The sequence below is a fragment of the Desulfoconvexum algidum genome, from assembly GCF_055382125.1.
This window is the reverse complement of record NZ_AP042394.1, coordinates 1843836-1901506: the sequence shown is the minus strand read 5'-3', so window position 1 is coordinate 1901506 and position 57671 is coordinate 1843836. Positions and strand designations below refer to the sequence as shown.

General features: G+C 44.8%; 56 protein-coding genes and 1 tRNA gene (2 of these 57 cut by a window edge). 27 read left to right on the top strand and 30 right to left on the bottom strand.

All coding sequences use genetic code 11. The annotated features are described in order from the left end of the window. Positions 1-618 carry the 3' portion of a hypothetical protein gene (locus ACZ45G_RS08690; protein WP_464177060.1) on the top strand. Its footprint begins 1029 nt before the window's first position, so the window shows 618 of its 1647 coding nt (coding positions 1030-1647); its start codon lies beyond the left edge, outside the window; it ends in the stop codon at positions 616-618. Positions 619-1218: 600 nt separating this feature from the next. Here ACZ45G_RS08690 and ACZ45G_RS08685 read toward each other — a convergent pair. Further along, on the bottom strand, positions 1219-1773 hold the full coding sequence (locus ACZ45G_RS08685; RefSeq protein WP_464177058.1) for a hypothetical protein: 555 nt from the start codon (positions 1771-1773) through the stop codon (positions 1219-1221). Positions 1774-2166: 393 nt separating this feature from the next. Here ACZ45G_RS08685 and ACZ45G_RS08680 point away from each other — a divergent pair, with 393 nt between their 5' ends. The 7 genes from ACZ45G_RS08680 to ACZ45G_RS08650 all read left to right on the top strand — a co-directional run bounded on the left by ACZ45G_RS08680 (position 2167) and on the right by ACZ45G_RS08650 (position 9424). Beyond that, on the top strand, positions 2167-2304 hold the full coding sequence (locus tag ACZ45G_RS08680; protein WP_464177055.1) for a hypothetical protein: 138 nt from the start codon (positions 2167-2169) through the stop codon (positions 2302-2304). A gap of 753 nt (positions 2305-3057) precedes the next feature. Next, a complete protein-coding gene (locus ACZ45G_RS08675; protein ID WP_464177053.1) occupies positions 3058-4020 on the top strand; it encodes a sigma-70 family RNA polymerase sigma factor in 963 nt (320 codons plus the stop codon). A gap of 40 nt (positions 4021-4060) precedes the next feature. Beyond that, the gene (locus tag ACZ45G_RS08670) at positions 4061-5800 is read left to right on the top strand and encodes a tetratricopeptide repeat protein (RefSeq protein WP_464177051.1); all 1740 of its coding nucleotides are present in this window, start codon (positions 4061-4063) and stop codon (positions 5798-5800) included. Further along, entirely contained in the window at positions 5790-6575 is a 786-nt protein-coding gene (locus ACZ45G_RS08665; RefSeq protein WP_464177049.1) for a hypothetical protein, read from the top strand. Before ACZ45G_RS08670 ends, ACZ45G_RS08665 begins: the two co-directional genes overlap by 11 nt. 56 nt (positions 6576-6631) lie before the next feature. After that, complete coding sequence (locus ACZ45G_RS08660) at positions 6632-7519, top strand: P-loop NTPase (RefSeq protein ID WP_464177047.1); 888 nt, start codon at positions 6632-6634, stop codon at positions 7517-7519. A 14-nt stretch (positions 7520-7533) separates the two neighbouring features. Further along, positions 7534-8703 (top strand): deoxyguanosinetriphosphate triphosphohydrolase family protein, encoded by a 1170-nt coding sequence (locus ACZ45G_RS08655; RefSeq protein ID WP_464177045.1) that lies wholly within the window; start codon positions 7534-7536, stop codon positions 8701-8703. Further along, positions 8696-9424 (top strand): UPF0280 family protein, encoded by a 729-nt coding sequence (locus ACZ45G_RS08650; RefSeq protein ID WP_464177042.1) that lies wholly within the window; start codon positions 8696-8698, stop codon positions 9422-9424. The genes ACZ45G_RS08655 and ACZ45G_RS08650 overlap by 8 nt, the downstream gene beginning before the upstream one ends. Before the next feature lie 103 nt (positions 9425-9527). Here the strand turns inward: ACZ45G_RS08650 and hutH are convergent, their stop codons facing one another. Both hutH and hutC read right to left on the bottom strand, forming a co-directional pair. Then, the gene (gene hutH / locus ACZ45G_RS08645) at positions 9528-11084 is read right to left on the bottom strand and encodes a histidine ammonia-lyase (protein ID WP_464177040.1); all 1557 of its coding nucleotides are present in this window, start codon (positions 11082-11084) and stop codon (positions 9528-9530) included. 61 nt (positions 11085-11145) lie between these two features. Beyond that, entirely contained in the window at positions 11146-11865 is a 720-nt protein-coding gene (gene hutC / locus ACZ45G_RS08640; RefSeq protein ID WP_464177038.1) for a histidine utilization repressor, read from the bottom strand. A 214-nt stretch (positions 11866-12079) separates the two neighbouring features. On the opposite strand from hutC, the gene ACZ45G_RS08635 reads away from it, so the two are divergent. From ACZ45G_RS08635 to ACZ45G_RS08595, 9 genes are all read left to right on the top strand, one after another. Next, complete coding sequence (locus ACZ45G_RS08635; protein ID WP_464177035.1) at positions 12080-12775, top strand: metallophosphoesterase family protein; 696 nt, start codon at positions 12080-12082, stop codon at positions 12773-12775. Positions 12776-12859: 84 nt separating this feature from the next. Further along, positions 12860-13051: a CooT family nickel-binding protein gene (locus ACZ45G_RS08630; RefSeq protein WP_464177033.1), complete on the top strand. Its 192-nt coding sequence runs from the start codon at positions 12860-12862 to the stop codon at positions 13049-13051. After that, on the top strand, positions 13051-13602 hold the full coding sequence (locus tag ACZ45G_RS08625; RefSeq protein ID WP_464177031.1) for a peptidoglycan DD-metalloendopeptidase family protein: 552 nt from the start codon (positions 13051-13053) through the stop codon (positions 13600-13602). The genes ACZ45G_RS08630 and ACZ45G_RS08625 overlap by 1 nt, the downstream gene beginning before the upstream one ends. A gap of 172 nt (positions 13603-13774) precedes the next feature. Then, positions 13775-14194: a LapA family protein gene (locus ACZ45G_RS08620; RefSeq protein WP_464177029.1), complete on the top strand. Its 420-nt coding sequence runs from the start codon at positions 13775-13777 to the stop codon at positions 14192-14194. A gap of 52 nt (positions 14195-14246) precedes the next feature. Next, complete coding sequence (mutS, locus tag ACZ45G_RS08615; protein ID WP_464177025.1) at positions 14247-16919, top strand: DNA mismatch repair protein MutS; 2673 nt, start codon at positions 14247-14249, stop codon at positions 16917-16919. Between the two features lie 3 nt (positions 16920-16922). After that, on the top strand, positions 16923-18713 hold the full coding sequence (locus tag ACZ45G_RS08610; protein ID WP_464177023.1) for an N-acetylmuramoyl-L-alanine amidase: 1791 nt from the start codon (positions 16923-16925) through the stop codon (positions 18711-18713). 36 nt (positions 18714-18749) lie between these two features. Further along, on the top strand, positions 18750-19538 hold the full coding sequence (locus tag ACZ45G_RS08605) for an enoyl-CoA hydratase-related protein (protein WP_464177021.1): 789 nt from the start codon (positions 18750-18752) through the stop codon (positions 19536-19538). A 34-nt stretch (positions 19539-19572) separates the two neighbouring features. Continuing rightward, positions 19573-20877 (top strand): phenylacetate--CoA ligase family protein, encoded by a 1305-nt coding sequence (locus ACZ45G_RS08600; RefSeq protein WP_464177019.1) that lies wholly within the window; start codon positions 19573-19575, stop codon positions 20875-20877. Between the two features lie 36 nt (positions 20878-20913). Then, positions 20914-21345, top strand: coding sequence for an ACT domain-containing protein (locus ACZ45G_RS08595; RefSeq protein ID WP_464177017.1), 432 nt, complete (start codon positions 20914-20916; stop codon positions 21343-21345). An 18-nt stretch (positions 21346-21363) separates the two neighbouring features. On the opposite strand, the gene ACZ45G_RS08590 is transcribed toward ACZ45G_RS08595, so the two are convergent. The 11 genes from ACZ45G_RS08590 to ACZ45G_RS08540 form a co-directional block, all read right to left on the bottom strand. Next, positions 21364-23412 carry an ATP-binding protein gene (locus tag ACZ45G_RS08590; protein WP_464177015.1) on the bottom strand — a complete coding sequence of 683 codons (2049 nt, stop codon included), beginning with the start codon at positions 23410-23412 and terminating at the stop codon, positions 21364-21366. 64 nt (positions 23413-23476) lie between these two features. Then, positions 23477-24415 (bottom strand): AAA family ATPase, encoded by a 939-nt coding sequence (locus ACZ45G_RS08585; protein ID WP_464177013.1) that lies wholly within the window; start codon positions 24413-24415, stop codon positions 23477-23479. A gap of 2 nt (positions 24416-24417) precedes the next feature. Then, complete coding sequence (locus ACZ45G_RS08580) at positions 24418-24723, bottom strand: hypothetical protein (RefSeq protein ID WP_464177011.1); 306 nt, start codon at positions 24721-24723, stop codon at positions 24418-24420. Between the two features lie 11 nt (positions 24724-24734). Further along, positions 24735-25154 (bottom strand): PilZ domain-containing protein, encoded by a 420-nt coding sequence (locus ACZ45G_RS08575; RefSeq protein ID WP_464177009.1) that lies wholly within the window; start codon positions 25152-25154, stop codon positions 24735-24737. A gap of 195 nt (positions 25155-25349) precedes the next feature. Continuing rightward, positions 25350-25619: an ATP synthase F0 subunit C gene (atpE, locus tag ACZ45G_RS08570; RefSeq protein ID WP_464177006.1), complete on the bottom strand. Its 270-nt coding sequence runs from the start codon at positions 25617-25619 to the stop codon at positions 25350-25352. Positions 25620-25694: 75 nt separating this feature from the next. Beyond that, positions 25695-26384 (bottom strand): F0F1 ATP synthase subunit A, encoded by a 690-nt coding sequence (atpB, locus tag ACZ45G_RS08565; protein ID WP_464177002.1) that lies wholly within the window; start codon positions 26382-26384, stop codon positions 25695-25697. Position 26385: 1 nt separating this feature from the next. Next, positions 26386-26787, bottom strand: coding sequence for an ATP synthase subunit I (locus ACZ45G_RS08560; RefSeq protein WP_464177000.1), 402 nt, complete (start codon positions 26785-26787; stop codon positions 26386-26388). Beyond that, positions 26787-27005, bottom strand: coding sequence for an AtpZ/AtpI family protein (locus ACZ45G_RS08555; RefSeq protein WP_464176998.1), 219 nt, complete (start codon positions 27003-27005; stop codon positions 26787-26789). Before ACZ45G_RS08555 ends, ACZ45G_RS08560 begins: the two co-directional genes overlap by 1 nt. Positions 27006-27121: 116 nt before the next feature. Further along, complete coding sequence (selD, locus tag ACZ45G_RS08550) at positions 27122-28171, bottom strand: selenide, water dikinase SelD (RefSeq protein ID WP_464176996.1); 1050 nt, start codon at positions 28169-28171, stop codon at positions 27122-27124. Between the two features lie 75 nt (positions 28172-28246). Next, positions 28247-28984: a peptidoglycan editing factor PgeF gene (pgeF, locus tag ACZ45G_RS08545; RefSeq protein WP_464176994.1), complete on the bottom strand. Its 738-nt coding sequence runs from the start codon at positions 28982-28984 to the stop codon at positions 28247-28249. A gap of 53 nt (positions 28985-29037) precedes the next feature. Beyond that, entirely contained in the window at positions 29038-29832 is a 795-nt protein-coding gene (locus ACZ45G_RS08540; RefSeq protein WP_464176992.1) for a carbon-nitrogen family hydrolase, read from the bottom strand. A gap of 943 nt (positions 29833-30775) precedes the next feature. Between ACZ45G_RS08540 and ACZ45G_RS08535 the strand changes: the two genes are divergently transcribed. Beyond that, positions 30776-31117, top strand: a complete 342-nt coding sequence (locus ACZ45G_RS08535; protein ID WP_464176990.1) for a hypothetical protein — start codon at positions 30776-30778, stop codon at positions 31115-31117. A gap of 322 nt (positions 31118-31439) precedes the next feature. Then, on the top strand, positions 31440-33422 hold the full coding sequence (locus ACZ45G_RS08530; protein WP_464176988.1) for a PAS domain-containing hybrid sensor histidine kinase/response regulator: 1983 nt from the start codon (positions 31440-31442) through the stop codon (positions 33420-33422). Here ACZ45G_RS08530 and ACZ45G_RS08525 read toward each other — a convergent pair. Together ACZ45G_RS08525 and ACZ45G_RS08520 are read right to left on the bottom strand one after the other, a co-directional pair. After that, positions 33417-33683: a hypothetical protein gene (locus tag ACZ45G_RS08525; RefSeq protein ID WP_464176986.1), complete on the bottom strand. Its 267-nt coding sequence runs from the start codon at positions 33681-33683 to the stop codon at positions 33417-33419. The two genes, ACZ45G_RS08530 and ACZ45G_RS08525, sit on opposite strands and share 6 nt — an antisense overlap. 438 nt (positions 33684-34121) lie before the next feature. After that, the gene (locus tag ACZ45G_RS08520; protein ID WP_464176984.1) at positions 34122-34244 is read right to left on the bottom strand and encodes a hypothetical protein; all 123 of its coding nucleotides are present in this window, start codon (positions 34242-34244) and stop codon (positions 34122-34124) included. A 387-nt stretch (positions 34245-34631) separates the two neighbouring features. Between ACZ45G_RS08520 and ACZ45G_RS08515 the strand changes: the two genes are divergently transcribed. After that, positions 34632-35189 carry a response regulator gene (locus ACZ45G_RS08515; protein ID WP_464176982.1) on the top strand — a complete coding sequence of 186 codons (558 nt, stop codon included), beginning with the start codon at positions 34632-34634 and terminating at the stop codon, positions 35187-35189. 96 nt (positions 35190-35285) lie between these two features. Here ACZ45G_RS08515 and ACZ45G_RS08510 read toward each other — a convergent pair whose 3' ends face one another. The 8 genes from ACZ45G_RS08510 to ACZ45G_RS08475 form a co-directional block, all read right to left on the bottom strand. Beyond that, positions 35286-36578, bottom strand: a complete 1293-nt coding sequence (locus ACZ45G_RS08510; RefSeq protein WP_464176980.1) for a TRAP transporter large permease — start codon at positions 36576-36578, stop codon at positions 35286-35288. 15 nt (positions 36579-36593) lie between these two features. Next, positions 36594-37079: a TRAP transporter small permease gene (locus ACZ45G_RS08505; RefSeq protein WP_464176978.1), complete on the bottom strand. Its 486-nt coding sequence runs from the start codon at positions 37077-37079 to the stop codon at positions 36594-36596. 52 nt (positions 37080-37131) lie between these two features. After that, on the bottom strand, positions 37132-38208 hold the full coding sequence (locus tag ACZ45G_RS08500; RefSeq protein ID WP_464176976.1) for a TRAP transporter substrate-binding protein: 1077 nt from the start codon (positions 38206-38208) through the stop codon (positions 37132-37134). Between the two features lie 181 nt (positions 38209-38389). Then, entirely contained in the window at positions 38390-39970 is a 1581-nt protein-coding gene (locus ACZ45G_RS08495) for an AMP-binding protein (protein WP_464176974.1), read from the bottom strand. Between the two features lie 109 nt (positions 39971-40079). Beyond that, a complete protein-coding gene (locus tag ACZ45G_RS08490) occupies positions 40080-41015 on the bottom strand; it encodes a beta-keto acid cleavage family enzyme (protein ID WP_464176972.1) in 936 nt (311 codons plus the stop codon). A gap of 67 nt (positions 41016-41082) precedes the next feature. Then, a complete protein-coding gene (locus ACZ45G_RS08485) occupies positions 41083-41565 on the bottom strand; it encodes an Lrp/AsnC family transcriptional regulator (protein ID WP_464176970.1) in 483 nt (160 codons plus the stop codon). 42 nt (positions 41566-41607) lie between these two features. Further along, entirely contained in the window at positions 41608-42942 is a 1335-nt protein-coding gene (locus tag ACZ45G_RS08480) for an aspartate aminotransferase family protein (protein WP_464176968.1), read from the bottom strand. A 127-nt stretch (positions 42943-43069) separates the two neighbouring features. Next, complete coding sequence (locus tag ACZ45G_RS08475; protein ID WP_464176966.1) at positions 43070-44692, bottom strand: aromatic amino acid lyase; 1623 nt, start codon at positions 44690-44692, stop codon at positions 43070-43072. 407 nt (positions 44693-45099) lie between these two features. Here ACZ45G_RS08475 and ACZ45G_RS08470 point away from each other — a divergent pair, with 407 nt between their 5' ends. Then, positions 45100-45684 carry a lysophospholipid acyltransferase family protein gene (locus ACZ45G_RS08470; RefSeq protein ID WP_464176964.1) on the top strand — a complete coding sequence of 195 codons (585 nt, stop codon included), beginning with the start codon at positions 45100-45102 and terminating at the stop codon, positions 45682-45684. Here ACZ45G_RS08470 and ACZ45G_RS08465 read toward each other — a convergent pair. From ACZ45G_RS08465 to eno, 6 genes are all read right to left on the bottom strand, one after another. Continuing rightward, positions 45681-47675: an HDOD domain-containing protein gene (locus ACZ45G_RS08465; RefSeq protein WP_464176962.1), complete on the bottom strand. Its 1995-nt coding sequence runs from the start codon at positions 47673-47675 to the stop codon at positions 45681-45683. The genes ACZ45G_RS08470 and ACZ45G_RS08465 overlap by 4 nt on opposite strands. 41 nt (positions 47676-47716) lie before the next feature. Continuing rightward, complete coding sequence (locus tag ACZ45G_RS08460; protein ID WP_464176960.1) at positions 47717-48322, bottom strand: alpha/beta hydrolase; 606 nt, start codon at positions 48320-48322, stop codon at positions 47717-47719. A gap of 249 nt (positions 48323-48571) precedes the next feature. Further along, the gene (locus tag ACZ45G_RS08455; protein ID WP_464176958.1) at positions 48572-49000 is read right to left on the bottom strand and encodes a GNAT family N-acetyltransferase; all 429 of its coding nucleotides are present in this window, start codon (positions 48998-49000) and stop codon (positions 48572-48574) included. A 106-nt stretch (positions 49001-49106) separates the two neighbouring features. Beyond that, positions 49107-50765 (bottom strand): CTP synthase, encoded by a 1659-nt coding sequence (locus ACZ45G_RS08450; protein ID WP_464176956.1) that lies wholly within the window; start codon positions 50763-50765, stop codon positions 49107-49109. A gap of 20 nt (positions 50766-50785) precedes the next feature. Beyond that, entirely contained in the window at positions 50786-51721 is a 936-nt protein-coding gene (locus ACZ45G_RS08445; RefSeq protein ID WP_464176954.1) for a hypothetical protein, read from the bottom strand. A gap of 24 nt (positions 51722-51745) precedes the next feature. Continuing rightward, complete coding sequence (gene eno, locus ACZ45G_RS08440; protein ID WP_464176952.1) at positions 51746-53017, bottom strand: phosphopyruvate hydratase; 1272 nt, start codon at positions 53015-53017, stop codon at positions 51746-51748. Positions 53018-53288: 271 nt separating this feature from the next. On the opposite strand from eno, the gene ACZ45G_RS08435 reads away from it, so the two are divergent. The 6 genes from ACZ45G_RS08435 to ACZ45G_RS08410 all read left to right on the top strand — a co-directional run. After that, complete coding sequence (locus tag ACZ45G_RS08435) at positions 53289-53963, top strand: adenylate kinase (protein ID WP_464176950.1); 675 nt, start codon at positions 53289-53291, stop codon at positions 53961-53963. A gap of 206 nt (positions 53964-54169) precedes the next feature. After that, entirely contained in the window at positions 54170-54367 is a 198-nt protein-coding gene (rpsU, locus tag ACZ45G_RS08430; protein WP_464179903.1) for a 30S ribosomal protein S21, read from the top strand. A gap of 70 nt (positions 54368-54437) precedes the next feature. Continuing rightward, a complete protein-coding gene (locus ACZ45G_RS08425) occupies positions 54438-55742 on the top strand; it encodes a bifunctional folylpolyglutamate synthase/dihydrofolate synthase (protein WP_464176948.1) in 1305 nt (434 codons plus the stop codon). A 30-nt stretch (positions 55743-55772) separates the two neighbouring features. Beyond that, positions 55773-55848 (top strand) — tRNA-Arg (locus ACZ45G_RS08420). A gap of 28 nt (positions 55849-55876) precedes the next feature. After that, positions 55877-57112: a glycosyltransferase family 4 protein gene (locus ACZ45G_RS08415; RefSeq protein ID WP_464176946.1), complete on the top strand. Its 1236-nt coding sequence runs from the start codon at positions 55877-55879 to the stop codon at positions 57110-57112. Continuing rightward, positions 57099-57671, top strand: the 5' portion of a protein-coding gene (locus ACZ45G_RS08410; RefSeq protein WP_464176944.1) for a class I SAM-dependent methyltransferase. The gene runs 147 nt beyond the window's last position; the window shows 573 of its 720 coding nt (coding positions 1-573); it begins with the start codon at positions 57099-57101; its stop codon lies beyond the right edge, outside the window. The genes ACZ45G_RS08415 and ACZ45G_RS08410 overlap by 14 nt, the downstream gene beginning before the upstream one ends.

Genomic DNA, 57671 nt, shown 5'->3' with positions numbered 1-57671 from the left:
ACCTATCCAACCTCCCGCCCTTTGGGGACCATACAGGACGGCAAGCTTTATGCATTTAAATATAAAACTGCTGATCAGCCCAAAACCAAGGACGACAACCGGCTGATTGCCCTGGATACATTTGTTTATCTCAAGGGGACCGGCAATGTTACGGACGCTGTGAAAGCAGGGCTTATCAATATGGGATATCCAGCCAATACCCCTTATGAGTGGATCGTCACCGATACATATCAAATGCTCAATCATGGGGTTGGCAGAGGGGATGATGCCTTGAGGTGTAGCGACTGTCATGGCAATACGCAACAAATAGACCTTGAAGCATTGGGGTATGTACTGAAAGATGATGAAGGGGTGGTCTGTTTCCAGTGCCACGGCCAAAAAGAAGCCGTGGGCTATAATTCCCTTCACAATAAACACGTTTCGGATAAAGGGTATGACTGTTCCTGGTGTCACGACTTTTCACGACCTGAACGGAACCTGACCTTGCCGCCACACTGCCCGGGAGATACAGACATGGATAAGGATACAGACGGATTGGATGTTTTCAGGGTGGCTTCCGGACAGACTGATGTCACCATAATGGAAGTGGCGGAAGGTTTTGGCTGCATTATTGAATAGTAATATTGTTGAAATTTCCAGGAATTCATTCCATCTGTAAAAAAAATTCTCGCATCAATGCGCATGCTCAAAGCACTAACGCATTCGAATAATGTCCATGAGATAAATAAGTCATTTCAAGGTACACAACAGTAATATTATCTGTCAGGAATTAAATTCAACAAATTACCGAGCGTTTCATCAACCAGTCCGGGCTTTTTAAGATTTGCCATGACACAGGATATGGTATGGATAGATTATTGAGTTTCAGATTTGAAATTCAACTATACGGGAAATTCAAAATCTTAAAAATCAAACCCCCCATTAAATTTTAATTGGAGATCAACCTTATTTTTATTCAGACCCCGGATAGGAATTTTTAGAATAATAAAAGGCGGCATTCTTATTTGGGGAATATCAGCCTAAAAGGATATGAGAAATTATGGGAATTTGAAAAAGTAGCTTAGAAAAAGTGTCTATTTTTACTTGACCACATCAAGTAAAAATACCTGCAATTACAATTTCGTTCATTGGACCTCCAAGAAAATATTGTTCTTTGTAATCAATTACTATTGCATCAACAGCACAAAGTCCAAGAAGTACATACCGGTGAGAAGTTGATTATTGACGAGTTAGTAAAACGTAATTGATTTGAGATGCCATATTCGTGAGTTTTTGTAGTCCTTTTTTTGATAACCCATCGTTCTCAATTTGAAATTCAGTAAGTTTTAAATTGTTAGAGTCTATGAATTGGAAATAACATGATAAGAATGTATCTCTATCAAAAACATTTAAAGATAATATTCTTCTTCCATTCTTTATAAATGCAACATACCCGAGAAGAAGTTCTTTATCTTGTTCTTCGAGTTTTTCACGTTCAACAAGGTCTGTTGCCAGATCCCAAGCTTTACCTTCAGGGTATCCTTTCCAAATAAAATCATTACTGACTGTTATAATGTGGATTACATCATTTAGTGACTTCCCGTCTATAGTGAGTTTATAGCTGTTATTGTTAAAATAGATTTTGATATCTTGTTTTGGGATTTTATTATCAATATCAACAGCTTTCCATGATCCATCAAAAGTTATTAACTCATTGTTTCCCTGAATTTGCCTGTCCTGGCTTGATACGCATCCGAAAAACAACAAAAGGACGACAATCAATAAACGATTCATCAAACCTCCTTTAAAATAAAAAAACCCTGTAAATAATTCTGTGTAACTGCCATTTTACTATACTGGAAATCTTCCTTCAAATTCAATGGCAAATCTTTTCATAGCTGGTTCCCCATTTCTAAGTGACATAAAACTCAGAACTATCTTGCATCATTCTGGATTCTGCAAATACTCAACTATTCAAATGGTATCATTAAAATTTCAAACAAATCAACACACCACATCTGGTATAGACCAAACTTTCAGCCTTTAATGTGAAATTCATCTATATGGGAAACATCATGGCCAAATGAATCAAAACTCCATTACGTATATTGGAGATAAAAGGAAGGGGGTATAGGTGCCAGTCTGGAGATCCTTGACCAAAGGATTGACACCAGGACAACATCAGTTATGGCATTCCTTCAGGTGTTGGGAGTGTTTGCAGAGTTCGAGACTAACCTACGGAAGGAACGGCAGATGACAGGGATCACAAATGTCAAAGATAGGGGCACATACAAGGGCCGAAAACCCTCATTGACACCAGAGTAATGCAAGGATATCATAGCCAAGAAAGCTAACGGCATGCCCCCACACAACTGCACAAAGAGTATGGAGTCAGTCGGACCACCATTTATAATGTCATCGGGGCCGTCGCTCAGGGTGAATAGTCATAGGCCATACCCCAGGCTCATTGGGAGTAGGAGCAGAGTGGGACCCATTATAGGGAAAGTAAACAAACCATCCACATTTGGATTCACATGGGGATAGGTCGGAATGTCGAGCTATCATATGGAAAGAGTTCCCCTGTCAACCCTGGGTTTTGATAACCTTTGGTAGCCTTAATTTATTACAACAATGTAAAAAAGACCCGGGGAAAACGTGCCCCGGGTCAATCCCGGGTCAAGTGGGAGTCCCGGTATGTTGGGAACGAAAGCCAGACAAGGGTCTTGGGTGGAGTCCTAACCGGACTCCCGGGGAAAAAGCTGAAAACCAGGATAGCCATGCGGGTTTAGAGACTTTTATCGTGTATAGAAAAATTGATAGAAATCATCAAAATCCATGGAGACACTTGTCAGTACTGATTATTGTGGGAGTCGTTTTAAAAGAGGTAAGACTGTTTAGAAGTCCGTTGCTCTATCCAGCTGAGCTACAGGCGCAAACAAAAAGGTCTTTTATCAAAGATCCCCTTGGTTGTCCACAAAAAAATGACCAATTGGTAATTATTTGTAAAATATATTGCTTTTATAGAGACCATGATAATGGTATACTCAATTTTTATCCACACATGCTAAGGGCCACTGAATGAAAAAAAAAACAGATCAAAAGAAGTCCAAGGTTCCAAAAAGACTAACAAAAAAAGATTTTCATGTTCCAGTATCAAAAATAAAAACGTCCAGCTCTAAAGCCATTGTCAAATCAGACCCCATACAGAGCTATCTGAATGAAATCAACAGGTACAAGCTGTTGAACAGGGATCAGGAAATCGAGCTGGGCACCCGGATACAAGAAGAGGAAGACCAGGAAGCGGCCTATATCATGACCACATCCAATCTCAGGCTTGTGGTAAAGATTGCCCTGGAATTCCAGCGAATCTGGATGCAAAATCTTTTGGACCTGATCCAGGAAGGCAATATTGGGCTTGTCCAGGCAGTTAAAAAATTTAATCCCTATAAAAATGTAAAATTTTCCTATTATGCCTCTTTTTGGATCAAGGCCTATATCTTAAAATTTATCATGGATAATTGGCGAATGGTAAAAATCGGCACCACCCAGGGGCAACGCAAGCTGTTCTTCCGGTTAAAAAAGGAAAAAGCACGGCTGGTTGAGCAGGGGTTTGATCCCAAGCCCAAACTTCTTTCCGAACGTCTGGGGGTCTCTGAAAAAGAAGTCGTGGATATGGACCAGCGGCTGGCCAACTGGGATCTTTCCCTGGATGAACCCCTGAAAAACGATTCAAACACGGAACGAATTGAATTTATCAATGTAGAAACAGACTCTTCTGAAGACAGGGTTGCCAAAAAAGAAATTGAAGATATTCTTCACACCAAGGTGAATGTATTTAAGAAAACCCTGAATGACAGGGAACTGGATATATTTGTGCGACGGATATTTTCTGACAGCCCCAAGACGCTTCAGCAAATAGGCGAAGAGTATTCCATTTCCCGGGAACGGGTTCGGCAAATTGAAAATAATATTTTAAAAAAAATGAAAGCCTTTTTCAAAAAAGACATGCCTGATTTTGACATGTATGATCACAACCAGTAAAAACTCCCAACCGCCTTCACAGGAAAAGGTCATGTACTCAATGAAAAAACAATCTATTTGGATCCTTTTAGCGTTCACTTCAATTTTGTCCATTTCAGGATGCATTCAGGGCAAGAGGATCCCCCCCCAGAACACACAGAACACGGCCCGGGAAGAATCCCAATTACCTGCCACATATTTTTACCTTGAATCCAGAATACATGCCCAAAACAATGAGATTCCCCAGGCAATCGCTTCCCTGGAAAAAGCCATTGAACGGGATCCGGGTTCAGCCTTTTTAACGAGAGATTTGATTCAGTTCTATATGGAACAAAAGAACGCTGACCAGGCCCTGGTACTGGCCAAACGGCTGGTGGATCAGGACCCTGAAAATGCTGACAACCTCCTGCTTCTGGTTCGGTTGATAAAAACACCCGACCAAGCGACACAATTGCCCGACCTTCTCAAGCGAATCCTGACCCTGGACCCCGAAAACAAGGAAACCTATCTTCGCCTTGGCAAAATTTTCATGGACAATGGGAATCTGCCCGAAGCCCTTGATCTTTTTTCCAGGATGACAGAACAGCTCCCTGATTATTATGTGGCCCATTTTTACCTGGGAGAGACCCATTTTTTAATGAATCACCTTGACCTTGCAGAAACGGCTTTTTTAAAAACCATTGAGCTGGAACCAGACCTTGTGGAACCCCGGTTCCGACTGATTGAAATTTATGAAAAACAGGGGGTAAAGACCCGGGAAAAACGCATCCTCGAATCCTATGAAAAGATTCTTGAAATTGAACCGGAAAATAACCGGGCAATCCTTGAAACCGCACTTTTCCATTACAAAAACAATCAAAAGAAAAAAGCCTCGGCTCTGTTCATGGAGCTTGGCAATGAAGCCCGTGAAAATCCCCGGTTGGTCATGGCGGCGGTGGACACCTTTATTTCTGGAAAACGGTATCAGGACGCCGTCATTGTCTTTTCCCAGATGATCAAGGCAGATCCTGACAATGCCAATTTAAATTTTTTTACCGGCATGGCCTATGAAGCGATTAAAGATAAAAAAACGGCCATCAAGCATTACCTCAAAGTGACACCGGACCATCCCCAGTACAAAAAAACCCTACTGAGCACGGCATTTTTGTACCGGGATCTGGGGCAGCCTCTGCAGGCGATTCAACTTCTGGAAAAACAATACAAACAAGATCCACGAGACATCGATATCATCTCATTTCTTGCCTCTTTTTACGAAGACCAGGCCCAAAATGACAAGGCCATGATTATTATAAAGAACGGCCTGGAAGAAACACCGGACAACACCACCCTTCTTTTTCGCCTGGGAACCCTTCAGGATAAGGCCGGACTAAAAGATCAATCCATAGAGACCATGACAACCTTGATTCAAATAGACCCTGAAAATGCCAGTGCCCTGAACTATCTGGGTTATACCTATGCGGACATGGGGATCAACCTGGACCAGGCCCTGGATCTAGTTTCAAGAGCATTGGAACAAAAACCCGAGGACGGGTATATAACCGACAGCATGGGCTGGGTTTATTTTCAGATGCAAGACTATGAAAAGGCAGTTTATTACCTTGAGCGGGCAGCTAAACTCAGTAATTTTGAAAGCATTATAGCAGACCACCTGGCAGATGCCTATGTAAATGCAGGTCAGCTGGCAGAAGGACTGGCCACTTATAAAAAAGCCCTGGCCAATGTAAAAAAAGAAGAAACCGATCTGGCCAAAAAACTTGAAGGAAAAATTAAGGATCTTGAAAAACGGCTCGATGAGAAATAGAATTCATGGGAGGGTCCCCTCCCTGACTTTGATGTTCCTGGTTTGGATCCTCCTCCTTCTTGTTACCGGATGTACCCCCCTTCGCCCCCAGACAGACCCCGGGTTGGACAAAAAAGCGCTGCGTTTGGCCAACTCTGTTCTATCCTTAAACCAGGATATAACATCCTCCAGGGGAACCGGGTGGGTGGAGGTGGAAACCCACACCCAAACAGCCAAATTTAAAATTGCATGGGCAGCAAGCGCACCCAATCGGCTCAGAATAACCTTTCTTGTGGCAGGCCACCCGGTTGAGACCATTGTGGCCACAGGCGACCATGTGACCTTTATCTCCCATACGGGTGAACACGACCCCCACACAACCTTCTCAAGTGACCCGGATTTAAAAAAGTATCTTCATATCCCGGTAAAATTATCCGGTATGATTGCCATTCTTCTGGGACATATTCCTCTGGAAAAATTTGATCATGCCTGGTTTAAACCGGAAGATAGCAATTTTCCCCCGATAATTCTGGCACAAAACTGGAAATCAACCTTCCAGCAGCTTCACATAAATAAAGTCGGAAAAGTGCAACAATTGGTCTTTCTGGACAAAGACAATCTGCCGATCTATGACATCACCTATATTGACTACCAGGCCTATGGAAAGAGTCGTATTCCTGCTACTTTGTTAGTCAAGGATATAGCCGGCAAAAAAATCCATCTGACCCTTACCAAATTTATCCCCAACCCCCCCATAAAAGAGTCTGTTTTCAGGTTGACAGAATCGGGATCATGATCATTATCTAAAAGGATTTAACCCATTAAGATTTCCCAAAGGAGATAGTTGATATTATGATTCACGATAACGTAGACAAAGCCAAAAAAAGCAGCGGCTGTCCTTCCCAGGAAGGTGGCGGAAACCAGGCTCAAAAAAAAGACGAACAAAAGGTAATGATCAAAGATACCCTGGGCAAGATCAAACATAAAATATTTGTTTTAAGCGGAAAAGGCGGTGTGGGGAAAAGCAGTGTATCCGCAAACATAGCGGCCTGCCTGTCCAAAAAAGGATATAAAACAGGTCTCATGGATGTGGATGTCCACGGCCCTTCCATTGCCCATATGATGGGAATAAAAGGACTTCTAGACATCAGCCCTAACCAGCAGCTACTCATGCCCAAGCAAGTCAATGAAAACCTCACGGTGGTATCAGTCCAGGCACTCATGCAGGACAAGGACCAGGCCATCATCTGGCGGGGACCCGCCAAAACAGGGATGATCCAGCAATTTATCGGCCAGGTGGAATGGGGTGAACTTGATTTCTTGGTTATCGATGCACCTCCTGGTACGGGAGACGAGCCCCTCACCGTTGTCCAGAATATTCCCGAAGCCCTAGGGGTTATTGTCACCACCCCCCAGGAAGTGGCCCTGTCCGATGTCAGAAAATCCATTTCCTTCTGTAAAACGGTTAAAATGAAAACCCTTGGCCTTGTGGAAAACATGGCGACCTTTAAATGCCCCCATTGCAATGAACCCATTGACCTGTTTAAACACGGAGGTGGTAAAAAAACCGCCGAATCCACGGGACTTGAGTTCCTGGGCTCCCTGCCCTTTGACACAAAGGTAGTGACATCCGGAGACGACGGGACCCCCATCATGTTTCAAAATGAGGAAACTGAATTTACACGAGCATTTGATACGGTTGTGGACAACATTTTAAAGCAATTGCAGCTCACAGATTAAATAATACTAAAATTTTGAATGATAATTTAAAAAAAGCCAGGGAACTTAAAGAGTTTCTTATTCTTCAGGAAAAGAACACGCTAAGTGACCTGGCTTGTTTTTCCCACGCCGCCCAAAGACGAAGAGGCGAACCCCATGGGGATAATGAATACCGCCTGGCCTTCAGCGCCGATGCGGACAGAATCCTCAACTCCATGGCCTTTACCCGGTATATTGATAAAACACAGGTTTTTTCCCTTATAAAAAACGACCACCTCACCCACCGAGTTCTCCATGTTCAGCTGGTATCAAGGGTGGCCCGGACCATTGGCCGGTACCTGAGCTTAAATCAGGATCTTCTTGAAGCGGCATCCCTAGGACACGACATAGGACATGCTCCCTTTGGCCATGACGGTGAAACATTTTTGTCAAAACTGACCCATGCCCACGGCGCCGGGCACTTCCACCATAACCTTCAAAGTATCCAGTTTCTGGACCGAATTGAAAAACAGGGACAGGGTTTAAACCTAAGCCTCCAAACCATGGATGCCATTGTATGCCACAACGGAGAGGCCCACTCCAAACATCTGATCCCGGACCGAGATCGCTCCCTGGATGATTTTGACGCCATGGTTAGGACGATCAAAGCCAAAAGCGTCTGCAATGAAACTCCCATGACCATGGAAGGATGCGTGGTCAAAATGGCTGATACCATCAGCTATATCGGCCGGGATCTGGAGGATGCCATCCGCCTTGGGATCGTTGCCCGGGACCAGGTACCCAAAGACTGCAAAGAGACCCTGGGGCAGACCAACGGCACCATCGTCTTCAACCTGGTGACCGACCTGATCCATAACAGTCTTGGTCAGCCCTATATTGGATTTTCAGAACCCATTTCCCAGGCATTAAAAGGACTCAAAAAATTTAATTATCGCTATATCTACAAAAACCCGGCGATCAAACGGCATCTGTCTTCCATTGAGGAGATATTTAAATACCTGTTTGAACGGTATCTGTCCGACCTTGAACAAGGACAGCAGTCTTCTGATATTTTTAAGAAATTTTTAAACGGGATGGCACCAGAATACAGAGAAGATCATACCCACCCTGAGATTATCCGGGATTTTATTTCCGGCATGACAGATTCCTATTTCATCCGCCAGGCCCCCCCCCATCTCACACCTGAATATATTGACAATGTTTGAGGATAGGCGGGTTTACCGCAGACAGCATCAAAAAACAGGACTTGTCTCCTTTGAAATCACCGTTAAAGAAACCAATCTGAATATCCAGGCCCAAACAGACCTGTCAGACCAGGCCATCCGGGCGACCTTAAAATACAGACAATATCTTGAGACCCATATCCTTGAACACCCGGAATTTGCAACAGCCCTTTCTCCCTTACCCCTGCCCCGGATCGCCCCTGCCATTGTCATGGATATGATGGAAGCCGCCAAACAAACCAATGTAGGCCCCATGGCTGCCGTGGCCGGGGCAATGGCCGAATATGTCGGACGCAAACTTTTGGCCCTGTCCCCTGAGGTTCTGGTGGAAAACGGAGGCGATATTTTTATTTGCTCAGCGACCCAGACCGTGTTCAGCATTTATGCGGGAAACTCCCCCTTGAGCATGACCACGGGGATCCTGGTGGAACCACAACAGCACCCCTTTGCCATGTGCACCTCTTCTGGCACCCTGGGCCATTCCAAAAGCTTTGGTGCGGCTGATGCCGTGAGCGTTTTGGCCTATTCCTGTTCCTTAGCCGATGCGGCCGCAACCGCCCTTTGCAATCAAGTGAAAGAGAAGGGGGACATTGAAAAGACCCTCCACCAGGGAAAACAAATCCAGGGAATCCAGGGGATTGTGATTATCAAGGGAGAACAGATCGGGCTCTGGGGAGACCTGAAACTTGTCCGGCTCCCCTGACCCATCCAACCGTATATTTCCAACCGTATATTTCCAACCGTATATTTCCAACCGTACTTCTCAAACCGGACATCTTCAATCGGGAAGCAGGCCATGGGCACTATCAATAAAGGGTGCCGACCGCAGCCTCCACGGCGTTTACAATGCTGCCGTCTTGGAGCAACGCCTTGACCTTGGCAATATCCGTGGACAAAAGCCTGTCTTCTTTTCTGTAATCCACCTTTTTTCGGATCACTTCATAGGCGGCCAGGGTTCCGTCTCCTGCCTTGAAATTGGTAAACAAATCAATGGCCTGGGCCCCGCAAAGCAGTTCAATGGCAATCACCTCTTCGGTATTCTCCACAATATTCCGGCATTTTCTGGCGGCAAAGGCCCCCATGGACACATGGTCTTCCTTGTTGGCCGAGGTGGGGATGGAATCCACAGAAGCTGGATGGGCAAGAACCTTGTTCTCGGAAACCAGGGATGCGGCGGCATACTGGGCAATCATAAAGCCGGAGTTGAGTCCCCCGTCTTCCACCAGAAAAGCCGGCAGCCCGGATAATTGGGGATTGACCAGTCGTTCAATGCGCCGCTCTGAAATGTTGGCAAGCTCTGCAATGGCAATGCCCAAAAAATCACAGGCCAGGGCCAGGGGCTGACCATGGAAGTTGCCACCCGAAATAAACTCTTCGGATTCCGGGAAAATAAGGGGGTTCTCCGTGGAGGAATTCATTTCCACCCGGATCACCCGGTCCACATAGGCAAAGGCATCCCAGGAGGCCCCGTGCACCTGGGGAGAACATCTTAAGGTATAGGCATCCTGAACCTGGGAGCAGTCCCTGTGGGAGGAGATGATGCCTGAATTTTCCGTCATTTTGAGCATGTTCCGCGCCGCCTTCATCTGGCCTATGTGCGGCCGGGCCCTGTGAATTCTGGGATCAAAGGCAGCTCTTGTCCCCATGAGGGTTTCAAGACTTATACTGGCGGCAATATCGGCATGTTTGCACAGGTTCAGGGCATCATGGAGGGCCAGACACCCAAGGGCAATCATGAACTGGGTGCCGTTGATCAGGGCAAGGCCTTCCCCTGCTTCAAGTTCCAGGGGGGATATACCCTTTTTTGCAAGGGCCTTGGCGCCTGTCATGCGCACCCCGTCCACAAAGGCTTCCCCCTCCCCAATGAGAACCAGTGACAGGTGGGCCATGGGTACCAAATCGCCACTGGCGCCCACAGACCCTTTTTCCGGTACCACCGGGATGATGCCTGTGTTTAAAAGCTGGGCCAGCTTTTCAATGGTTTCAAGGCGCAACCCTGAATTGCCCCGGCAAAAATCATTGATACGCAGGGCCATCATGGCCCTGACCACATCGTCTGCCGCATTGTTTCCCATGCCGGCGGAATGGCTTAAAAGAATCTTTCGCTGAAGTTTTTTGGTATCTTCAAGGGAGATAGTCACATCGGACAGGGCGCCGAAACCCGTGGTCACCCCATATATCCTGACCCCCTCCTTCACCCATCGATCAACCAATTGTCTGGCCTTTCGTATCCGCGCTTCCGACTCAACGGAAATGGCAACTCCAACCCCCTGCCGTGCAATGGCCACCACCTCTTCCAATTGAAATTTTTCACCGTTTAGAACTATTTTATCGGTCATTTTATGGGTCATTTTATGAGTCATTTGTATCTCCCTTTCTGATTTGCCCCATTTGGAGCCCACCGGCACACCAATGCATACCGGACTATTTGCGGCTAAATTTCCCCTTGAGTTTATAGCGCGGCCCCGGAGAAATAATCTTACTATAGGTTGCCACTCGATCAAAGGCCCAGGTCCGCCGGGTCAATGAAAGGCAAGGGTCTTCGGATGCAATGTTTAAATAGCGCTGGAGGGTCTTGTTCACCCGAATCGCCTCGATGACGTGTTCGGCTTCCTGAATGGGTGCCAGGTTCAGCAAATAATCACTGGGAGTTATTCGGGTAAAATCCTGGTCCAGGTATAAAGGGGCCACGGCCGGGTTGACATACCGCTCGGAATACTGAACCCCAACCCCCCGGTCCTTGTGCAAAAGGATGGAATGAAAAACAGATCCCCCTTCGGTCAGGTCCATTTTAACGGCTATATCCCGGGACAACCCTTCTTCTTTGAGCAAAAGAATTTCACAAGAATGAACCCCCCCCCACGCCTTGATTTCCCTGGCAATACTCTTGATCTCCAACAAGGATGCTTCGGGTTTGGGAGTTGCCACAAAGGTACCCACCCCCTGGATTCTGAGGATTCTATCTTCTTCAGCCAGCTCTTTTAAGGCCCGGTTGGCCGTCATCCTGGAGGCATTGAATGCCTTGGCAAGCTGGGTTTCTGAAGAAACCTTGTCCCCGGGATTTAATCTGCCGGACTCAATATCACTGACAACACTTTTTTTTATTCGTTCATACAGCGCACAGGGCTGATCTAATTTTCCCACGATTTGTCCTGAATTTCATAAAAACGCATTAGTATTTTTTTATATTGGAATTCAAAAATTTTTGGTTTCACTTCTATGCTTGTATAGACAAGTAGTATCCAATCCAGGGAAAAATGTCAACACCACCAGGGGGAAAATACAGGGAATGAATTCTTTTCATTTTTAGCCAATTATCCCTTGATTTATGCCAGGTACAAGCGTAATTTACCAAGTTATGCGTATTTATGCGGTAGCCGATATACATGGAAAAACACAATACATTGAGACACTATCCCACGTCTCAAGAGAATTTAAACCAGACGTGATTGTTATTGCCGGGGATATAACCGGTTATTTTCGATGGCAATCAACTATAGACCAATTAGATAAAATAGGGCAGTTAGATAAAATAGGGCAACCGGAGGCACAGAGCAGGCCGCCTGTTCTCTGCATCCGGGGAAATTCAGATTTCAAACGAATGGAACCCAGCCTTGCAAAAACCAAAAATTTAACCCTTCTGGGCACATCCGCCCACCTAGTTCAAGGCGTTCCTTTTGTGGGAATAAACGGCTGCATCCCCCTGCCCTTTGCCTCAAGGGTCTGCCTGGGGGAAAACCAGCTTTTTAAAACCCTTTTGCCCCACATGGACAAGAACACCATCCTGGTGGCCCATCCGCCGCCAAGGGGCATTTGTGACAAGGTGGGCAATCGATTCAGTGCAGGCAGTCAAAATCTATTGGACTTTATCAAAACAACACACCCCGCAATGGTCCTGTGCGGTCATATACATGAACAGGCCGGCATGGACTTTGTGACTAATTGTATACCAGGCACCCTGGTTGTAAACTGTGCCATGAATAAGAATCACCATGGTGCCATCATTGACCTTCAACAAGATACCCCGCCCCGGGTAAATTTCTTGCAACCCTGAAATGGGAGTGGTATGGAATCCAGAGGATGGGGCAACTTCCCATTAAAATAAAGATTGATAAAAATCATATAAAGGAAAAAGCAGATGTGTGAATCAAATGTATATTTAAAAGAAAACGATGTGGAAAAACTGATAATGGAAAATGTGGCTGCCATTACACCGGCGGGTAAGGATGCCTTTGTTTTAAAAGGCCTTCTGGGCGAAAGTATGGAAATCAAAGGTATTATCGAAGATATTAACCTCATGGCACATAAAATAATCCTCAAAGCCCTTTAATGGAACATTTTTCCCAATATCTTGCGGCCCTGGCCAGGGCCAATGGATTAGGGGACAACATTACATGGCTTTTCTACCCGGGTATGCTTCTGGACAGTTACGGCAAATGGTGGGATGATTTTGGCACTAGGCCTTGTGCCCATGAAGGGATTGATATCTGCTTTTTTAGAGAAGGCAGCAAAAAAATAACCCCCCTGGCAAAGAATGCGAATATTCCTGCCATGGACAAAGGACTTATTTTAAACCGATGTAAGGATTTTCTGGGAGAATCCCTTGTCATAGCGCATGACGGGATTGCCCCCCTTTCCCCCAAGGTGGTCTTTGTATATTCCCATCTGGAAGTTGAAGAAAAGATTGTGCCCGGTTGTCGGGTTGAACGAGGCCAGGTCATTGGCCGGACATTTGACACAAGCAAAAAACAATCGAAACTATTGTCCCACCTGCATTTTTCCTGTGTTGAGCTGATGGACAAAATCCCATTGGAAAATCTTAACTGGGATTTGTTTCCAGACCGGGGAAAGGTTAACCTGATTAATCCCATTTTTATATAATTATTATTTGATTTTTATTTAATTATTTTCATTAATACCGTTAAGGTCCAATATTTCAGGCGGTTTAATCCCAAAAGAAGAATTGAAAAAAAACTAAATTTGATCTATGATTACCAAAAAATTATAATTTACACTGGACTCATAACAGGGACCCACAATATGGAGAAAATGAATGAAGACGATTAAAACTCTTTTTTTGCTGGTTATTATAGGGCTGCTCAGCACACTGGTTTACCAGAACCTGGATTATTTTATGACCCCATCTGCACTGCACATTGATTTTAAAGTTTCCACATGGCAGTGGACAATACCGGCACTTCCCCTCATTGCATACTGGGGCATCTGCTTTGGACTGGGGCTTTTAATAACCGGAATGAAAGGACTCGTTACGGCATTCCGCCTGGGAAGAGAAATCAAGAACCAGGACAAGTTAGTTACAACCCTGAAACAAGAGATCAATGACTTAAAAACAAAACTGGATGTTTTTGTCCACGACCCCTACATTAAACGAGAGATGGAAAAACCCGTTCTTGAGAATACTGTGGAAACCTCCTCTGCTTCAGGCGATGAAAAACCATCCAACGACATATAGAGAAGATGAGCCCAAAAAAAACAGTGACCCATCATCTGAAACAAAACCGTCCATGACCCCCAAAAAAAACACACCCATGATGGAACAGTATCTGTCCATCAAAGCGCAATACAAAGAAGCCATACTCTTTTACCGAATGGGGGATTTTTATGAAATGTTTCTCGAAGATGCTCTGAAAGCGGCTGCCATCCTTGAAATTACCCTGACATCCAGAAACAAGAATGACAGTTCTCCTATTCCCATGTGCGGAATTCCTTTCAAAGCGGCAGACACTTATATTGCCAAACTTATTGGAAATGGCTGCAAGGTTGCTGTCTGTGAACAGGTGGAGGATGCTGCCCTTGCCAAGGGACTTGTCAGGCGGGAAGTGGTGAGGGTTATCACCCCGGGTATGATCCTGAACGAATCCCTTCTGGATAAAAAATCCAATAATTTTTTAGTGGCGATTTCAAAAACAAAAGAGGCGGCAGGGCTTGCCTGTCTTGATATTTCCACCGGGACTTTTAAAACCTGCCAGATGGAAAGGACCGCAAACTTTATTCCATTTTCCTTGATCGACGAAGCGCTGAAATTAGATCCCAAGGAGGTGTTGCTACCCGCCTCCTTTAAAACAGATCCGGTCTACAAGCAGGTAAAGAACGCCTTTTGTAATAGACAGATCACCTATCTTGACAAGGGGTGCTTCCATGTGGAAGAGGCCAGGGAACGGCTGCAAAAAAAATTTAAAACCCGCAGTCTCGAAGGATTTGGCATCGAGAATCACAGGGCTTCCATTGCCGCAGCCGGGGCTGTGATCTCCTATGTCCAGGATACCCAGATGCAGGATACCCAGCACATCTTCCAGATTACGCCCTATGATATAAAAAATTTTTTAAAAATTGATGAGCGATCCTGTAAAAACCTGGAACTGTTAAACAATATCCAGACCCTGGACAAAAAGGGAACCCTGATTTTCGTACTGGATAGGACGGTTACGGCCATGGGCGGGCGGCTGATCAAAAACTGGATACGATACCCCTTAATTGACCGGACAAAGATTGAACAACGCCTGGATTGTATCCAGGAAATTCTTGGGGCATCCCATATCCACCAATTGCTCATCACCCATTTAAAATCCGTGTATGACCTTGAACGCCTTGGCAGCAAAATTTCCATGGGCCAGGGAAATGCAAGGGATCTTATTTCCCTTAAAAATTCCTTGAAAAAACTGCCCAGCTTATTTCGGGAACTTGCTTTGTTTAAACATCCTGATTTAAATGGCAGCCTCCTTGAAAATCAGGCACACCTGTTAACAGGTCTTGCATCCCTTGCCGACTTGATACATGAGGCCATCCGGGAGGATGCCGCCCCTGTTCTGAATGAAGGAAATCTTATCAACGACGGCTACGACCCGAAATTAGACGAACTGCTCTCCATCACCAGGGATGGGAAATCCTGGATTGCCAGGGCTGAGGCCACGGAACGGGAACGAACAAAACTCTCTTCTTTAAAAATTAAATATAACAAGGTTTTTGGATATTTCATCGAGGTTTCCCGGGCACAGTCCGGGCAAGTGCCCGATAGCTATATCCGGAAACAAACCCTGGTCAATGCTGAACGCTTTATCACCGAAGAAATGAAGGAAGTTGAATCCACCATTTTGAATGCCCAGGACAAACGAAACGCCCTTGAATATGAGATTTTCACTTCGGTTCGGGAACAGGTGGTTGAAAAAGCCGTTCTTATCTTAAAGATGGCCCAATTTATAGCCAGAATCGATACCCTCCAGGGACTTGCAACAGCGGCCTCTGAAAACGGATACACCAAACCCGAAATAAATGATGACAACACCATTGACATCCAAGAGGGCAGACACCCGGTGGTGGAAAAGCTGATCACAGGCGAACGCTTTGTTCCCAACTCCATTCGCCTGGATTGTGTGGATCACCAGCAATTGCTGATCACAGGGCCGAATATGGCGGGTAAATCAACGATTTTAAGGCAGGTGGCCCTCATAGCACTCATGGCTCAGATGGGCTCATTTGTACCGGCAAAACAAGCATCTGTCTGCCTGACAGACCAGATCTTCACCCGGGTCGGCGCCCTGGACAACCTCTCCTCGGGCCAGAGCACCTTTATGGTTGAAATGGAGGAGACCGCCAACATTGTCAACAATGCCACCCAGAACAGCCTGGTCATTTTAGATGAAATCGGCAGGGGTACCAGTACCTATGACGGCATGAGCATTGCCTGGGCCGTTGCGGAATATCTCCATGATTTGAAGGGGTTGGGGGTAAAGACATTATTTGCCACCCATTACCATGAACTGATCCGGCTTGAGGAAATTAAGCCTCGGATTAAAAATTATCACATAGCCGTCAAAGAATTTAATGACAACATCATTTTTTTACGGCGCCTGGTAAAGGGCGGGACAAACAAAAGCTATGGAATACAGGTGGCCAGACTGGCCGGCGTACCGGATCGTATCATTGATTCTGCCAAATCTGTATTGTCCAGAATCGAACGAGAAAAAAAGGAAGAACAGCCCCTGGATATTTCAATGCCATCAAGTGAACCCAAACGCTCCAAAAGAAAAAAGAAAGCCAGGGACCATGGCCAGCTTGAATTGTTTGAAAATTGCGACACCGGTCTAAAAAGAATGTTGGAAAAAGCAGACATTTCAAATATGACCCCTTTGGATGCCCTTATTTTTTTAAATGATCTGAAAAAAAAGGCAATAGTTTAAAAGATGGAAAGATTTCGGCTGGCACCCCATTTTATATTCTTGCTCCTTTGCATGATCATCTGTATGAGTTTCCCTGCCATGGGGCAGGCCGATTCTGCAAAACAAAAATACATGGCCGCCGACGATTGTTTTAAAAAGCTGAGGCATTCTTCCACCCAACAGCAGAAGGTGTCGGGATGGCTCAACTGCATCCGGCGATATGAAACCATCTACAGAGTTTACCCAAAAAGTTCCTGGGCACCCGCCGGCATGTACAAGGCAGCAGAACTCTCTCTCCAATTGTTCAACCGATCCAAAAATAAGACTCATAAATCCCGGGCCATTGATCTTTTGACCCGGATTAGAAATAAATACCCCAAAAGCGCCTACAGCGGAAGGGCAAAAATTCTACTCAAATCCATTGCCGCCACCCCCGTCCAACGACAGATCAAACACCTGCGCTCAAAAAAGGAAGAAACCCGGAATGATGTACGAATAGAACGATTTAACCGGGAGCAGGCAAGCCTGGACCTGGAAAAACTGATACTGGCAGCAGAAAAGGACAAAGAAACAGAAGAAAACCAACCACCCCAGTCCCCTATGCTGGCAACCGATATCCAGGCACCCGATACCCAGTTGGCAAAACCTGAACAACCGCTACCAAGGGGTGACACCCTGGTAACTGACCTGCGGTTCTGGTCCAATCCGGAATATACCCGAATTGTGATTAACGCCTCGGGCGAACGAAACTATTCCCATCGGCTGCTGAAGAAGGACCCCACCATCAACAAGCCATTTCAGAGACTTTATATTGATATTGAAAAAACCCAGCTGGGCAAGGATGTTGCCGCGCATATTCCCATCAACGACAATCTGTTAAATCAGACCAGGGCCGGCCAATACCTGCCCCATACCGTCCGGGTGGTGGTGGACATCAAATCCTTTGAAAACTATAAAATTTTTTCATTAAAAGACCCCTTTAGAATTATTATCGATGTATGGGGCAAGGGGTCCAATGGGTCACCGGAACAACCCATTGCCCAAAAAGATCCAAAGAGCCCCTTTAAAACCTCACGCATTACCACGGATAATCTCAGATCATCGGATATTGCAAGGCAGCTGGCACTGGGGGTCAGAAAAATCATCATTGATCCGGGCCACGGCGGACCAGACCCAGGGGCGCCAGGCTATATCAAAGGTGTCTGGGAAAAAGACATTGTACTAAAACTTGCCTTAAACCTTGCCAAAAAACTGCGGACCCGGCTCAACTGCACCGTGGAACTGACCCGGTCAACAGACAAAAAACTAACCCTGGAAGAGCGGACCGCCATTGCCAACACCCAACGGGCCGATCTTTTTATTTCCCTGCACTGCAATGCCGCTAAAAACAAACGCCTCACCGGGTTTGAAACCTATATACTGAACCTGGCAACCGATGATCAGTCCATTACCGTGGCCGCAAGGGAAAATGCCACCTCCAAGAAAAATATCTCCGATCTTGAATATATTTTAAGCGATTTGATGAAACATGCTAAGATTGAAGAATCAACCAGACTTGCCAATGATGTGCATAAATCCATGATTCAGGGAATGAAAAAAAAATATTCAGGCATAGTTGACCACGGTGTCAAGCAAGCCCCCTTCTATGTACTTTTGGGGGCCAGAATGCCTTCCATTCTCATTGAGACCTCATTTATCAGCAACAAACGAGAATGCCAGCGACTGCTGACAGAATCCTATAGAAATACCGTATGTCATGCCATTACCGATGGGATTGAAAAATATATTAACGCAACAAACCCAAAACAATTATGATTCAAACAATATTAATACAAAAAGAAAGGAGAAATCATGTCTTTTGAAAACATTATTTTTACGGTCGAAAACAACATTGCCACTATCTTTTTTAATAGACCAAAAGCCTTGAATGCACTCAACAATGCCCTTTTCGACGAACTGAATACGGCCCTTGACATGGTACGCGATGACAGCAGCATCCGGGTACTGATTCTCACGGGTGCGGGGGATAAAGCTTTTGTGGCAGGTGCTGATATTTTAGAACTTTCACAAATGAATCCCCTCCAGGCCAAGTTTTTTTCAAGAAAAGGCCAGAAGATATTTTCAAAAATTGAAGATCTTCCCATCCCTGCCATTGCCGCGGTAAATGGCTTTGCCCTGGGCGGGGGAAGCGAAGCCGCCCTGGCCTGTGATTTTATCTATGCCTCGGAAAAAGCCGTCTTTGGTCTGCCTGAAATCACCCTTGGCCTGATCCCCGGATTTGGCGGTACCCAGAGACTTGCAAGGCTTGTGGGAAAAAACCGGGCCAAGGAAATGGTCTTTACCGGGAAAAATATCCGGGCAGACAAAGCCCTTGAATACGGAATTGCCAACAAAGTTTGTTCTCCTGAAACCCTGATGGAAGAAGTCTTGAAAACAGCCACTTTGATTGCCGCCAAGGGAAAAGTGTCCCTGAGAGCTGCCAAGGAAGTCATTCAGAACGGTACGGCCGCTGATCTTGAAACCGGCTGCAGAATAGAAAATGACGGTTTCGGGATCGCCATGGTCAGTGAAGATGCCAAGGAAGGTACCACCGCCTTTCTGGAAAAACGAAAACCCGTGTTCAAAGGCGAGCTCAACTAAGCACGCCTGAAATTACTTTAGTAAGGACCCCTCTATGCCCATTTATAACCATACTTTTGAAACCATGCCCCGACGAGAGATTGAGGCTGTCCAACTCAAACGGCTTCAAGCCACCATTGAACGGATTTATGCCACGGTTCCCTTTTATAAGAAGTCCTTTGACAAGGCTGGAATAAAACCAGAAGATATCAAAAGTCTCAATGATCTTCAACGGATCCCCTTTACCACCAAACTGGACCTGAGGGACAACTATCCCTATGATATGTTTGCCGTTCCCATGGAGCAGGTTGTCAGGATTCATGCCTCTTCGGGCACCACTGGAAAACCAACGGTTGTCGGCTATACCCAAAACGATATTCATACCTGGGCAGAACTTATCGCCCGAAGTTTTTCAGCCGCCGGCGCAACCTCCCGGGACATACTCCACAATGCATATGGATACGGTTTGTTTACCGGGGGCATTGGTGCCCATTACGGTGCAGAAAAATTAGGGATGGCCGTAATCCCGGTATCCGGCGGCAACACCAAACGCCAGATCACCATTATGCAGGACTTTAAACCCACCATTCTATGTGGCACCCCCTCTTACATTCTGCATCTTGCAGAAATCGCAGCGGAGATGGGGGTTGATTTCAAGGATCTTCATTTTAAATCCGGTATTTTCGGGGCAGAGCCCTGGACAGAAAACATGAGGGCGGAACTGGAATCAAAACTTCATTTAAAGGCCATTGATATTTATGGACTAAGCGAAGTCATGGGACCCGGGGTTTCCATTGAATGCCTTGAAGAGCAAAAGGGGCTCCATGTGTTTGAAGATCATTTTATTGTTGAAATCATTGACCCCGATACAGGAGAGGTCCTGCCCCATGGAGAAACAGGGGAACTGGTGTTTACCTCCATTACCAAGGAAGCTTTCCCGGTCATCCGGTATCGCACCAAGGACATCACTTCTTTGAATTCTGAACCCTGTGCCTGCGGTCGAACCCATATACGGATGAACAAGCCATCGGGCCGGAGCGATGACATGCTCATTATCCGGGGGGTTAATGTATTCCCCTCCCAGATCGAAAGTGTTCTCATGGAAACCAAGGGAATTTTACCCCATTATCAATTGGTGGTGGACAGAAAAAAGAACCTGGACACCCTGACGGTGAAAGTTGAAATAGATGAAAAATTATTCAGTGACGACATCAAAAGTCTCCAGGCAATGGAAACCCATATTTCCGAAAATATAAAAGAACATCACGGGGTGTCGGCAAAGGTGCTGCTTGTGGAACCCAAAACCATCCAAAGAAGCCAGGGCAAAGCCGTCAGGGTTATTGATAACCGAAAGCTATAAACCCAAAACCTATAAAATAAGATGAGGAGAACTCATATGCTTGCAAAACAGATATCCATCTTTATTGAAAACAAAGAGGGGCGCCTTGCAGAGGTCACAGCCATCCTCAGGGATGCCAATGTGAATATCAGGGCCTTGTCCCTTGCTGACACAACAGATTTTGGCGTTCTAAGACTCATTGTCAATGACAACGAGAAAGCAGAACTTGCCTTGAAAAAAGAAGGGTTTACCGTGGGAATAACCCAGGTACTTGCCGTTGAAGTCAGTGATGAACCAGGCGGGCTGAACAAGGTTTTAGATCCCTTGTGCGAACAGGATGTCAACGTGGAATACATGTATGCCTTTGCCAATCCCCAGTGCAAAAATGCCATCATGATCTTCCGGTTTGACGACCCTGAAAAAGCCTTGAAAATCCTTGCAGAACGCTCAATCAAGGTTATTACGGGTAAGGAAATCTCTGATCTTTAAAGGTGCTGTTAACCTTGTTTATTGACTCCCTCTTAGGTTAAGGGGGAGTTTAATAAGGAAACTTGTCCCCTGGCCGGGGCGGGAAGTTACTTCAATATGGCCTTTATGATTTTCCGTAATAATAAAATAGGAAACCGCAAGACCAAGCCCGGTTCCCTCCCCCACAATTTTAGTGGTAAAAAACGGCTCAAACACTCTTTTTCTTGTATCAGGGGCCATGCCCGGGCCATTGTCCCTGATCTGGACACAGAGCATTGAATCTTCCTTAAATATTTTCAAAACGAAACAAGGGGAAACTCGTGTTTCTTCGATCCCCATCATGGCCTGGGCACCATTGGACAAAATATTGAAAAATACCTGCTGAAGTTCACTGGCTTTACAATAAATTCGGGGCAACCCCTTTGCATAGTCTCTTTTGATCTCTATTTTTTTAAAGTCAAACCGCTTTTTCAGATTATAATCACTTTCAGCCAGTTCAAGGGTCTGATCCAGTAAGAGGCCGATATCTTCCGGAACAAACCCCGAAGCACTTTTCCGGGAAAAAGACAGCATGTTTGAGACAATGGCAGCAGCCCGTTTGCCTGCATCCAGAACGGAATCGAGCATTTTAAAGATGCCCCTTTTTTCCATATAGGTTTCAAGGAGATCAAGGTCTATCCCCGTTTGCCGGGCAGCTGCGATATTGGCAGGTAATTTTGTTTTAAGGCGATTTTGGATCACCTGGGAATTTTGCAAAATACCGGCCAAGGGATTGTTGATTTCATGGGCCATTCCGGCAGCTAAGCCCCCAAGGGAAACCATTTTTTCCGATTGCACCATCATTTCTTCAAGCGTGCGCTTTTCATCTTCTTTCTTTTTAAGACTCAAGGCTTCAATCAGTGCAACGGTAAGCATTTGGGCCGATTCCTTATCGCCTTCATCATACCCGTTTTCCTTTCCGGCAAAGGCCACAATGCCTTTCACCGTTGCCCCCAATTTTATGGGAACCCCAAGAAAAGAGTCAATGGGGATATGGTTTTCAGGTATTTCCACAAAATCAGGATGGGAAGAAGGGTCATTGGAGATCAGGGAAACCTTCTCAAAAATTACCCGGGCCAGGATACCACGGAGCTCCTTCCCCTGAACCAGGGGATTATGTCCCATGTCCAGGGGGCAGTCTGCCATGACTCCGTCTGAGACAGCCAGCATCTCGATTTGACCAGGCTCATCTCCAGAAAGTTCGCCGACAAAACAATATCGGCTGGGAATAATTGCCAGGGCAATGGGAATAAACAACTCAGCAACTTCCCTATAGGATTTTGCCAGCATGGAGCGTTGGAAAAAAGTATTTACCGAAGAGATACATATGCTTTGATGGAGAATTTTCTTTTCATTTTCTTCTTTTAAACATATTTCAGCCTCAAGGTTTTTATTGGTCAAGGCCAGGTCATTGATTTTCTCTTGAATCGCATCCCGCATGGATGAAAAATTCCGGGCCAGGTCACCAATTTCTCCTACCCCGTTTATTTCAATTTCCCGTTCAAGATTCCCGGCAGCTATTTCAGATGCCGCCTGGGTCAGTTTGGTCACGGGCTGCATCAATTTGTGAATGAGAAGGGTAAGAATAAGGGCAAGGCACAGGGTTATCGTAAAGGTAAAATAGAGCATTTGATTTCGAAAACCCGCCAACTTTTTTTCAATGAGGCTGGTGGAGTAAACCACCTTCATTTTACCCAGTTTAAGGCCTTTGTGGTAAATAAAAAAACTTTTTTGAATTTCCAATCCTTTGGATTTAAATTCACGAGATAAATGGAGATCCAGGTCAATTTCAGATTCCTGGATGAAAATACTTTTCATATTTGGATCATCAAAAAAGGTCTCCAGATTAACCCTCAATGTTTCTTTGTCCACATTATAAAGGGGCCTGGCATTAACAAGCCGCATCATATATGCTGCTTTATCGATTTTGATACGCAGACTCTGAAATTCAAGGGTTTTTATTTGCTCGGTGATATAGAAACACAAGAACAAGTTAATAATGCTGCATGCAAAGACAACAATAGTAATAATTCGTGATTTCAGGCCCATTCATTTTTTCCCTGTCCCCATAGTATAGTTGGGCTCGTCATTACATCAACTTTATTTGTGGTCCTTAAAGAAGGGCGCTCTCATTCATGCTCACTTTTCTTATAAGCGCCCGATAATCTGCGGAGGCCGTGGACCCCGGAGCAAATTCAAAAATGGATTTCCCGAAGGAAGGTGCCTCGGCCAGACTTTCACTGTACCGGATCGGAGTGCACATATATTCGGGGTATAATTTTTTGAGTTCGGAATACAGTCGCTGGGGTCCTTTTATCCGGGTATCCAAAAAAGTGGGAACAATATACTTTAAACTGATTTCATTTCGATATTTTTGTATGGAGCCAAGACTTTTCATAAATTCTGAAAGTCCATGCAATGGCATGACTTCAAGGGCCACCGGCACCAGGACCTCCGTGGCATAGAACAAGACATTTACAATGAGCTGATCCCAACCGGGAGAGGTGTCAATGAGAATAAAATCATACTGATGGTCCAAAGGTTTCATAGCTTCGGACAGGGTCCATTCAGCACCGAAACTTTTCCGGTCAATAATCCGTTTCACACCGGCAAGAGATTTTCCACCACTCAGGAGCCACAAGTTTTTTCTGGCCTGAACAACACACTCATCCGGGGTCAACTCCTTGGTCAAAAGTTCTGTTAATCCGGCCTTGGGTTTCTTCCCCAGAATGTAGGAGGATTGTCCCTGGGTGTCTGTATCCACCAGCAAAACCTTGTACCCGGCCAGGGCAAGCCCAGCCCCGAGATTCACACTGGTGGTTGTCTTTCCCACCCCCCCTTTGCTAAGGGTTATACAAATTTTTCTGGCCTCAGCCCTGTTGCCCTCTTTTTCATTGGATGAGCTATCAACCAGCTGATCCATCAATACCGGAAATTTATATTTACACGCTCTGCAGGTTGCAGAAACTGTTTTTCCAGAATCAATATGAGCTTTGACCATGTCCAGATTTATTTTAAGCTTTCTGGCACACTTCGGACAGATAATAACCACCCCTATCCCTCCTTTTTCAATTCCTCAAGAATAGCGTCAACAACAATACTGGCAATCCGTTTCATGGAAATATTGGGACCAGTTCCAGGGGATACCTTTACATTAATCTTTGCCTTGCTGTCCCAGATCTCAACCGACACATTGTCCCTTGAGACTTTCCAGGATTTTTCCACCGCCCCGGTCACTTTTTTCTTTTTCATCCCACCATCATTGCGATAGATGAGGCAATCCAGTTCTCGAGTCCGGCCTGCAAATTCCTGGTCATCATGACCCAGGATACTGTCCATAATATTTTTTTTCTCTACCATTTTTCCAGTCTTCAGCCCTTGCTTATATTTCGGTCATTGTTTTCAAGGACACGGGACTTCATTTCTAAAAAAACAGCATCAAAGGAATGCCTTTGTTCCCCATCAAGACCTACCCATTGAATCCCATGTTCCAATGGCCCGGATGCTGAAGGGGAATAATGAATAATTTTACCGGTCAGTCCCTTGAATCTTTGATTTCGCAATATCAATTCACAGCCGGTATAAATTTCACCGAATTTAAAACCAAACAGACGATCAGAACTGATGCCAACGCCTCCCTGGCTGATATTGGACACACGATACCGGTTTTGTTTAATAATAACGTGAACGGATTCTTTCTCAGCGACTGGGATACGAAAGGATTGACGAACCAGTGGTTCTGATTCTTTTTGCTTGGCCCCACCTTGAAGCTCAATTGACTCGTTTTTCATTACCCACCTTCCCACCGGCCAAAATTAATTTATACCGAAATTATGGCAAATAACACCTAAACAGATCCAAAACATATCAGGTATACCAAACTCAGGCAAGTAAAATCGGCAATATTCCCTTAAAACAAAAAAAGGTGCAGAGCGTAAATGCCCTGCACCTTTAAAGTAAAAACTTTTTTCGTCCTATGGTATGGCTTAGTGACCGGCTACTGCAGCGATAACGCCTTTCAGAGCAGGATGGGCATACATGAGGATAAGGGATACAACCAATGCATAAATACAAAGAGACTCGATCATGGCAAGACCAATCAGCATGTTAACCTGAATTTTACCAGCTGCCTCAGGGTTTCTTGAAATACCACTCATTGCACCCGCAAGACCCAGACCCTGACCAATACCACAACCAAATGCGGCAATACCAATTGCAAGACCTGCTGCCCATACACTACCAACTAGAAATTCCATTTGTTACTCCTTATTACAATTAATTAATATAAATAATAACGGGGGCTTCTTCCAAGTTCCCGTAAAACAACCTGATTAATGCGATTCCTCTATTGCACCGGCAATGTACATGGTGGACAAGAGAAAGAATACAAATGCCTGTACCAGGGCCACAAAAGCGCCCAGGGCCATAACCGGAAGCGGTGCCAAAAACATGCCGCCCAGCCCCAGAAGGATCCCGACAACCAGCTCATGGCCTGCCATGTTTCCAAACAGACGGAAGGTAAGCGATAGAACCCTGGCCGTATGTCCGATAACCTCAATGGGAAAAAACAAGGGGATCATTGCGGGAACAGGTCCCAGAAAATGCTTGATATATTTGATGCCATGGCGTTGGACACCCACCACATGACTCCAAAGAACAGCAATCAAAGCCAGGGCAAGGGTGGTATTGATATTGGCTGTTGGTGGAAAAAATGCAGGTACCAGCCCCATGAGGTTGCCCAAAAGAACAAACAAAAAGATGGTTAGAACCAGGGGATAAGATTTTCTGCCTTCATCTCCGGTAACCGTTACCATGAACTCCTCAAGACCTGAAATCAGTACTTCAAAAACATTCTGGGCAGTTTTCGGGACCATGGAAACGCTCTTCCCCGCAATCCAGCCAAAAAATATCAATATGACCATGGCCAACCACATATAAGTAACATGTGGATGGGCTGCAGCCCATTCTCCCATTCCCAGCATTCCAAACAACGACGTTAGTAACAAATATGGATGTTCCACCTTATACCGCCTCCTTGAAAAATAATCTCATTAACTCAAGCATAGTTGCCAGAAACATGCTTGCAACAACCACCGAAAGGCCCGCCAAAAGTCCTAACGGATGAACAATATGGTTTGATATAAGCAGGAAAATAAGTCCCCCGCTTATCACAAATCGGATATAGTATTTCACCAGGATATTCCCTATAAAGGAACCCCCTTTTTCTGATACCACATCGGGACGAAAATTATTAACAACGGTTTTCTTTAAAAGTTGGAAATTTATGGCCACAATCAGCCCCCCCAACAAAACCCCCAAAGAGACCTTTGTCGGTGTTGTCATCAATGCCAAGGAACTGGTTGCGATGAGCAGCAGCCAATTGGATTTGGTGACAAAATTAACAATTTTTTCAAGATCCTGCATTAATACTTCTGTCCTTTTTTCCCTGCCCTGACAATGTTGGAAAAGCCAGCCGCAATGCCGAGTGCCAGCCCCACAAACAACAGAACAGGTTCTGTATCAAATTTTTTATCCAGCCAAATTCCCAGGCCAAGACCGATAAAAATCGAAAGCGCAACCGACATGCCGAGACTGGCAAAATATCCCAGTTCTCTTACGGTTTTGCCTGTTTCCTTTTTCATCTCTTTGCCTCTCCTCGTTTACCATCCCTAAGGATTAGGTCTTTAACTTTACAAAGATCAAATATTCTGAAAAGCAAATATCATATGCATCAGATCAAGTCAATGTGAAAAAAGCATTAAATTATATCCAGAAATCCGGTACTGCTTTCTTTGCTGACCTCACCGACAATCGTAGCATTTATTCCTTTTTTCTCCATTTGCGAGACACAAAAGGCAGCCTCCTCTTTTTTCAAACTGATCAAAAGCCCACCCGATGTCTGGGGATCAAACATCAGATCCGCCAGGGCCCGGTCCATGCTGGGAGAAACCCTTGTCAGGTCCTTGAAAAATGCCCGATTTTTATGGGCACCTGCCGGAACCAGTCCCATGCTGGCAAAGTCGAACACACCTTCCAGCAGTGGGACCTTTTGGGAATAGAGGGATATATGTTTTTTTGCGCCACGGGCCATTTCGATCAGGTGACCGGCAAGTCCAAACCCAGTCACATCGGTACAGGCATGGACATGAAACTCCTTCATTACCTCGGCTGCATAGCGATTGAGCCGCGACATAACTGAAACCGCTCCCTGGATCTGGCTTGTTTCTGCCAGTTTGGCCTTGATAACCGTTGACATAACACCGGTTCCAATGGGTTTGGTCAGGATAATGGCATCACCTACCCTGGCATTTGAATTGGTTAACACGCGGTCAGGATGCACAATCCCCGTGACGGAAAGACCATATTTAAATTCCGGGTCATCCACGGAATGGCCGCCCACAAGAATGGCACCTGCCTCATTAATCTTATCCTGCCCCCCCTTTAATGTCTGTGCAAGAACATCCTCGGGAAGGTCAACACTGGGAAAACAAACTATATTCATCGCCGTCAAAGGTGTTCCGCCCATGGCATATACATCACTTAGGGCATTGGCCGCAGCAATCTGGCCGAATTCATAGGGATCATCCGTGACCGGCGTTAAAAAATCCAGGGTCTGGATCAGTGCGGTCTGGTCATTTAGTCGAAAAACGCCTGCATCATCAGGCGTTGCAAGCCCCACAATCAAATCCGGATGGGATTGGATCTCAAGCCCTGATACAATTCGATCCAGTGTCCCTGGATCCAATTTGGCAGCTCATCCCGATGCCGTAACGTTCTGGGTTAAAAATATTTTCTTTTCTGTTTCCATTGGTCTGCTCATAAATTTATAGATTAAAATCACTGCCGGCCTATCCTATTCTATCCTGACACCCGTTTTTCCTTATTATTTGAGTGAAATGACACAGCCAAACCTGCCGGTTTTCTTCGCCTGGCGAAAGGAATAAAATTTATCCGTGTTGCACCGGGTACAAAAATTCATTATTTCAACATTCTCTTGCCTCACCCCTTTTGCCGTCATTTGATCACAGGATAGTTTCCAGAAATCAAAGAACAACTTGTCCGGCAGTTTATACCCCCACAAACCTTTAGGGATTTCATCCTTGTAATTTACAAACTCGGCACAGCAAGGGCCTAAAGAGGGACAAATCCCTGCCCTGATATCTTTCGGGTTACAGTGAAACCGACCTGTCATCACATCAATGCAATCTCCGATAATATTTTGAACACTGCCCCGCCATCCGGAATGAACATTGGCAATCACCCTTCGTTTTGGATCATAGAGCAAAACACCCTGGCAGTCTGCCACCTGGATCACAAGACCCACCCCTTGCATATCTGTTACCACCCCATCGGCAACACTGGGTGTCCGAAGGTTATCTTCACTTAACACATGGATGGTTTTCCCATGGACCTGGTTGAGATAAACCGCCTGCAAGATTCCCAATCTTTCCAACATGCGACGCCTGTTTTCCTTGACGGCTGCCGGATCATCTCCCACACTCAACCCAAGATTCAAAGAATCAAAACAACCCGAACTGACACCACCTGACCGGGCAAACACCCCATGGCACAGCTCAGGATATCCCTGGAAGAGGTTAAATTCAAAAACCTTAATTTGCATGCCTCCCCATAATTGATCCGGCCAACACCTTCAATAATTTCATTTCCTTTTTTTTAGCCATAAATATCGGATCTTCTGTCCATAATACAAGGAATCAATTGACGCGCCCGGGCCACCTGCTCAATTTCAATGGTTGCCACAGCGGCCTGGTCTGTTTGCCCGGCCTCCGCAAGGATTTGCCCCAAAGGATCCACGACCATGGACATGCCCGGGAAGACCAAATCTTCATCCCTCCCTGTCCGGTTAGCACACACCATGAACAATTGATTTTCAATGGCCCGGGCCACCGTCAGAGAACGCCAGTGGTTCTGCCGGGGTTTGGGCCATTGGGCAGAAATAATCACCATTTGCGCATCCGCCAGAAAAAGTTGCCGGGCAAGCTCCGGGAACCTTAAATCATAACAGATCATCAGACCGATTCGCCCAAGACTGGTATCAAGGGTCATAACCTTGTCTCCGGCACCATAAAACAGGTGTTCATCGGTCAAACGGAACAGATGCAGTTTCCGATAACACCCCTTAACCGATCCGTTTGTGTCCATAAAATAAAGGGTATTATAGACAATCCCGTTTTCAAGTTCTGGAAGGCTGCCAGTAATGGCCATATCATGGGCCCTTGCAAATCTGGAAAGGCGGTCCAGAATCGGACCGGTTTGACAAGCATGTTCTTTTAAACGCGTATTATCAAATCCACAGGAAAACATCTCGGGCAGAACTGCCAGAGAAACATTCCGGGAAGCAAGCTGGCCAAGATTTGCCAGGACCACCTCCATATTGGCGTCTATCTGTCCTTTGATGATATCAAATTGAACAACACCAGCTTTGAATACTTTATCGTTTAAATCCATGGTCCTTCTCTTGTTTTGACAGACAAGTTCTCATATTCAAACCCACCATATAGACTCCCCTTTTCTCCGTCAATCCTTTTTATCCGACAACACCCAATGGCCCCCGCCCCTTATTTTGTTGGATGAAGTTGCCTGATAATTTAATACAAAAGCAGCCGCTTTGCAAGGCAACCTGCTCTCCAATGAAAATAACAGTTTCTCTGAGCAGCAAGTTAAAAATTTCTTTGGCAAAGGGCAGATGTATTATGGGTGCAAAATCAGGTGGACCTATTATTTTTTTAACATTGTCTACCAAGTTTTAAACACCATGAATCAAAAAGCATAGTGGATTTGATTCCAGAATTCCGTACATGAACTAACCACCTCTCTTTATATAGAGTTGCCTATGAAATTCATCTTGGAGAAAAATTTCCCATGCCAGATGTTGTTGTGGTCAGCATTTATTTTGAAATACCCGGATTATACGTTATAGTCTTCTCCTGGATGGCACCCCCAAAATTACTTCTTTAAAAACTTAATGATACCGTTTGAATTGTTGAACAATTGAAGAATCAAGATTCATGCAAGTTATTCTTGACTCTGACTATTTTGGGAATGTAATGGAATCTGGGAAGAATATTTTAATTACGGCTTGCATGACTTTGCTCTACCGTCCCTCTTTTTGTCAGAAAAATTCAAACTAACCATAGTGACCAGTGGAAGAAGCCAGTTTTTCAGACAGTACTGCAATGTGCTTGGGACCGATAAGGAAGAGAATAAATATCAATCCCTCACTTTATAAGATTAGCTGTGATGGATTTCAAATTCCTTTACAGTTATCGTAAACAATGCTAATCAATTTTCATATAGTTTCAATTTATATAATCGGCTTTCATCAATATTTAGCCGTGTAATCATTTATTAGCCCTAAATTTAAACGAATAATCGCAATGGAACTATCATTATGGATGACTTCTTTGATGGACTTCGTAACGGCAAAAATGAAAAACAACGTATATCAAAACCACAAAAAAATCATGACAATAATCATCAACACAAAAATCTTAGATCTCATTTTAACAATAACAACCAAATGTCACCTCGGCAAAATCAGAACGGGAATCGGATTTCAATGAATGGGGTTTCGGTTACCTTGTTTCAAGATGCAATTGAAAACCTATGCAGTGTTATTGAAGCCATAGAAAAAAATCAAGAATATTTAATAAAAGCACAGGAAAAAATTGTCGATATGTTAGAATGTAAGGTTGTTGCTGCCGAAAAGATATTAGACCATCTGAATATTTAACCGAAACAACGAACACATCATAAGATTTTTTTTAGGCGGAAATCAGTTGTGGATTATGATGTGAAAATTTTAATAATGGTTTGCCGTGTCTGTTACGTAATATCTCCAATATAGTTTCATGGGATTTTGGTTTATTTAATTTTACTTCTTCCCATATAAATGAATTAAATTCGTGAAAATTTATTTACTTTTTGACATAATACACCGTACACTGAATTTTATCAGAATATTAAACGCATTCTGATGATTTAGGGAGAGCGGAATATGACAAGTATTCTACAGTTCAAATCCCAAATTTAAATTCAACAAAAAAGGGGATTACATGGCTGGAAAACATAGCTATGAAGACTTGGTACAAGAGGTTCAATCATTAAAGAAAACTGTAAATGAAAAGAATTATCTGGAGAAAATTTATCAGGCAATCGGTCAATCTATAATAATTTTGGACCCTGAACAAAACATACTTTCTGTCAACCTTGCTACTGAAAAGATAACAGAAAAAACTGCCAATGATCTTAAAGGTAAAAAATGCTATCAGATTTTTCATGACCCCAAGTCGGTCTCTCCGCCAGAATCGTGCCCAGTTCAAAAGCTCTTAAAAACAGGCAAAATTGAAATTGAAGAGATGGAAGTAGAAACTCTGGGAGGTTTTTTTCTCGTTTCATGCACGCCAGTTTTTGACGACCAGTCAAAACTCAAAGAAATTATACATATCGCCACAGATATTACAGAGCAAAAGCAGGCTGAGGAAACTCTTAAAAAGAGTGAAGCGCTTTTGCGGTCAACTCAAGAATTGACAAAAGTTGGTGGTTGGGAATGGGATGTGGAAAAACAAACCATGTTTTGGACGGATGAAATGTATCGAATCCATGATCTTCAGAGGGCCGAATTCCTACCAGTCTTGATGGAAAATGTTGAAAGGAGCATTGAATGTTATGAGCCGGAAGATCGTCCGGTTATTATGGACGCTTTTGAAAATTGCATCGAGAAAGGGCAATCATACGACTTAGAATTTCCCTTCAAAACCCCAAAAGGAAGACGGATATGGGTTCGCACGGTAGCTGAGGCAATTATAGAAAATCACAAGGTTGTTAAAGTTATTGGCAATATCATGGATATATCCGATCAAAAGAAATTGCAGAAAGAAGTCCTGAAAATTCACAAGCTTGAATCCATCGGAACCCTTGCTGGTGGCATTGCTCACGATTTTAATAACCTTTTATATGTGGTGATGGGTAATATCTCTTTAGCTCAGGATGATCTAAACCTTGAGATTGAAACATCTGAAAGTCTCAAGGAAGCCGAAAAAGCATGTATCAAAGCAAAGGATTTGGCTGCACGGCTGATTACCTTTTCAAAAGGTGGTGATCCGGCTAAGAAAATGATGGCCATCAATGATTTGCTAAAAGATATGGTTATTTCAGTATTGAATGGATCTAACATCACGCAAAAAATTTCCATGGCCGTTGATATCAGACTCGTAAATATTGATGAAGGTCAGATCAAACAGGTTGTCCGTAATATAGTCGTCAATGCAAAAGAAGCAATGGATGATAATGGACAACTCACGGTATCATGCGAAAATATTGATATAGCCGAAGAAGGCTATCTTACATTAAACCAGGGCCAATATATTAAAATATCCTTCAAAGACCAGGGATGGGGAATATCAAATGAAAACCTTGAAAAAATATTTGATCCTTATTTTTCAACAAAAGATATGGGAACTGATAAAGGACAGGGGCTTGGGCTTACAGTCAGTTATTCCATCATTCAAAAACACGGAGGATTAATCACCGGAGAATCTGAACCAAAAACAGGATCGACCTTTTCGGTTTATCTGCCGGCTTTATCTGTCAAAGAACCAGACCTTCAAGAATCAGAGGAAAAACTTACAGCACAAAAGCCTGTAAAACAATCTGCTACTGGTACAGGGAAAATTCTTTTAATGGATGATGAAGAAGCGATCAGGAAGTTTCTGGGTAAGGTAATTAACAGATTGGGATATGATGTTGAAACCTGCATTGAAGGCAAAGAGGCTGTTGAAATTTATACAAAGGCCATGGAATCAAAAGAACCCTTTGATGTGGTGATTTTAGATCTAACCAATAAAATTGGAATGGGTGGTCAGGCGGCCATGAAAAAACTTCTTGAAATTAATCCTGATGTTAAGGGGATAATTATCACAGGTTATTTTGATGATCCAGTAGTTGCCAATTTCAGGGATTACGGTTTTTCAGGTTTTGTAATAAAACCTACAACCAGGGATGAACTAAGCAAGGTCATAAACGAGGTCCTTTCATAGGAGTTGATGAACAGCCTCCTCATCTGTAAGATCATGGGCTTGCTGGAGTAACTGGACACCGAGCATGGTGTATAGCTCTTTTGTAGGACGTCCTGTCACTCTTGAAAAATAGGGTTTGACAAGGTCAATAGGAAGTGAGCGGAGAATCTCTTTTTGAAAAAGACCTGCCCAGGACTGATCAAGCATTTTCCTACGTTTGGGACTCAAGAAATTCCAAGGATCAAAAAGATTCATCTGATTGTGGTCATTTATACGGATCATTAGCTTAGCCTTAACATGTTGATAATATAGGCCATATTATACAAAACCACTAACAAAAAGTCAATAGGAAAATGTGTGAATTATCCATAAAATCAGGCGATTATATCACAATTATTACTTTTTACGAGTCCATCAAGCCTGTTTCAATCCTTTTTTTGTCAGATCAAATTGCCTGATATGAAAACCCTGTTGTCTCTATCCAGGCCCTCCTTATCATATATTCGATGTATTCCTATATGATGATCATAAATTTAAAGCAATGGGCGCTCGATTGGCCGGCGTTTCAGCAGAGGTCGGGGTGGGTTGCAAGCGTACAATTGACAGCAATTTTGTACAGATTCTTAATGCAGTGGAGCGTTAAGAAAGCCGTGCTGTTTGAGGACCCACTGGACCGCAGTTCACGGCTTTTAGCGTAACGAAATTTTAGAAGCTGTAAAATTAACCTGTCATTACGCTGCAGCCCACCCCGGCCGGTGACGAACAGGTGATCCTCCCCCAACCATTTACTTCTGTTTTTTTTACCTCTGGTTTCATTTCTTTGATTTCATTTTCCCGATTCATATGGAACCATCCTGAAGGTTCAAATCACCCACCTTGCCAATTAAAACCGATTCTGGTATTCTTTATATAAAGTTTCCCCAGACACTTGGCTTCTGACTTACTCCTCCTGTCCTCCTGTCCTCCTGTCCTCCTGTCCTCCTGTCCTCCTGTCCTCCTGTCCTCCTGTCCTCCTGAAATCATCCTATCCCATGAAAAGGGGTCATCCAAATTAATTTTGAGGTCTTATTATCTTGACTTTTCAATCCGGTTCCGATAATTTTTTAAATTAGGAAAAAAAATGAATATGATTAATTATTATAGTGCAAAGTCAAAAAACACAAAATAATAAGATAAGAACTTATATTTATACCTTATTATAGATTAAATAAAATCATAGGAGACCCCCATATGACAAAAAATACCTCTTTTCTCAAGGGCAAACACATATTGGCCGTGGATGATGAATGGGATGTAATTGAAACCATACAGGAAATCCTTGATCCGGCAAAAGTTGATATTGCCCAGGACTATGAAACCGCCTCGGAAATGATCCTCCAAACCCGGTATGACCTGGCCATACTTGATATCATGGGGGTGAGAGGGATTAAACTTTTGGAAGAGTGCGTCCGCCGCGATATACCGGCTGTGATGCTCACAGCCAATTCCCTGAACCCCGAATCCCTGATGGAATCCATTAAAAAAGGGGCCATTTCCTACCTGTCCAAGGAACATTTAAGCGATCTGGATACCCTGATCAATGATCTTTTGGGGGCCCGAAATGAAGGAAAACCCACCTGGAAACTATTATTTGAAAAACTGGGCAGCCACTTTAACCTGCGCTTTGGTAAGAATTGGAAGGAAAACGACAAGGTTTTTTGGGACGATTTTGAAAAAAACTGGGAAATTTCCAAGGGAATCCAGGAACGACTTCTCCACGATCAGAACATTGTGGACAAGGGTATTTAACGAACAAATTTAAAAAAAGCCCGGCATCAGAAAAGAAAATTTCTGATGTCGGGCTTTTTAATTTTAGACCGATAGTATCGGATCAATCGTATCGGATCAATAGTATCCGAACAGCTTGGGCAAGAAAAGCACAATACTCGGACAATAGGTCAAAAAGAAAAGCACCCCGATCTGGATGGCCAAAAAGGGCATGACGGCCCGGGACACGTAAATAATGTCCCGCTTGGCCAGAGCCCCCGTGATAAAAAGGCTGACACCCATGGGCGGGGTGCAGTATCCAATGGCCAGGTTTACGGTCATGATCAGACCAAAATGCATGGGATCCACGTTAAAGGGTCCCAGAAGGGGGATAAAAACAGGCCCCAGAATCAAGGTGGCGGATATGATATCCATGAACATGCCGATGATCAGCAGCAGGACATTCATGGCTAGCAAAAACACAATGGGAGAACTGATATTGGCCACCACCACCTCGGCCACCCGGTTGGGAATATTTTCAAAGGTAAGATACCGGCCAAAACAGGTGGCAGATGCCACAATCAACAGCAAGGTAGCCGAAGTAACCGCAGAGCTTATGGTCACACTTTTGATATCTGCAAACCGCATGGATTTATAAATAAAGTACTCCACAAAGAATGCATACACACTTGCCACGACTGCGGCCTCATTGGCTGTAAACAACCCTGAAAAGATACCGCCAAAGATGATCACAATGAGCATGACCGCCCAGAACCCCTCCTTGAAAATATGAAACAATTGAGCAAAATTCGGGGCGGGCAGTCGCTGGATGTCATCCCTCTTCCGATAGAGCAAAAACGTATAAATACAGACACAGAGGATAATCAAAATCCCGGGAACAAATCCCGTGATAAACAGCCCTTCCAGTGACTGATTGCTGATCATGGAATAAAAAATCATGGCAATACTCGGCGGGATAATCACCCCGAGATTCGGGGAGGTGGTCATCAGTCCCAGGGTATAATCCTCGTCATACCCGTTTTTGATCAATGCCGGGATCATAAAGCCCCCCAGGGCCACCACCGTGGCAACGGTTGATCCGGAGATAGCACCGAAGAGCCCGCAGCCGATAACGCCTGCCATACCAAGTCCTCCGGGCAGCCAACTGACAAGGGCATTGGCCAGATTCATCAGTTTTTCAACCATCTTTCCCTTGGCCATGATATTCCCGCAAAGGATAAAAAAAAGCACCACCACAAGGGAAAACTTGTCAAGACTTCGAAACAGGGTCTGGGCCATAAGCGCCAGGGGTATGTCCAGAAAAAAAAAGAACCCGATGGAAGCGGTGAAAAAAAGACAAAGGAAGACCGGCACATAGGTGGTCATAAACCCCAGAAGAATACATAGAATAATCAGATCACTGAGCTGCATGAAAAAAACGTCCTTTTATTTTCTGGATTTGAAATCTTGAATCATCACCTGGACAGTGCGGATACTGACCATCACGCCCATGACGGGCATGATGGCATAGACAACCACAAGCGGTATCTGCATGATAATAGTTTTTTGATGGGTAATGTATTGCAGGTGGGTCATTTGATACCCGTAATATACCATCATCCCGGCGAAAAAGAGCATGAGAAGACTGGTATAAACCGTCAGACCCGGTTTAAGCTTTGGAAAAATCTGTACGACCGCATCAATGCGAATCATGGCTCGCTGCTTGACGGCTACACTGGCACCCACAAAGGTTGAGTAAATGATCACAATACGAACCAACTCCTCACTCCAGGCCAGGGTGTAATTAAACCCGTAACGCAATACCACATTCGCAAAAAGAGACAATAGCGCCGCAATAACAATGATAAAAAGTGTCCACTCTTCAATCTGGCTCACCACATTATCAATAGTTTTGAACATTTTCCTAAGCATAAACCAAGTCCTGATTAAATATTAACGATTTATTTTTAATCGCGAATAGCGATTATTTCAAAAAATCCTGAACTTCTTTCAAGAAATTATCCGGCTTATAGGTATCATTGGGATAAATCTGATTAATTTCAGGGGCATACTTCTCATAGGTTCCCTGGCTCTGCTGGGCAAGGGTTGCCATGTCAGCATCAGACAGCTGAAAAAATTCAACGCCTGCAGCTTTTGCCTTTTCAATATTGGTATTCTCTTCGGTCAAAGACTTTACGCGGCTTGCAGCAGAGATATCGTGAACACTTGAAACAAACGCCTCTCTTAAATCAGCAGGAAGCTTGGCCAACCAGGCCTTATTAAAAATCCAGATAAACAGCCCCTGGGCATAATTGATCTGGGTAAAATACTTGGCAACTTCAAATTTTTTGGTCACATTACACACCGTAAGGGTGTGATCAAGCCCTGTAATAACACCTTGTTTCAGTGCCACCGGCACGTCAGGCCATGGCATGGAAACAGGATTAAATCCCCAGTTTCTGTAACTGAGCTGATTCACGGCAGCTTCCGCAATTCTAAATCTTACCCCTTTGGCATCTTCAATATCTCTCACCGGAACGGTTGTGGCCCAGCCATAGTTGCCGTAACCGGTAATATCCAATCCGGTAATCCCCTGATGATCCATTGCCATGAGGAAATGATTGAATAATTTTTTATTATTGATAAATTTTTCAAGCTTATCAAAGGAATTCACAAGAAAGGGAAGGTTCACCACCCCAAATCGGGGTCCCAGGTTTGTGGAGGCCACCGAGGAAACGCCCATTCCCTGAACTGCACCCATCTGAAGCATATTGAGAACTTCAACCTCACCGCCCAGCATGGAGTAGGGTTTAAAATCCACATAAATCTGGCCCTTTGTTCTTTTCCAGACTTCATCACGGATTTCAAAACCGGCCAGGGTTCCCACAAGTCCCGGAGTGGACACATTGGAAACAATACATTTGTACTTGGCACCCTTTGGATCAAAATCAGGTTTCCATTTGTCAAGGGAGGGCTTTTTCTTTGCGAGAACAGGAGAAATGAACATAAAAGAACTCACCATTAAAACAAGCAATAATAGTAACAATGTCCGGATTTTCATACTTAAGTTCCTTTCCATTAAAAAGTTTTTATCAGTTTCAGTGCCCGAACAAAATGTTCCAGCACTGGTTTCAACTTTTGAAATTTTAAGCAAAACTAAAGCATATTGAAGTATCAGCGATCCAGATTCAGGTCAATTGGTTCTCTCAGGTCAATTGGGAACAGGGCATATTCGTTACACGTTAAACCAGTGCTTTAAAGGCCTCTTTTCGGCCGGTAAACTTCTCTCGCAACTGGGGCTTCATCAATTTCCCGGTGGGGTTCCTAGGTACCTGGTCAAAAATAATTTTCCGGGGCACCTTGTACAAAGAAAGTTTTGACTTAGCAAAGTCAATTACTTGTTCCTCACTCAATTGTCGGCCCTCTTTTAGCTGAATCACAGCCAGAACAATTTCCACCAATCGCTCATCGGGATATCCGATACAGGCAACATCATCGATATCGGGATGATCCATGAGGGCATCTTCTATTTCCACAGGGAAAATATTTTCACCGCCACTGGTGACCATATCCTTCATGCGGTCCACAATATAAAAGTACCCGTCTCGATCTTTCTTTAGTAAATCTCCGGTAAAAAGCCAACCATTTTTTAGGGTTTCATCTGTTTTTTCAGGATTGGAATAGTATTCTCTCATCATGCGCGGTGTTCTGAATACCAATTCTCCCACCTCTTCATCGGGCAGTTCAACGCCCATGGGATCCACGATCTTTGCCTCAACCCCAAAGGTGGGTTTGCCGATGGAACCGGGCTTGTCCATAACATCTTCTGGATACAGGTTAAAGAGACCGCCACCGCCGCCCTCGGTGATGCCATAGATATTGGACACGGCACAGGACAGTTTTTCAACCAGAAGTTTCATGATATCAAAGGGAACCGGCTGGGCACCTATTTCCATGTACTTCCAGGATGATAGATCAAAGGCATCCAGATCAAGCTCCCCCTTTTCAATGGCATTTAAAATGCCAATGGCAATGGGAACCACAAAAAGTGTATCGGTTACGCCTTCTGCGGCAATGGCTTCAATAATCCAGCGGGGATCCCTAAAATCTCTGATAATGGTACCGGCAGCACCCGTTGCATAGAACGGTGCCCATAAAAACATGGTGCCTGAATGATATAGGGGAAGAAAAATAAGGTAGTTATCATCCCGTTGAACAAAATAAGTCATGCCGTTGCCAATGGCGGTGCTGTTCATTGAAAAATGGGTGTGGAGAACCGGTTTGGGTTTACCCGTGGTACCCGAAGTAAACATCATGGCAAGGGAATGATCCCTATCCACTTCAACCTGGGCATCTGAAATATCGGTATACCCCTGAATCGTCTTAAAATTGATATGATCTTCGGGAACATTTTCCCCAATGCAGATATAATGTTTAATGGTGGTAAGTTCGTTTTGAATCGGCTGAACTACACCCAGAAATTCTGAACCAAAAATAAAGACATCTGGATTACAGACCTCTGCCGCATACAGGATATCCGGACCCTCAAATCTGAAATTCAAGGGAACAACAACCGCTCCCAGCCGAATGATGGCATAATAGGTAATCATCCATTCCAGAGAATTGTTCTGGAGGTGCATGACAAAATCCCCATGTTTGACCTGTAATTCCCTTGCCAGATAATTGGCAGTTCGATTAATCTCGTCATTAAATTCCTGCCAGGTGAAGGTTCGCCTGGATTCAGAAGCCGGGGTTCTTTCAATCAGGCAAACCTTATCAGGAATATGTCTTGCATGGATTGAAGCATAACCAGAATAGTTCAAGATTCTCTCCTTATTTAGAATGTTTTGTTTATATCTTAAATATCGCCTTTCTCCTTATTGTTTTTCCCGGGGTCCACCCCTGTTCGCTAAATATTAAAGAAGAGACACTCTAAAAATTAACCTTATCAAGTCCCTTGAGCCCGAGTATCGTCCTTGCTTCATCTGATGTGGCAGGAACAAGGCTCATCTCCTTTGCCACATTTTTAATCATGGTGACCTGGTCGGCACTGGCCTTTGCCATGATACCCTTTCCCGCGTAAATTGAGTCTTCAAGCCCCACCCGGACATTTTGTGCCCCCATGGCAATGGCAGTGGTGGTGATGGGGATCTGGAATCTTCCCCCGGCGGCCACAGACCAGGTAAAATTTTCTTCCCCCAAAACTTCCTTGGCTTCATCGTGGATGAGCACCAAATGTTTGACAGAAGGTTTCATCCAGCCCACCATGGGGCCAAAAACAAATTGAAGGTGAACCGGCAGTTTTACCAGATTCTCCTCCATGAGCCATTTCACATAGGAGACATGGCCCAATTCATAAATTTCAAATTCCGGTTTGGTATCAATTTCAAGAAATGCTTTGGCATAGATAATATCGTCATTAAAAGTGGGCCGGAATGTCACGTTTTTGCACAATTCCAGATACTCTCGTTCCCATTTATGTTTATACTCCTTAAACCGGCCGGCAATCTGGAAAATACCGAAATTAAAGGGAGCCGGATCAAAGGAGCACATTTCCGGTTCCAATCGTTTAATGGGAATCAGTTTTTCCTCGGTGGTCTGGTTCATGCCCCCGCCCGTGGTGGGCAAAAGAACCAGGTTGCACCGGGCCTTGATTTTGCTATGAACCTCCACGAACAGATCCGTATCAGACACGGGCATACCGGTTTCTGGATTGCGCACATGGATATGGGCAATGGCAGCGCCGGCTTCCCATGCACGGACCGCATCCTCAACTATTTCATCCGGGGTGATGGGAAGATAATCACTCATGGTCGGGATATGGACTGAACCTGTAATCGCTGCTGTTATAATGATCTTATCATCCATATTGATGTTCTCCTGTTAAAAAAGTTCATTCATAGGAAAATCAGAGGCGATCTGTCCCAAAGATTTTCTACACCCTGTACTCTTCTTCCAGATCCAGCACAAACACCTTCTTTTCCTTGACATTATCAATGACAAAAGAAGATTTAATGATCTGGATCCCTTCAATCTGGGTGAGTTTTTCGTTCATAAACCCACCATAACTTTTGATATCCTTTGCAATGACCTTGAGAACAAAATCATTGGCACCGGCAATCTGATAACATTCCACCACTTCTTCAATCTCGCGAAACCTCTCTTTGATGCAGGCCACCGAGGACAGGCTGCTCAAACTTAAAGAGATACTCACGATGGCCATGATGGAAAACCCGATTTTTTCCGGGTCCACCACCGCCGTAAAATGGGAGATCACCCCGGCAAGTTCCAGGCGTTTTACCCGTTCAAGGGTGGCCGGGGCTGATATTCCCACTATTTTTGATAACTTGGAATTGGTTGTTTTTCCATTCACCTGGAGCGTGTTTAAAATTTTTTTATCGATTCTATCCAGAACCATTTATCCCTCTTTCATATCTTTAAATTAAATGACACCTAACTGCTATAAGAGTAAATGGTTATATTTTTCTTCAATCAATGGCAACAATTCTTTTAAGGTGTCATCTATTTTATCCACCAATCCGTCAATTTCAGATTCACTCATCACCGTTGACAGGATAAAAAGTCCCCGGGGAATGGTAAACACCCCTTTGTTCAACAAAGACAAATGCATGAGGCTGTGCAGCTCTTCGACAGACTCCTGCACATGGGCTGCTGTGGTGGTTTTATGGTTGACAAAATGCAGGTTGAGCAGGGACCCGATCTGGTTGGACTGAATATTTAATCCATTTGACCTAAAACTTTTCAAAAGGCCAGCCTGAAACCTGTCTCCCAGCATATTTATGGCAGCCACTGCTGTGTCATCAAACTTTGACAAAGCAGCAAACCCTGCCTGCATAACGGTTTCATACCCATTAAAGGTGCCTGAGTGATATAGGGGCATCTTGGTATGTTCATGGCAAAAAATATTCATGTACGCATCTTTCCCGCCGAACACCCCAATGGGAAGCCCGCCCCCCACCACTTTTCCAACACAGGTAAGATCCGGCACCACGCCAAAGAGCCGCTGGCATCCGCCGGTATCCACCCGATAGGAAAAAATCTCGTCAAATATCAGCAAAACATTGTGATCAGAAGTGACCTGTCTTGCCCGCTCAAGAAAACCAGGCGCCGGCAGCACCACCCCCCCTGCCCCCAGAAAGGGTTCCATGATGACAGCAGCAAGGGTGTCTGCATTCTCCCGGACCACCCGTTCAAGCGCATCCCCGTCATTAAAGGGCACTTCCAGAATATCCTGGGTCATGCCGGCGGGAATGCCGGCGGTGATCACATTTTTTTTGGTGGAGGCGGCCACACTGTCATGGGTGCCATGGAAGCCGCCTGTCATTTTCAAAATCTTGTCCCGGCCGGTGACTGCCCTGGCCGTTCTCATGGCAAAGAGAGTGGCTTCGGTTCCGGAATTGACAAAACGCACCTTGTCAAACCCGGGGATTCTTTCACAGAGCAAACGTGCAAGACGATATTGCCCTTCTGTGGGACTTGAATACTGGGAGCCATTTTCAATACCCTGGGAAACCGCCTTTACCACATCCGGATCTCCATGCCCGTGGACAAGGGCGCCATAGGCATTGGTCACATCCAAAAGGGCGTGGCCCTCATGGGTATAGACATAGGCCCCTCGTCCATGGGAAATGTGGATGGGATAGGGCTTAAAGTAACTTAAGCTTCTGGTGGCACCCCCGGGAATATAATTGATCAGGCGTTCATGATGCACCTTGGAAAGGGGAAACTTTTCCTGGTAGGCATCAATGATTTTCTTTTCAATTTGTGAACTCATGGTGATCCCCCTTTTTTATATAAAACTTTGGCCAAGACATTGCCATTATAAGAATTTCATTTTTCGTTGTGGCCCTGAGCAAATACCTGTGCGCCGGCCCCGGTTATTACCTGTGCGCCGGCCCCGGTTATTCCCTGGTATGAACAATCAACAATTCGCCAACTTCTTTTTCAACTCGTTCAACAAATTCACCAGACTCAATTCTGGCTTTCAAGGTTTCCATATCATCTATATAAACCTTATCATAATCCATATACTCAAGGGTTTCACGAACCGCCTTGTGCATAATTTTTCCTGCAGGACTGAGTTTTTCAACCCCTCTGATATCTGCAGCCTGGGCTGCACACAACAATTCAAAGGACAGAATATGGTTGGTATTCTCAACAATTTTTCTTGCCTTTCTTCCGGCAATCAGACCAAAGCTGACAATATCCTGAAAGTCTGCTGTTGATGTGATGGACTGGATGGAAGCGGGTATTGCCAGGGTCCGGTTCTCTGCCACAAGGGAGCTGGTCATAAACTGGCCGCCCATGAGTCCCATGCGCACCCCGGTGTCTTCCTTGCACAGGAAGGGTGGCAGGCCGGTGCTGTGGGCTTCGTCCATGAACCTATCAATACGTCTGTCACTCACCACACCCAGATTGATCATGGCAATGCCGAGACAGTCCATAACAAAAGAAATGGGCTGGCCATGGAAATGCCCGTTATGGATAAAGGTATCAAACTCTGTAAATATCAGGGGATTATCATTACTGGAATTGAGTTCCCTTAAAAGCACTTCATGGGCATGCTGAACCGCCTCTTTCGTCGGCCCTACAAACTGGGGTGTACACCGGATTGAATAGGCATCTTCAACGGGAATATCCGCCACAGAAACCCCTTTATGTTCTTTGAGTGTTGTCTGGAGTTTCAAAGACAATTCCTGTTCATCAATAGCCAGGCTACTGCCGGCTAAAAGCTTGGTCAGATTCATAGCCGTCGCATACTGGCCCGGGTGATATTTTTGTTCATGAACTCTAACATCAAACGGATTAAATCTTCCCATAAGGGTTTCAATGGCAAAAGCCGCGATAATATCAGAATTTTTCAATGTGTTGGTTGCTTCGGAAATGACGGTGCAGGCAAGGCCGACCATGCCTGAGGTTCCATTGATCAGGGACAAGCCTTCCTTGGCATTCAAATACATGAGTTCTACGCCAGCAGCGTCCATCGCTTCTTTACCCGGCATGACTTTACCATTAAATTTGGCTTTCCATTCTCCAAAGGCGACACTTGCGATACATCCCAGGGGCCCCAGGTCCCCGCTGGTGCCCAGGGACCCTTTTCTGGGTACCAGGGGAAAGACATTCTTATTGATCATGTCCAGATAAATTTTAAGATTTTTTTCCTTGATACCGGAATAACCGCGACAAAGGGAATTGGCCCTGGCGATCATAAATTTTCTCACAAGGGTATCTTCAAAGGGTTTGCCTACCTGGGTGGTAACACTTCTGACCAGATTTTTCTGGAAATCATTATCCCTCTCTCTGGGCAGAAGATAGTCAACCAACCCGCCGCAACTTGTATTTACGCCGTAAATGCATCGTTCTTCACTGGCCCATTTATCAACAAGGTCCCTGCAATCGCGAATCTTTGGCCAGTTTTTAGCATCCACTTCAACCTTGATGGACAGATCATTTCCTGCGGTCATCAATTCCTCAATGGTCATTGAATACCCATCCAGAATAAGTGTATTTCCTTTTATCGGCATGGCTCCCCCTATTTAATGAAAAGTTAGATTTGATTGTAATTCATTGGGAAATTCAAGAAATCAGCTCAGAAGGAGATACGGACCAGATACAAATCAGGGGTTAAATTTTCCGTTGATATTAGAAAATCAAATCTACCTTTTTTTGTCAAGCACTATTTTAATATTATAAGGAAAAATAGAAAATACATAGAATTATCGAAATACAATTAGACCAATTTACTTATATTTTAAGCTTTTTTATACCAAAATCCTTATAAAAAATATTGCCCTCATCTGATCTTCATCCCATGGAATTTTGTATTATTATTGTAAAATCCAGGACTATTAATATCTGGAAACCAGATATTCTGATAACATTAGTTTTTTTAAATAATCCCTTTTTTAAACAATCCCTTTTGGAGATTATCTTGCGACCACTGCTTTTGAACAATCCGCTTTTAAGACCGATCTTTTATTTATTTGCCAATGTGGCCCTTTTCATTCTGGGGTGGAAAACCAAAGGGAAAATGCCGGACATTAAACGCTTCATCCTGGTTGCGGCACCCCATTCCAGTAATTGGGATTTTGTCTATTTTTTATTAATTATATTTAAATTTCAGATACCGGTTCACTGGATGGCCAAAGAATCCATGTTTGTATGGCCCTTTAAAGGATTTTTAAAACGCCTGGGCGGCATTCCCATTAACCGTTCCAAAAAAGGTAACGTTGTGGCAGATATGGTGGACACCATTGACCGGGCAGACCGACTCATCATAACCATTGCCCCCTCGGGCACCCGGGAACGAGTAACCCGATGGAAAACTGGATTTTACCAGATTGCCAGCCAGGCAAATATTCCCATTGTTTGCGGATTTGTGGATTACAAACTCAAAACAGGCGGCATTGGCCCTGTAATCCTCCCCACCGGCGACATGGATGCTGACATGGAGACCATCAAGGCCTTTTACAAGGACAAGTTTGGAAAATATGAAGACAAACAGCCTGACTGTTAACCGGATACCACCTTGTTTCGTCCGGTTTCTTTTGCCCGGTAAAGGGCTTTGTCTGCCGCTGCAATGAGAGCATCCCGATTTTTTACATTGGCCTGGTATTCACTGACGCCGGCGCTCACGGAGAGGGAAAGGCCCGGGAACCGGTTCGCCACGAGCCGTCCCAAATTCTCGATTTCCTTGCGGATCCTTTCGGCATACACAAGTGCTTGGGATAAATCCGTATTGTTCAAAATCACAATAAATTCTTCGCCACCATACCGGCCCACACTATCAAATGGCCGGGACATCTTTTTTAAGGCGCTGGAAATCAATTTAAGGATGTTATCCCCGGCCTGGTGCCCGAACTTGTCATTAAATTTTTTAAAATAGTCCACATCAATCATCACAAGTGAGAGAGCTTGCTTCCCGCCCACGGCGTTTCTGAATGATTTTGCAAGCAGATCGTCAATGGCCACGCGGTTCAAAAGACCTGTGAGCCCGTCCCTGAGGGAAACCGCTTTTGCCGCTTCGTAGGCACCTGCATTCTCCATTGCCATGCCAAGCTCATTGGCCACAATGGCAATGGAGAAAAATGCATCCGGTAAAATAGCATTTTTCGACGCGACATTGTCCATACCGAGGATCCCGATAACCTTGTTGTGACTGCAGAAAGGCACGATGAGCATTTCCTTGAGGCTAAATTTTTCCAGGGTCTTTTTTTCACCTGACGTCCTGCCGGTGATCATCACAGGCGCCTTGTCCCTCAAGCAGTCAATAAAACCGCCTGCCCTTTCGTTCAGGGGGATTTCAATTGCCGTCAAATCCATTTCAATGTCTGTCCCATCGAGAAATTCTATCACCTTAAGGATTCTCAACGTTTTTACCACCTTCATGACATACAGCCGGTTGAACTTGAAATCCTTGTGAATGGCCTTGAGCGTTGTGGTGAGAATCTCCTTGGGGTCAAGGCTGCGGTGGGGAGTTGTTATACTATTTTTTATATGCAACACATCAACGGCGTTGGTCTGAAGGTCTTCGGTATAATAATAGTTCGTGTTGATGGTGCACAAACTAAGATTTGCCCTGAGCATGTTCTCCCGGAACTGGCTAACCGAAGGGAACACAAAATTATAAAATGCCGACGTGTTTTCCATTTCACTGTCCATACCACGGATGACCTTTTTAAAATCGATGGCACTTAAATCAATGTTTTTTTCAACTTCAGGCTGAAGGATTGGGAACCGGATGATATCGACAGATCCCATTCCCTGGGTCCAGGACAAAAAATTAGCAAGGGAAATAATGGATATCAGCAAGACCTCTTCCCGGGAAAGGTTCTGGTGTTCAAATCTTCGATGATGATATTTCAGTGTCAGTGTAAGGGAAGGGGGAAGGTTCCACCGGGAACTGAAATAAGCGCCCAGGTCATCATGCCCCATGCCCATGATCTCCCTTTCTTCCGTGATCATCGGACCTGGGTATTTTGTCACATTGGTGATAAAATCATCATAATTGACACGGCCATGGAGATCAAAAAGAATCTTCCCAAAGTCATGCAGAAGCCCGCAAGAATAGGCTTCCCCAGGCTTTGGATAGCCGATTTCTTCAGCAATGGCCTTGCTCAGGATGGCCACACAAAGGCAGTGCCGCCAGAAAAAGATCCGATCAAACTGCCTTTGTTTTTCTGGTTTAACCATTTTTTCAAAAATCGCCACTCCCAGGGAAAGCTTTTTCACCTCGTCAAACCCGAGATGGATAACCGCCTCAGAAACAGCTGCAATCCTTCTTCTCAGGCCATAGGATGCAGAGTTTACGATGCTCAGTACTTTGGCTGAAATCCCCGGATCTGTTTCCACAAGTTTGGAAAGCTCTTGTACGGATGCCTCTTCATCGTTACATATCTCCAATAGCTTGGCCATCACAGGCGAAAAACTTGGAACCTCTTTAACGTCGAAATTCAACACCTGTTTAATACCCGCTTCCAAGGGAAGTATAAGATTCTCGGTCATCATGTTACGCCCAGAAACAATCCTTAATATTCAAGTTAAAATCACTATGGCAAATACGCCAGGAGAAAATCTTTTAATTGGCCGAGGCAACCGGTATAAAAATGATCACACCCCTCCAACACCTCAAATCGTGGACTAATTTGCCAGCGGTTGATAGCGGCCTGAACCAGCGTTGGTGGTGCAATATCATCCTTTGCACCGGTCAGGATCAAACCCGTGGACGGCAGACTATCAACATCCTCAAAGGACATGAATCCCATTGGCGGAGATATCATAATATGATCCGTCAGCTCGAAGCCTGCGGATACAACAGACGCATTTATTCTTGCGCCAAAAGAATACCCGGCAAGGGACAGCTCCTTAACCCCCAAATCCTTTAAACATGCCAAGGCGGACCTGACATCATCAAGTTCACCCAGACCATTGTCAAACATGCCGCTACTTTTTCCCGTCCCCCTGAAATTAAACCTAAGGGTTGTATATCCTTTTTCTAAATAACTCTGCAGGATCTGCTCCACCACTGGATTTTCCATGTTTCCACCGTACAGGGGATGGGGATGGGTGATCACCACCCCTCGTTCAAAAGATTGTTGGTTCAACAGTCCTTCAAGCCTGACATTATTGCAATGAATGGTGACGGTCTCTTCCATTTCAGTTTATCCTGTGGGGTTTATATTTCCATGTGGTTACATAGGGCCATCGCTTCCCATGGGTAGCAAGATTGAATCACATTCTTTCTATATAACGGGAAATACAATGAATATCAATTCAATTATCCCAGGGACACGCATTTCTTACCCTCTACAAATAAAAAAAGATGCCTAGGCATTTTACAACTGGCAACTGCCGAAATGATCGTAACAGGCTTGGTTCTATTGATAATTGGACGGATACGCGTTTTATGGGTATATCATTTTTTCCATGTTCACATGCAAGATACCCGCTTCCACATGGGGAGAACCATATTCAATAAACCCCAATTTGTCATAAAACCCCACCGCATGTTCCTGGGCCCCTAAAAACACCCGTTCCATCCCTCGTTCCCTGGCAATCTCCACAAGGGTTTGCATAAGTTTTTTCCCAACCCCCTTACCCCGGACAGATTTTAAAACAGCAAGCCTGCCAATATGACCATCCCCAAGCATCCGGCCGGTTCCCGCAAACCCCTGGTCCACTTTTGCCAAAACATGAATAGCCCCTGAATCCTGTCCATCCAAATCAATGGCGGCATCGATCTTTTGTTCCTGGGAAAAAACAGAATACCGGATCTGCTGAATCCAATCTCCCTCAATTTTATTAAAATCTGCAACGCAAATTTCTAGGACCATATCGTGTTCGCACCATGAATATTAAAATTTTAAAAAGATATTGGCCAAATACAAAACGGTTTGCCAAGGCAGATAAACACCTCAACAAACCATTTTTTTGGCACCACTATTTTTTAGCGTTCTCCAGTTTTTTAGCGTTTTTCAAGGATGCCTTGATAAACTCCTTGAAGAGCGGATGGGGATTGCTGGGCTTTGATTTGAATTCCGGATGAAACTGGCACCCCAGGTACCAGGGATGGTCGGCAAGTTCAACAATTTCAACCAATTCATGGTCAGGGGAGGTGCCGCTGATGATAAGCCCTGCTTCCACCAACCTATCCTTGTACGCATTGTTAAATTCAAACCGATGGCGATGGCGCTCAGAAATATTTTCGGTTTTATACGCTTTCATGGAAAGGGTATCCGGATTCAATTTACAGGGATAAGCTCCCAGACGCATGGTACCGCCCTTGTCTGATCTCTCATCCCTTTTTTCAACCTGTTTGGTTTGCTCATCATACCATTCCTTGAGCAAATAGATCACCGGAAAAGGTGTATGGGGATCAAACTCTTCCCCGTTTGCCTCTTCCATGCCGGCCAGATTTCGCGCCACCTCAATAACCGCCATGTGCATCCCCAGGCAGATACCAAAATAGGGCACCTTATTTTCCCGGGCATATTTAGCCGCCACGATTTTGCCCTCAATCCCCCTGGATCCAAATCCCCCCGGAACTAGGACACCGTCACTTTTGGATAATATCTCCACCACATTTTTTTCAGTAAGGGTGGAGGAATCAACATAATTAAGATTGACCCGGGCATCATTGAAAATACCGCCATGGGCAAGGGCCTCATTCAAACTTTTATAACTTTCGGTCAGGTCCACATACTTTCCCACAATGGCAATATTGACGGAAAATCTGGGATTTTTGTATTTTTCCACCATTTCACGCCAGTCATCCAGGCGGGGAGCCCTGGCCCAGATATTCAATTTCTTTAATATTTTATCCCCAAGACCTTCTTTGTTATATACCAGGGGGACTTCATAGATGCAGTCCACATCCTTTGCCGTAAAAACTTCATCCGGGCCCACATTGCAGAACAGGGAAATTTTATTTTTAATCTCCTGGGACAAGTAACTTTCCGTCCGGCACAACAGAATATCCGGCTGAATCCCAATGCTGCGCAACTCTTTTACGCTGTGCTGGGTGGGTTTTGTTTTTACCTCGCAGGCTGTCTTGATATAGGGCACCAGGGTCAGATGAATATAAATCACATTGGAGGATCCGACATCTGTACGAAATTGCCGGATGGCCTCAAGAAAGGGTAAGGATTCTATGTCCCCGATGGTACCGCCGATTTCGACAATCACCACATCGGTATTATTGGAGACCAGCATAATACTTTTTTTAATTTCATCGGTAATGTGGGGAATGACCTGGACAGTCCCCCCAAGGTATTCGCCTTTGCGCTCCTTGGTAATCACCTGGTCGTAAATTTTACCCGTGGTGAAATTATTATTTTTACCCAGCTTGGCATGGGTAAACCGCTCATAATGGCCGAGATCAAGGTCTGTTTCCGCCCCGTCATCGGTCACAAACACTTCTCCGTGCTGAAACGGATTCATGGTTCCGGGATCAACATTTATGTAAGGGTCCAGCTTCTGTATGGTCACAGTCAGCCCCCGGCTTTCCAGAAGCATACCTATGGATGCAGATGCAAGTCCTTTTCCCAAAGATGATAACACACCACCGGTAACAAAAATGTATTTGGTATTTTCAGCCATCAATTCCTCGCTTGTTTAAATTATTCATATAATTTTTTAAAATTTTCCATTTGCTTGTCAAGCTCATCGAATCGGGCTGGAACTGCCTCTCCCTTTTCCTGGGCACTGATGCCGGCTGGATATTGCCCTTGAATCTGATTCACATCAAACAAGGATTCGGGAAACCCCGATTCAAGTTCGAATCGTTTCACCTCAATTTTGGCAAACACCTGGTGATCAACTGCTATGGTGATCCGCATGGGATACCATGTTTTACTGACCCGCTGCCAATCCTCATAATGGAAAGAAACCTGCCATCCATTCTGTTCAATCACGTACCGGATCGGAAACAAACTTTTCTTTTCAATCCAGAGGCCAGAAGATTCTCCTTGGGTTAAGGACGGCTGGCCAATGAAATAACAAATCTTGTTGTCAAGCCGTTTGAAGGAGACCTGTTGAGCATCCACCCCAGCAATAACCAGTTCCTTCATCAAGGATTCATGATCTCTGTATAGAAGGGGATCTGTATAGAAATCTACAGGGGCTTTTTTTAAGGAAACAATCCTTCCATCTGCCACCTTGATAAATTGAAAATCCGATTCCACATGGAACCGTGAGACCGTTCCTGAAACGATGTCCGACCGAAACTTTCCAGGAAAACCATAGACCAGTTTTTCATCCACCTCAACCGTTTTCATCTCAGTTTTGGTCTCAGTTTTGGTCTCAGTTTTGGTCTCAGTTTCCATCTCAGTTTTGGTCTCAGCTGCCATCCCTGACCCCGTCTCTGACCCCGTTTCCCTGCCCGAAACATCCATGACGTTCCGGGTCTGATGAACCACCATCCCGGCAGGCTGCTTTATTTTTTGAATCATCAAATGTAAAAGGTGGGGCGTTTGTGGAACAAAGGCCTCACCTTTACCTGCCAACAGGAGACAGAACAGGGCAACCGAAAATAATAATAGCGTTTGTTTCGACATATTTTATTTCTTAGGCACCAAGGGCTAGAAAAATAGATTTTCCGGAAAAGAGGCACCATCACCCAGCATTTCCTCAATCCGAATCAGCTGATTATATTTTGCCACCCGATCACTGCGTGACATGGACCCGGTCTTAATCTGGCCTGCGTTAACCCCAACCGAAAGGTCTGCAATAAAAGTATCTTCGGTTTCACCGGACCTGTGAGAAACGACCGTGGTATACCCGGAATCCTTTGCCATCTGTATCGTATCAAGGGTTTCGGTTAAGGTTCCGATCTGGTTCAGCTTGATGAGGATTGAATTACCAATGCCGCGTTCAATCCCTTGTTTAAAAATATCCGGATTGGTCACAAAGATATCATCCCCCACAATCTGGGTGGAATCACCCAACCGCTGGGTCATCAGTTCCCATGAGTCCCAGTCACCTTCCGCAAGACCGTCTTCAATTGAATACAGGGGATATTTTTCAATAAGGCTCTCATAATAATCTATCAGATCTATTGCCGACAGGGATTTTCCCTCGGACTGGAATATATATTTTCCATCCCGGTAAAATTCAGAAGCAGCCGCATCAAGGGCAATACCAATATCTTTGCCCGGCCTGTAACCGGCAGCCTCAATGGCATTAATGATATACTCTATGGCCTGCTCATTGGATTTCAAGTTCGGGGCAAACCCGCCCTCATCTCCAACGGCAGTACTCAATCCTTCTCCCTTGAGAATTTTTTTCAAATTATGGAAGGTTTCCGCCCCCATGCGAATGGCCTCACTGATGGAACCCGCACCAAAGGGGAGAATCATGAACTCCTGAATATCCAGGTTGTTGGCTGCATGGGCACCGCCATTGATTATATTCATCATGGGTACGGGCAAAACCCGTGCATTGATACCGCCGATATGCTGATATAAAGGAATGTCACAGGCAATGGCGGCGGCCCTTGCCGCGGCCAGGGAAACGCCGAGAATGGCATTGGCACCCAGGCGGGACTTGTTTTCAGTCCCGTCAATGTCTATCATGGTCCGGTCAAGCCCGGCCTGATCCATGGCATTATATCCGATAATTTCCGGGGCAATCACCTCATTCACATTGGCAACGGCATTGAGAACCCCTTTACCCATGAAACGATTGTCCAAATTGTCCCGAAGTTCCAAGGCCTCCCTGGTACCGGTGGAGGCTCCCGAAGGAACTGCAGCCCTACCCTGTGCGCCACAGGCCAATGTCACATCCACTTCTACCGTTGGATTCCCTCTGGAATCAAGTATTTCCCTTGCCCTGACATCAATCAATTCTGTCATGTTTCCCCCTTACCATAGCCTATATATTAAAAAGTAACTTTCTCTAAGATAATTTCATGCACCAGTAATAACAATATCCGTACCCACATTCAAGAACTAATACAAATTATTTTGCCTTGGATTCACTATTTTAGCAAGGTCATTTGTCCAGCCATTTGTCCTGCTATTTATCCTATGGCTTCTTGGCTTAACCTTGACAAACAAAAACGACTCTTATATGTAGGAAAGTTGTACAGATTTTAGATTCATCTCAACATATAAAGGAGTTAAAATGAACATTCTTTTTTTTGGACCAAACGGCAGCGGTAAAGGGACCCAGGGCACCATACTCAAAGATAAGTACAATATTGCCCACATCGAATCGGGTGGCATTTTTCGTGAAAACATCAAGGGCGGAACAGAACTGGGGAAAAAAGCCAAAGAATATATTGACCGTGGGGATCTGGTACCCGATGAAATTACCATCCCTATGGTGCTTGACAGGCTTCAGCAAGATGACTGCAAGGGTGGATGGCTTTTGGACGGCTTCCCCAGGAACAAAGTTCAGGCTGAAAAACTGCATGCATCCCTTGAAAAAGCGGGCATGAAACTCGATGTTGTCATTGAGCTGCTCCTTGACCGTGAGATTGCAAAAAACAGAATCATGGGTCGAAGGCTGTGTGAAAACAACAACAATCATCCCAACAACATCTTTATTGACGCCATCAAACCTGACGGAGACAAATGCCAGGTTTGCGGAGGGGCTCTCTCTGCCCGGGATGATGACCAGGATGAAGTTGCCATTGATAAACGTCATTCCATTTACTACGACTCCGACACAGGCACCCTGGCCTCGGCCTATTATTACAGAGATCTTGCAAAGAAGGATTCTTCCATCAATTACTTCACCCTGGCCGGTGAAAAAGATCTCAAATCTGTCACAGCAGAGTTGATCTCCAAGTTGTAGAAAATATTTCATTTCAGAGGGTGGACTGTAATCCATACAAAGGCCCCCTCTTAAATTAAATATATCCGAGCCATTTGACTAAATTTTATATTCGGTCAAATGGCTTTTTTACTTGCTTTCCTATCTTTGGTTTGCTATATGACCAGGTTATAAATATTATATATTTAAATCCACAATGAAAGGGGCGATGCCTTTTGAAAGAAATTATGGTCACGGTTATTGACAATGATGTCGAAAAAGCCTTGAGAATATTGAAGAAAAAAATCCAGAATGATGGTCTCTTCAAACGTCTTAAAGTAAAAAAACATTTTGAGAAACCATGTCAATTCAGACGACGTAAAATGAGAGAAGCAATGAGAAGACAAAGAATTGCGGCCTCAAGAACACGCAGAAGAAATAGTTAAACCGTTCAATTTTACCCGGCATATTTGATGACATATCAAGTATGCCGGGTTTTTTTTATTGTTGGGGAAAATGAGCAAAATATCCTACCAAGACTGTCTTGATACAATTTTCAAACTGAGCCGACACGGCATCAAACTTGAATTGGAGACGATTCAGAACATTCTCAAGCTTCTGAACAGCCCCCAGAAAAATTATTACACCATCCATGTTGCCGGTACCAACGGTAAAGGCTCAACTGCCACCTATATTGAATCCATATTGAGAAAAGCAGGATTCAAAACGGGTATCTACACCTCTCCTCACCTGGTTCGATTCAACGAAAGGATCTGTGTCAACGGAGAGCAGATATCCGATCAACGAGTGGTGGAAGCCTATGAAGCAGTTCATGCCGTTGACCTGGGAAAAAGGAAAGCCACCTTTTTTGAAATCAATACCGCCATGGCATTTTACCATTTTTCCAGAGAAAAGGTGGAGTGGGCGATCATTGAAACCGGTATGGGCGGAAGATTTGATGCCACAAATGTGATCCACCCCCAGGTCAGTGTCATCACCAATTTATCCATTGAGCATACCGATTACCTTGGCAGCACCATAAAAGACCTGGCAAAGGAAAAAGGCGGGATCATCAAACAAAACACCCCTGTTGTAACCGGGGTTTCCCAACCATCCGGCCTTGGGGTTATCCAGCAAATAGCAACTGCCAAATCAGCGCCTCTTTTTCAGTTCAAACATGATTTTTCCATCCGAAAAACCCCCAAAAAAGACACCTATCTATTCCGGGGTCTCCACCATACCTACAAAGAAATTATAAAACCCCTGCCCGGAGATCACCAGCGAGAAAACTTAGGCCTGGCCCTGGCAGCCTGTGAACTTGTATTTAATAATTCCATTGGAACTGATCCTCGATACACCCTGTCCCCCGCTCTGATCAAACAAGGACTCGCAATAGTCAAATGGCCGGGAAGATTAGAAATTGTCCGGCAAAAACCCCTGGTTATCCTGGATGGGGCTCACAATCTTAAAGCCGCCCAGTTATTAGGTAAATATTTGTCCCAGACCGTATCTGACAAGAACCTCACCCTTGTGGTGGGAATCTTGGATGACAAACCCTACGAAGAGATGCTCAAACATCTGGTTCCCTGTGCCCAAAGAATCATTGTTACCAAGGCCAAAATTAACAGAAGCCTGGAAACCAATGTATTAAAAGAGGCCGTGAAAAAAATAACCACTAAAAAAATTGAGGTTATAGAAGATGTACAAGCGGCTGTAACCCATGCAATCGCGACATGTTCAGACAATGATGCCATCTGCATTGCAGGTTCCCTTTACGTGGCTGGGGAAGCAAAAGAAAAATTTGATGTGGATTTTCTTTGATAACGTGGTATAAGAGCATCTGGATTTTGTGCGCCCGTAGCCCAGTGGATAAGGCGTCAGCCTCCGAAGCTGAAGATCGCTGGTTCGATTCCAGCCGGGCGCACCAATCTTAACCCCTTTGAAACTTAACCTCCATGAAATCACCCCTCAAAATAGGCATATTAAGTTATAGAAGCAACCCCCATTGCGGCGGTCAGGGCGTTTATGTCCGGCACCTTACCCAGGCCCTTTCGGATCTTGGCCACCAGGTTGAAGTCATTGCAGGCCCGCCGGACCCAAAGCTGAACGGCAGCGGCACCCTGACCATGCTCAAAACCCTGGACCTCTATAATGCAGACAATCCCTTTCGGACCCCTGAGTTTGAAGAACTCAAAGACCCCATCAACCTGTTGGAATGGCTGGATGTATCCGCAATGGGATACCCGGAACCCATGACCTTTGGCCTTAGGGTAAACCGTCATTTAAAGGGAAATGAAGATAAGTTTGATATCATCCATGACAATCAAAGCCTCTCATACAGCCTGCTTTCCTTGCAAAGGAAGGTACCGGTAACCTCCACCATCCACCATCCCATGACCGTGGACAGACGCCTGGAAATTAAAAGCACAAGATCCTATATTAAAAAGCTCAAGGCCATTAGATGGTATTCCTTCATTGGCATGCAAAAACAGGTTGCCAGGAGACTTGGGACCATCATTACCGTATCAGACAGTTCCAAACACGATATTGCAAGGGAATTTAAGGTACCGGAATCAAAATTTATAACCATCCCCATTGGCATTGATACAGACAATTTTTATCCCCTGGACCACATCCGGAAAATTCCCGGCCGGCTCATTGTGACCAATAGTGCGGACACCCCCTTAAAGGGGTTGTATCATCTCTTGTTTGCCCTTAAAAATATTCTCAAACGACACAGGGTCAGCCTGACCGTCATTGGAACCCCCAAAAAAAATGGGGGGATTGAGAAGTTGGTAAAAAAACTTGAGCTGGGCCGTCATATTGAATTTACCGGCCGCATCGACCATCATCGATTTGTCAGGGAGTATGCAAAGGCAAGTATTGCCGTTGTTCCCTCCCTCTATGAAGGGTTTGGATTGCCCGTTGGAGAAGCCATGGCCTGCAGGATTCCTGTTATCTGCACCACAGGAGGCGCTCTCCCGGAGGTGGCAGGGGATGCGGCCAGATTGGTCCCCCCCGGGGATGCCATTGCCCTGGAACGCGCCATTATTGAATTGCTGGAAGATCCATACCAACGAGAAATGCTTGCCCAAAAGGGCTATGAAAGGGTGATGTCAGAATTTACCTGGGAAAAGACAGCCATCAAAACCGCCCAGGCCTATAGAGGAATTATCCATGCTTACCATTGATTTTAACCGGCTTGACATCTGCCCCAATGACAGGATTCTGGATATCGGCTGCGGAGAAGGCCGCCATACCATAAGAGCTGCCCAGGAACCAGACACCATCTGCACCGGAGCTGATTTTGGTTTTGACAACCTTGTTCAAACCCGGGAAAAGCTTAAATTCCACGAAAAGATCAATGATCTGTCCTGCAGGGACTGGAATCTGTCCACCATGGACATCACCGCCCTGCCCTTTGCGGACAATAGCTTTGATGTTGTCATCTGCTCGGAAGTGCTGGAACATATTCCAGATGATGCAAAGGCCATGTCTGAACTGGTCAGAATTGTCAAACCGGGCAAAACCCTTGCCATCAGTGTGCCCAGGTCCTGGCCGGAAAAAATCTGCTGGCAACTTTCCGATGACTATTTCAATGCCAACATGGGCCATGTCAGAATATACCAAAAGAAAGCCTTGATACAGGCCATTGAAACCCTTGGACCTATGTTTACGGGTTCCCATTTTGCCCACAGCATCCATGCCCCCTATTGGTGGTTAAAATGTCTGGTGGGTCCCAACCGGACC

Excerpts from the sequence above, each read along its gene's own strand:
- ACZ45G_RS08610 (WP_464177023.1), top strand. The coding sequence starts at position 16,923 with ATGGAAAGATTTCGGCTGGCACCCCATTTTATATTCTTGCTCCTTTGC.
- ACZ45G_RS08600 (WP_464177019.1), top strand. The coding sequence starts at position 19,573 with ATGCCCATTTATAACCATACTTTTGAAACCATGCCCCGACGAGAGATT.
- ACZ45G_RS08505 (WP_464176978.1), bottom strand. The coding sequence starts at position 37,079 with ATGCTTAGGAAAATGTTCAAAACTATTGATAATGTGGTGAGCCAGATT.
- ACZ45G_RS08475 (WP_464176966.1), bottom strand. The coding sequence starts at position 44,692 with ATGCCGATAAAAGGAAATACACTTATTCTGGATGGGTATTCAATGACC.
- ACZ45G_RS08555 (WP_464176998.1), bottom strand. The coding sequence starts at position 27,005 with ATGAAAAAGGAAACAGGCAAAACCGTAAGAGAACTGGGATATTTTGCC.
- ACZ45G_RS08425 (WP_464176948.1), top strand. The coding sequence starts at position 54,438 with ATGAGCAAAATATCCTACCAAGACTGTCTTGATACAATTTTCAAACTG.
- ACZ45G_RS08450 (WP_464176956.1), bottom strand. The coding sequence starts at position 50,765 with ATGGCTGAAAATACCAAATACATTTTTGTTACCGGTGGTGTGTTATCA.
- ACZ45G_RS08485 (WP_464176970.1), bottom strand. The coding sequence starts at position 41,565 with ATGGTTCTGGATAGAATCGATAAAAAAATTTTAAACACGCTCCAGGTG.
- hutH (WP_464177040.1), bottom strand. The coding sequence starts at position 11,084 with ATGACTCATAAAATGACCCATAAAATGACCGATAAAATAGTTCTAAAC.
- ACZ45G_RS08595 (WP_464177017.1), top strand. The coding sequence starts at position 20,914 with ATGCTTGCAAAACAGATATCCATCTTTATTGAAAACAAAGAGGGGCGC.
- ACZ45G_RS08625 (WP_464177031.1), top strand. The coding sequence starts at position 13,051 with ATGGAACATTTTTCCCAATATCTTGCGGCCCTGGCCAGGGCCAATGGA.
- ACZ45G_RS08435 (WP_464176950.1), top strand. The coding sequence starts at position 53,289 with ATGAACATTCTTTTTTTTGGACCAAACGGCAGCGGTAAAGGGACCCAG.
- ACZ45G_RS08620 (WP_464177029.1), top strand. The coding sequence starts at position 13,775 with ATGAAGACGATTAAAACTCTTTTTTTGCTGGTTATTATAGGGCTGCTC.
- ACZ45G_RS08560 (WP_464177000.1), bottom strand. The coding sequence starts at position 26,787 with ATGCAGGATCTTGAAAAAATTGTTAATTTTGTCACCAAATCCAATTGG.
- ACZ45G_RS08520 (WP_464176984.1), bottom strand. The coding sequence starts at position 34,244 with ATGAATCGGGAAAATGAAATCAAAGAAATGAAACCAGAGGTAAAAAAA.
- mutS (WP_464177025.1), top strand. The coding sequence starts at position 14,247 with ATGACCCCCAAAAAAAACACACCCATGATGGAACAGTATCTGTCCATC.
- ACZ45G_RS08500 (WP_464176976.1), bottom strand. The coding sequence starts at position 38,208 with ATGAAAATCCGGACATTGTTACTATTATTGCTTGTTTTAATGGTGAGT.
- ACZ45G_RS08660 (WP_464177047.1), top strand. The coding sequence starts at position 6,632 with ATGATTCACGATAACGTAGACAAAGCCAAAAAAAGCAGCGGCTGTCCT.
- ACZ45G_RS08515 (WP_464176982.1), top strand. The coding sequence starts at position 34,632 with ATGACAAAAAATACCTCTTTTCTCAAGGGCAAACACATATTGGCCGTG.
- ACZ45G_RS08680 (WP_464177055.1), top strand. The coding sequence starts at position 2,167 with ATGGCATTCCTTCAGGTGTTGGGAGTGTTTGCAGAGTTCGAGACTAAC.
- eno (WP_464176952.1), bottom strand. The coding sequence starts at position 53,017 with ATGACAGAATTGATTGATGTCAGGGCAAGGGAAATACTTGATTCCAGA.
- ACZ45G_RS08670 (WP_464177051.1), top strand. The coding sequence starts at position 4,061 with ATGAAAAAACAATCTATTTGGATCCTTTTAGCGTTCACTTCAATTTTG.
- ACZ45G_RS08510 (WP_464176980.1), bottom strand. The coding sequence starts at position 36,578 with ATGCAGCTCAGTGATCTGATTATTCTATGTATTCTTCTGGGGTTTATG.
- ACZ45G_RS08630 (WP_464177033.1), top strand. The coding sequence starts at position 12,860 with ATGTGTGAATCAAATGTATATTTAAAAGAAAACGATGTGGAAAAACTG.
- ACZ45G_RS08605 (WP_464177021.1), top strand. The coding sequence starts at position 18,750 with ATGTCTTTTGAAAACATTATTTTTACGGTCGAAAACAACATTGCCACT.
- ACZ45G_RS08530 (WP_464176988.1), top strand. The coding sequence starts at position 31,440 with ATGGCTGGAAAACATAGCTATGAAGACTTGGTACAAGAGGTTCAATCA.
- ACZ45G_RS08575 (WP_464177009.1), bottom strand. The coding sequence starts at position 25,154 with ATGAAAAACGAGTCAATTGAGCTTCAAGGTGGGGCCAAGCAAAAAGAA.
- pgeF (WP_464176994.1), bottom strand. The coding sequence starts at position 28,984 with ATGCAAATTAAGGTTTTTGAATTTAACCTCTTCCAGGGATATCCTGAG.
- rpsU (WP_464179903.1), top strand. The coding sequence starts at position 54,170 with ATGGTCACGGTTATTGACAATGATGTCGAAAAAGCCTTGAGAATATTG.
- ACZ45G_RS08480 (WP_464176968.1), bottom strand. The coding sequence starts at position 42,942 with ATGAGTTCACAAATTGAAAAGAAAATCATTGATGCCTACCAGGAAAAG.
- ACZ45G_RS08465 (WP_464176962.1), bottom strand. The coding sequence starts at position 47,675 with ATGATGACCGAGAATCTTATACTTCCCTTGGAAGCGGGTATTAAACAG.
- ACZ45G_RS08445 (WP_464176954.1), bottom strand. The coding sequence starts at position 51,721 with ATGTCGAAACAAACGCTATTATTATTTTCGGTTGCCCTGTTCTGTCTC.
- ACZ45G_RS08650 (WP_464177042.1), top strand. The coding sequence starts at position 8,696 with ATGTTTGAGGATAGGCGGGTTTACCGCAGACAGCATCAAAAAACAGGA.
- ACZ45G_RS08580 (WP_464177011.1), bottom strand. The coding sequence starts at position 24,723 with ATGGTAGAGAAAAAAAATATTATGGACAGTATCCTGGGTCATGATGAC.
- ACZ45G_RS08665 (WP_464177049.1), top strand. The coding sequence starts at position 5,790 with ATGAGAAATAGAATTCATGGGAGGGTCCCCTCCCTGACTTTGATGTTC.
- ACZ45G_RS08490 (WP_464176972.1), bottom strand. The coding sequence starts at position 41,015 with ATGGATGATAAGATCATTATAACAGCAGCGATTACAGGTTCAGTCCAT.
- ACZ45G_RS08685 (WP_464177058.1), bottom strand. The coding sequence starts at position 1,773 with ATGAATCGTTTATTGATTGTCGTCCTTTTGTTGTTTTTCGGATGCGTA.
- ACZ45G_RS08460 (WP_464176960.1), bottom strand. The coding sequence starts at position 48,322 with ATGGAAGAGACCGTCACCATTCATTGCAATAATGTCAGGCTTGAAGGA.
- atpE (WP_464177006.1), bottom strand. The coding sequence starts at position 25,619 with ATGGAATTTCTAGTTGGTAGTGTATGGGCAGCAGGTCTTGCAATTGGT.
- ACZ45G_RS08540 (WP_464176992.1), bottom strand. The coding sequence starts at position 29,832 with ATGGATTTAAACGATAAAGTATTCAAAGCTGGTGTTGTTCAATTTGAT.
- ACZ45G_RS08675 (WP_464177053.1), top strand. The coding sequence starts at position 3,058 with ATGAAAAAAAAAACAGATCAAAAGAAGTCCAAGGTTCCAAAAAGACTA.
- ACZ45G_RS08525 (WP_464176986.1), bottom strand. The coding sequence starts at position 33,683 with ATGATCCGTATAAATGACCACAATCAGATGAATCTTTTTGATCCTTGG.
- ACZ45G_RS08415 (WP_464176946.1), top strand. The coding sequence starts at position 55,877 with ATGAAATCACCCCTCAAAATAGGCATATTAAGTTATAGAAGCAACCCC.
- ACZ45G_RS08535 (WP_464176990.1), top strand. The coding sequence starts at position 30,776 with ATGGATGACTTCTTTGATGGACTTCGTAACGGCAAAAATGAAAAACAA.
- ACZ45G_RS08635 (WP_464177035.1), top strand. The coding sequence starts at position 12,080 with ATGCGTATTTATGCGGTAGCCGATATACATGGAAAAACACAATACATT.
- ACZ45G_RS08590 (WP_464177015.1), bottom strand. The coding sequence starts at position 23,412 with ATGGGCCTGAAATCACGAATTATTACTATTGTTGTCTTTGCATGCAGC.
- ACZ45G_RS08455 (WP_464176958.1), bottom strand. The coding sequence starts at position 49,000 with ATGGTCCTAGAAATTTGCGTTGCAGATTTTAATAAAATTGAGGGAGAT.